52 protein-coding genes, 3 tRNA genes, 1 pseudogene and 1 riboswitch (2 of these 57 only partly in view) are annotated in these 57,671 nt (G+C 46.8%); of the genes and pseudogenes, 14 read left to right on the plus strand and 42 right to left on the minus strand.

From position 1 onward, the window contains the following. The 9 genes from WKT10_RS05075 to WKT10_RS05115 form a co-directional block, all read right to left on the minus strand. Positions 1-1,158, minus strand: the 5' portion of a protein-coding gene (locus WKT10_RS05075; protein ID WP_340275894.1) for a S8 family peptidase. Its footprint begins 1,110 nt before the window's first position; only the first 1,158 of its 2,268 coding nucleotides appear in the window; its start codon is at positions 1,156-1,158; its stop codon lies off the left edge, out of view. 3 nt (positions 1,159-1,161) lie between these two features. Continuing rightward, positions 1,162-2,199 (minus strand): AAA family ATPase, encoded by a 1,038-nt coding sequence (locus WKT10_RS05080; protein ID WP_340275896.1) that lies wholly within the window; start codon positions 2,197-2,199, stop codon positions 1,162-1,164. Positions 2,200-2,350: 151 nt separating this feature from the next. Continuing rightward, entirely contained in the window at positions 2,351-3,295 is a 945-nt protein-coding gene (locus tag WKT10_RS05085) for an ROK family glucokinase (protein WP_340275898.1), read from the minus strand. Between the two features lie 36 nt (positions 3,296-3,331). Next, entirely contained in the window at positions 3,332-4,621 is a 1,290-nt protein-coding gene (locus tag WKT10_RS05090) for a DUF5711 family protein (protein ID WP_340275900.1), read from the minus strand. 69 nt (positions 4,622-4,690) lie between these two features. After that, a complete protein-coding gene (locus WKT10_RS05095; protein ID WP_337434448.1) occupies positions 4,691-5,830 on the minus strand; it encodes a LysM peptidoglycan-binding domain-containing protein in 1,140 nt (379 codons plus the stop codon). 176 nt (positions 5,831-6,006) lie between these two features. Then, positions 6,007-6,606, minus strand: a complete 600-nt coding sequence (yyaC, locus tag WKT10_RS05100) for a spore protease YyaC (RefSeq protein WP_417045869.1) — start codon at positions 6,604-6,606, stop codon at positions 6,007-6,009. A gap of 90 nt (positions 6,607-6,696) precedes the next feature. After that, positions 6,697-7,617, minus strand: a complete 921-nt coding sequence (locus WKT10_RS05105; RefSeq protein WP_317438076.1) for a sugar phosphate nucleotidyltransferase — start codon at positions 7,615-7,617, stop codon at positions 6,697-6,699. Positions 7,618-7,697: 80 nt separating this feature from the next. Continuing rightward, positions 7,698-8,951, minus strand: coding sequence for a M20 family metallopeptidase (locus WKT10_RS05110; protein ID WP_340275903.1), 1,254 nt, complete (start codon positions 8,949-8,951; stop codon positions 7,698-7,700). Then, complete coding sequence (locus tag WKT10_RS05115; protein ID WP_340275905.1) at positions 8,948-9,091, minus strand: hypothetical protein; 144 nt, start codon at positions 9,089-9,091, stop codon at positions 8,948-8,950. Before WKT10_RS05115 ends, WKT10_RS05110 begins: the two co-directional genes overlap by 4 nt. A gap of 150 nt (positions 9,092-9,241) precedes the next feature. On the opposite strand from WKT10_RS05115, the gene WKT10_RS05120 reads away from it, so the two are divergent. From WKT10_RS05120 to WKT10_RS05140, 5 genes are all read left to right on the plus strand, one after another. Continuing rightward, positions 9,242-10,105, plus strand: a complete 864-nt coding sequence (locus tag WKT10_RS05120; protein ID WP_066550588.1) for a YitT family protein — start codon at positions 9,242-9,244, stop codon at positions 10,103-10,105. 121 nt (positions 10,106-10,226) lie between these two features. Next, the gene (gene rpoN / locus WKT10_RS05125) at positions 10,227-11,609 is read left to right on the plus strand and encodes an RNA polymerase factor sigma-54 (protein WP_066550598.1); all 1,383 of its coding nucleotides are present in this window, start codon (positions 10,227-10,229) and stop codon (positions 11,607-11,609) included. 97 nt (positions 11,610-11,706) lie between these two features. Then, positions 11,707-11,779: transfer RNA gene (locus WKT10_RS05130), tRNA-Phe, on the plus strand. Positions 11,780-11,783: 4 nt separating this feature from the next. Next, positions 11,784-11,854, plus strand: a tRNA-Gly gene (locus WKT10_RS05135). Between the two features lie 23 nt (positions 11,855-11,877). After that, positions 11,878-11,949 (plus strand) — tRNA-Gly (locus WKT10_RS05140). Between the two features lie 170 nt (positions 11,950-12,119). On the opposite strand, the gene WKT10_RS05145 is transcribed toward WKT10_RS05140, so the two are convergent. The 14 genes from WKT10_RS05145 to WKT10_RS05210 form a co-directional block, all read right to left on the minus strand. Next, the gene (locus tag WKT10_RS05145; RefSeq protein ID WP_340275909.1) at positions 12,120-12,761 is read right to left on the minus strand and encodes an RpiB/LacA/LacB family sugar-phosphate isomerase; all 642 of its coding nucleotides are present in this window, start codon (positions 12,759-12,761) and stop codon (positions 12,120-12,122) included. Next, positions 12,758-13,693: a transketolase family protein gene (locus tag WKT10_RS05150; protein ID WP_340275911.1), complete on the minus strand. Its 936-nt coding sequence runs from the start codon at positions 13,691-13,693 to the stop codon at positions 12,758-12,760. Before WKT10_RS05150 ends, WKT10_RS05145 begins: the two co-directional genes overlap by 4 nt. After that, a complete protein-coding gene (locus WKT10_RS05155; protein WP_340275913.1) occupies positions 13,690-14,505 on the minus strand; it encodes a transketolase in 816 nt (271 codons plus the stop codon). The genes WKT10_RS05150 and WKT10_RS05155 overlap by 4 nt, the downstream gene beginning before the upstream one ends. A gap of 16 nt (positions 14,506-14,521) precedes the next feature. Then, a complete protein-coding gene (locus tag WKT10_RS05160; RefSeq protein WP_340275915.1) occupies positions 14,522-15,535 on the minus strand; it encodes an ABC transporter permease in 1,014 nt (337 codons plus the stop codon). Continuing rightward, on the minus strand, positions 15,529-16,926 hold the full coding sequence (locus WKT10_RS05165) for a sugar ABC transporter ATP-binding protein (protein WP_445292996.1): 1,398 nt from the start codon (positions 16,924-16,926) through the stop codon (positions 15,529-15,531). Before WKT10_RS05165 ends, WKT10_RS05160 begins: the two co-directional genes overlap by 7 nt. Before the next feature lie 160 nt (positions 16,927-17,086). After that, positions 17,087-18,064, minus strand: a complete 978-nt coding sequence (locus WKT10_RS05170; protein ID WP_340275917.1) for a sugar ABC transporter substrate-binding protein — start codon at positions 18,062-18,064, stop codon at positions 17,087-17,089. A gap of 301 nt (positions 18,065-18,365) precedes the next feature. Beyond that, the gene (locus tag WKT10_RS05175; RefSeq protein ID WP_340275919.1) at positions 18,366-19,061 is read right to left on the minus strand and encodes a FadR/GntR family transcriptional regulator; all 696 of its coding nucleotides are present in this window, start codon (positions 19,059-19,061) and stop codon (positions 18,366-18,368) included. Between the two features lie 237 nt (positions 19,062-19,298). Further along, the gene (locus WKT10_RS05180; RefSeq protein WP_417302203.1) at positions 19,299-20,165 is read right to left on the minus strand and encodes a DMT family transporter; all 867 of its coding nucleotides are present in this window, start codon (positions 20,163-20,165) and stop codon (positions 19,299-19,301) included. Between the two features lie 59 nt (positions 20,166-20,224). Beyond that, a complete protein-coding gene (locus WKT10_RS05185; protein ID WP_340275923.1) occupies positions 20,225-20,968 on the minus strand; it encodes an N-acetylmuramoyl-L-alanine amidase in 744 nt (247 codons plus the stop codon). Between the two features lie 96 nt (positions 20,969-21,064). Beyond that, the gene (locus WKT10_RS05190) at positions 21,065-22,558 is read right to left on the minus strand and encodes a metallophosphoesterase (protein ID WP_296034648.1); all 1,494 of its coding nucleotides are present in this window, start codon (positions 22,556-22,558) and stop codon (positions 21,065-21,067) included. A gap of 42 nt (positions 22,559-22,600) precedes the next feature. Continuing rightward, on the minus strand, positions 22,601-24,286 hold the full coding sequence (locus WKT10_RS05195) for a glycosyl hydrolase family 18 protein (RefSeq protein WP_340275925.1): 1,686 nt from the start codon (positions 24,284-24,286) through the stop codon (positions 22,601-22,603). A 223-nt stretch (positions 24,287-24,509) separates the two neighbouring features. Further along, a complete protein-coding gene (locus tag WKT10_RS05200; RefSeq protein ID WP_096807380.1) occupies positions 24,510-24,767 on the minus strand; it encodes a hypothetical protein in 258 nt (85 codons plus the stop codon). A gap of 133 nt (positions 24,768-24,900) precedes the next feature. Next, positions 24,901-25,497, minus strand: coding sequence for a hypothetical protein (locus tag WKT10_RS05205; RefSeq protein ID WP_337434440.1), 597 nt, complete (start codon positions 25,495-25,497; stop codon positions 24,901-24,903). Further along, a complete protein-coding gene (locus WKT10_RS05210) occupies positions 25,470-26,903 on the minus strand; it encodes a serine/threonine protein kinase (protein WP_066543187.1) in 1,434 nt (477 codons plus the stop codon). The genes WKT10_RS05205 and WKT10_RS05210 overlap by 28 nt, the downstream gene beginning before the upstream one ends. Positions 26,904-27,116: 213 nt before the next feature. Between WKT10_RS05210 and WKT10_RS05215 the strand changes: the two genes are divergently transcribed. The 3 genes and pseudogenes from WKT10_RS05215 to WKT10_RS05225 all read left to right on the plus strand — a co-directional run bounded on the left by WKT10_RS05215 (position 27,117) and on the right by WKT10_RS05225 (position 30,867). Then, the gene (locus WKT10_RS05215; protein WP_066543189.1) at positions 27,117-27,860 is read left to right on the plus strand and encodes an adaptor protein MecA; all 744 of its coding nucleotides are present in this window, start codon (positions 27,117-27,119) and stop codon (positions 27,858-27,860) included. A gap of 310 nt (positions 27,861-28,170) precedes the next feature. Further along, complete coding sequence (locus tag WKT10_RS05220; RefSeq protein ID WP_340275933.1) at positions 28,171-29,529, plus strand: 8-oxoguanine deaminase; 1,359 nt, start codon at positions 28,171-28,173, stop codon at positions 29,527-29,529. Positions 29,530-29,559: 30 nt separating this feature from the next. Next, a pseudogene (locus tag WKT10_RS05225) lies at positions 29,560-30,867 on the plus strand (uracil-xanthine permease family protein). Here the strand turns inward: WKT10_RS05225 and WKT10_RS05230 are convergent. After that, the gene (locus WKT10_RS05230; protein WP_340275936.1) at positions 30,864-32,171 is read right to left on the minus strand and encodes an MATE family efflux transporter; all 1,308 of its coding nucleotides are present in this window, start codon (positions 32,169-32,171) and stop codon (positions 30,864-30,866) included. The pseudogene WKT10_RS05225 and the gene WKT10_RS05230 sit on opposite strands and share 4 nt — an antisense overlap. Before the next feature lie 98 nt (positions 32,172-32,269). Continuing rightward, positions 32,270-32,470: a DUF1858 domain-containing protein gene (locus WKT10_RS05235; protein ID WP_066543193.1), complete on the minus strand. Its 201-nt coding sequence runs from the start codon at positions 32,468-32,470 to the stop codon at positions 32,270-32,272. A gap of 308 nt (positions 32,471-32,778) precedes the next feature. On the opposite strand from WKT10_RS05235, the gene pflB reads away from it, so the two are divergent. The 5 genes from pflB to WKT10_RS05260 all read left to right on the plus strand — a co-directional run bounded on the left by pflB (position 32,779) and on the right by WKT10_RS05260 (position 37,092). Then, the gene (gene pflB, locus WKT10_RS05240) at positions 32,779-34,887 is read left to right on the plus strand and encodes a formate C-acetyltransferase (protein ID WP_066543194.1); all 2,109 of its coding nucleotides are present in this window, start codon (positions 32,779-32,781) and stop codon (positions 34,885-34,887) included. A gap of 46 nt (positions 34,888-34,933) precedes the next feature. Then, the gene (gene grcA3, locus WKT10_RS05245) at positions 34,934-35,179 is read left to right on the plus strand and encodes an autonomous glycyl radical cofactor GrcA3 (protein ID WP_066543199.1); all 246 of its coding nucleotides are present in this window, start codon (positions 34,934-34,936) and stop codon (positions 35,177-35,179) included. 72 nt (positions 35,180-35,251) lie between these two features. Continuing rightward, positions 35,252-35,998 (plus strand): pyruvate formate-lyase-activating protein, encoded by a 747-nt coding sequence (gene pflA, locus WKT10_RS05250; protein ID WP_066543201.1) that lies wholly within the window; start codon positions 35,252-35,254, stop codon positions 35,996-35,998. Positions 35,999-36,122: 124 nt separating this feature from the next. Then, complete coding sequence (locus WKT10_RS05255; protein WP_066543204.1) at positions 36,123-36,290, plus strand: DUF362 domain-containing protein; 168 nt, start codon at positions 36,123-36,125, stop codon at positions 36,288-36,290. 76 nt (positions 36,291-36,366) lie between these two features. Beyond that, on the plus strand, positions 36,367-37,092 hold the full coding sequence (locus WKT10_RS05260) for a gamma-glutamyl-gamma-aminobutyrate hydrolase family protein (RefSeq protein WP_337434436.1): 726 nt from the start codon (positions 36,367-36,369) through the stop codon (positions 37,090-37,092). 1 nt (position 37,093) lies between these two features. Here WKT10_RS05260 and WKT10_RS05265 read toward each other — a convergent pair whose 3' ends face one another. The 12 genes from WKT10_RS05265 to metG form a co-directional block, all read right to left on the minus strand. Next, the gene (locus WKT10_RS05265; RefSeq protein ID WP_337933067.1) at positions 37,094-37,894 is read right to left on the minus strand and encodes a hypothetical protein; all 801 of its coding nucleotides are present in this window, start codon (positions 37,892-37,894) and stop codon (positions 37,094-37,096) included. Then, positions 37,891-38,457: an RNA polymerase sigma factor gene (locus WKT10_RS05270; RefSeq protein WP_340275940.1), complete on the minus strand. Its 567-nt coding sequence runs from the start codon at positions 38,455-38,457 to the stop codon at positions 37,891-37,893. Before WKT10_RS05270 ends, WKT10_RS05265 begins: the two co-directional genes overlap by 4 nt. Before the next feature lie 206 nt (positions 38,458-38,663). Further along, positions 38,664-39,320 carry a thiamine phosphate synthase gene (gene thiE, locus WKT10_RS05275; RefSeq protein ID WP_340275942.1) on the minus strand — a complete coding sequence of 219 codons (657 nt, stop codon included), beginning with the start codon at positions 39,318-39,320 and terminating at the stop codon, positions 38,664-38,666. A gap of 27 nt (positions 39,321-39,347) precedes the next feature. Then, positions 39,348-40,655, minus strand: a complete 1,308-nt coding sequence (gene thiC, locus WKT10_RS05280) for a phosphomethylpyrimidine synthase ThiC (RefSeq protein WP_066543211.1) — start codon at positions 40,653-40,655, stop codon at positions 39,348-39,350. 181 nt (positions 40,656-40,836) lie between these two features. Then, positions 40,837-40,946, minus strand: a riboswitch (TPP riboswitch). A gap of 61 nt (positions 40,947-41,007) precedes the next feature. After that, the gene (locus WKT10_RS05285; protein WP_066543519.1) at positions 41,008-41,706 is read right to left on the minus strand and encodes an ATP-binding protein; all 699 of its coding nucleotides are present in this window, start codon (positions 41,704-41,706) and stop codon (positions 41,008-41,010) included. A 193-nt stretch (positions 41,707-41,899) separates the two neighbouring features. Next, positions 41,900-42,298, minus strand: a complete 399-nt coding sequence (locus WKT10_RS05290) for a zinc ribbon domain-containing protein (RefSeq protein ID WP_066543521.1) — start codon at positions 42,296-42,298, stop codon at positions 41,900-41,902. A gap of 322 nt (positions 42,299-42,620) precedes the next feature. Further along, entirely contained in the window at positions 42,621-44,345 is a 1,725-nt protein-coding gene (gene ilvD / locus WKT10_RS05295; protein WP_340275946.1) for a dihydroxy-acid dehydratase, read from the minus strand. A 240-nt stretch (positions 44,346-44,585) separates the two neighbouring features. Beyond that, positions 44,586-45,305, minus strand: a complete 720-nt coding sequence (locus WKT10_RS05300) for a FadR/GntR family transcriptional regulator (RefSeq protein ID WP_337434433.1) — start codon at positions 45,303-45,305, stop codon at positions 44,586-44,588. Positions 45,306-45,336: 31 nt separating this feature from the next. Then, the gene (locus tag WKT10_RS05305; protein WP_340276029.1) at positions 45,337-47,097 is read right to left on the minus strand and encodes an oleate hydratase; all 1,761 of its coding nucleotides are present in this window, start codon (positions 47,095-47,097) and stop codon (positions 45,337-45,339) included. A 68-nt stretch (positions 47,098-47,165) separates the two neighbouring features. Further along, positions 47,166-48,041 (minus strand): 16S rRNA (adenine(1518)-N(6)/adenine(1519)-N(6))-dimethyltransferase RsmA, encoded by an 876-nt coding sequence (rsmA, locus tag WKT10_RS05310; protein ID WP_066543218.1) that lies wholly within the window; start codon positions 48,039-48,041, stop codon positions 47,166-47,168. A gap of 4 nt (positions 48,042-48,045) precedes the next feature. Beyond that, complete coding sequence (locus WKT10_RS05315) at positions 48,046-48,819, minus strand: TatD family hydrolase (protein ID WP_066543219.1); 774 nt, start codon at positions 48,817-48,819, stop codon at positions 48,046-48,048. Positions 48,820-48,960: 141 nt separating this feature from the next. Then, a complete protein-coding gene (gene metG, locus WKT10_RS05320) occupies positions 48,961-50,952 on the minus strand; it encodes a methionine--tRNA ligase (protein WP_296034898.1) in 1,992 nt (663 codons plus the stop codon). Positions 50,953-51,235: 283 nt separating this feature from the next. On the opposite strand from metG, the gene WKT10_RS05325 reads away from it, so the two are divergent. Continuing rightward, positions 51,236-53,083, plus strand: coding sequence for a DUF885 domain-containing protein (locus tag WKT10_RS05325; RefSeq protein WP_340275949.1), 1,848 nt, complete (start codon positions 51,236-51,238; stop codon positions 53,081-53,083). A gap of 76 nt (positions 53,084-53,159) precedes the next feature. Here the strand turns inward: WKT10_RS05325 and WKT10_RS05330 are convergent, their stop codons facing one another. From WKT10_RS05330 to WKT10_RS05350, 5 genes are all read right to left on the minus strand, one after another. Then, a complete protein-coding gene (locus tag WKT10_RS05330) occupies positions 53,160-53,999 on the minus strand; it encodes an MBL fold metallo-hydrolase (RefSeq protein ID WP_096807378.1) in 840 nt (279 codons plus the stop codon). Beyond that, entirely contained in the window at positions 53,974-55,437 is a 1,464-nt protein-coding gene (locus WKT10_RS05335; protein ID WP_066543226.1) for an MFS transporter, read from the minus strand. The genes WKT10_RS05330 and WKT10_RS05335 overlap by 26 nt, the downstream gene beginning before the upstream one ends. Next, entirely contained in the window at positions 55,400-56,512 is a 1,113-nt protein-coding gene (locus WKT10_RS05340) for a substrate-binding domain-containing protein (RefSeq protein ID WP_340275952.1), read from the minus strand. Before WKT10_RS05340 ends, WKT10_RS05335 begins: the two co-directional genes overlap by 38 nt. A gap of 94 nt (positions 56,513-56,606) precedes the next feature. Continuing rightward, positions 56,607-56,753, minus strand: a complete 147-nt coding sequence (locus WKT10_RS05345; RefSeq protein WP_337434429.1) for a hypothetical protein — start codon at positions 56,751-56,753, stop codon at positions 56,607-56,609. Between the two features lie 147 nt (positions 56,754-56,900). After that, on the minus strand, positions 56,901-57,671 hold the 3' portion of the coding sequence (locus tag WKT10_RS05350) for a TRAP transporter large permease (protein WP_340275955.1). Its footprint extends 528 nt past the window's final position; only the last 771 of its 1,299 coding nucleotides appear in the window; its start codon lies off the right edge, out of view — the gene reads right to left on this strand; its stop codon occupies positions 56,901-56,903.

The raw sequence follows: 57,671 nt of genomic DNA on the forward strand, positions 1-57,671 counted from the left end.
TTCAAGTTTAGAACCCAATGATAAATTCCAGACCTTAATATCTCTATTTGAAGCAACAATATTTCTTATCATTTTTAATACGGTAAAGGAACTGAATCCTCTATGTGTAGCAACACCAAAATGACGTACCCGAAATCTCCCGCATCCATCGTCAAGCGCCGGATTTCCACTCGGTCCATCAACAATAATATAGCTCACTTCAGTTCCATGCTCATAATCCCTGGCAGTCAGTGGAATATTGGGATCCAGCAGATTTGTATATTCCACCCATTCATGAAAATACACATTCTCATTAAACTGTGTATCAATAACACCTATTACAGGTTCATTTGCAGGATGGGGAATTAGGCTTTCCCCATAATAAGTTTCTTCATGATCGTCTAATATCTCATCTCTCGTAAGCTGCGAAAAATCAGTAACACTCATAGCAATCAGATAGGATGCATTGTTATATAACAGCTTTGCTTCATCCGGGTTAAGCATCAATGTGGTTCCATCAATAATACGCTCATCGACAATATAAATTCCGAACTTTGACAACAATTTCTTTGTTTCAATTCCGGTCTGATAAATCGTTATAATAGACTCTTCTGTTATCTCTTCTTCCGCACGATCAATATCAAAGCTTTCAACATAAAACCCATCTATTACTGCTTTTAAAAAGCTGGTTTTGGAAATTTCATTGAAACTACACGCTGAGGCCTCAGCCGCCTGTTCCGTTCCTTCACTGTTAATAACCCCATTAAAATACGTTTCAATAACAGAGCTTGTCCTGTTCAAAACCTCGATTGCTTTTTCGATCGCTTTAAGAGAAACATAATGGGTGAATACGTGTTTCTGGATCTCGTTTCCATTCTCATCCGGTTCCCAGATAAACTTAACTCCTTTGATTGATTCCGCAGGAGATTTACTGTTCTCAGACAGTAAGATCTTCAATCTATTACTCTTTGCAACAATATGTTTATAATGTACACTGACTAAAGCACCATTGATATCCCTGTTAGTTTCCCAGTAATTCAGAATTCTTTTCAACTGCTCAGATAATTCTCTAAGATGCAGCGCCGAAACATATTTACCTTTCGGAAGCTTCAGTGCACCCTGTCTGAAATTATTAGGCCTTTGTTCGAATCTCCCTTTTAATTGCAAAATGTTATTCATCTATTATATCTCCCTCAGATCTCTTGCAATACTGCTTTTTGATCTTCCAACCAATATCTCGATCTCTCTGACAGTAAATTTCTGATTCTGAAGCTTTTTTAAATCTTCCGGTTTTTCATTGCAGACTGCATAATAAAGTCTTCTGAAATAATCCATACCATCATGTGGATTACTGAATGCAACAGATGTCTTAATGAGATTTCTCAATTCACCAGGATATGGTATCTGAGGCATCAATTTCATTATTTTACGAAACAGGCGTATATCCCTGTTTGCCAGCTTTAACTTATCAAGATAACGGTCTAACATCTTTTCTGCAATCGAAAGAAGATCTTCCTGTGAATATCTGTCAAAATCAATTACGGAATCAAATCGTCTGATCAGTGCTTTATCAAAATATTGATAAAGATTGGTGGTCGCCACTAAAACAATATCTTCATTCATCCGCTCAAATTCCTTCAGCATAGCTGATGTTGCCCGCCCCATTTCCCGCAGATCATTCTGATTCGTTCGATCCAAAGCCAGAGCATCAATTTCATCAAATAAAACAATTACCCTATTAGGCTGGACAAAGCTGTTTATCTCTTTAAAAAGCATAGACAAATTTTTTTGCGTCTGCCCCAATTTACTGTCAATCACTGCTGAAAAATCCACCATAAAAATTTCTCTGTTCAATATTCGCGCAAGCTGTTTAACAGCTTCCGTCTTCCCTGTTCCGGGAGCCCCCTGGAACAAAAACTTATTAATTCCAATATGATGTTCAATTGCATTTACTACCCCTAACAAATCACCGGTAATTTCCTCAGGAAGCAGCAGCATATCTTCCTTTTTTTCAATTTTTTCAAAGAAAGAAGACACATTCTCTGATACCTGTGGAACAAAGGTATTTACATTAGACAGCAGTGACATAATATACTCTGAAAGCTGATAATCCCCAGAAGCGTCAAACTCCCTGGCGATTTCATAAGCTTCATTGCGAAAGCCCGCATCATTCTTTTCCACATAATATTTAATCAGGCTTATTATATTTTTTTTCTTCATGATACGTACTCCCATCCTCGTTATATATCCTTGTTATATCATTTTGGGACAATTTTGTCAATATTGGGACAGTTTTATCAAAACAAAAAAAATGACACCTACATCTATTCATGTAAATGCCATTTATCTTTCCCTCTTAAATTTCCCCTCACTACAAAATCAGTCTTGCTGCCCCATAGATTCCTGCGTCATTTCCCAGAGTTGCCAGACCCAGCCTGGCTTTATTTTTGGAAATCGTCATAAAATGATCATAGTCCTTCTGAACCATATCAATAAGGAACTGGCCTGCTTTTGATACGCCGCCGCCGATCACGAAAATATCAGGATCTGCGATCAGAGCAGCCTGGGACAGCGCCAGACCCAGATAATGGCTTACCACAGCCATAACCTCCAATGCCAGTTCGTCTCCCTCCTTGGCCGCATCCAGCACGTTTTTCGCACTTACATTGTCACCGTACTGGCGGAGAACGGAAGCCGTCTCGCTGGCAGCCATCTTTCTTCTGGCTTCTCTTGCAATGCCCGTAGCGGAGCAGATCTGCTCCAGACATCCCTGACCGCCGCAGTTACAGTATTCCTTTTCCTCGTCCCTTACATGGATATGTCCGATCTCTCCGGCCAGACCGTGACGTCCGGCCACGATCTTCTGATCCAGGATCACTCCTCCGCCTACTCCGGTACCAAGAGTAATCATCACAAGGTTATCATAGCCTTTTCCGCCTCCCTGCCACATCTCGCCAAGGGCAGCTACATTGGCATCATTTCCGCTCTTTACAGGAATGCCATCCAGCAGGGCACTGAGCTCCTTCTGGGGATTTACATTTTTCCATCCCAGATTTACGCAGACCTCTACGCTTCCGTCCGGCATCACCGGCCCCGGCACTCCCAGTCCGGCTCCTGCAATATCCGTTTTCAGATCCAGCCCCATGGCTGATACCTTTTCACGGATGGAAGCAGCGACATCCGGAAGAATATATTTTCCATTTTCTTCCTTTCTTGTTTTTACCTCCCACTTATCCAGCAATTCTCCGGTTGTCTCAAAGATTCCCACCTTTACGCTGGTTCCTCCTACGTCTACACCGATGCATTTCATCCCCATAGTATCTTCTTCCTTTCTGTCTGATTTTTGCAGCTGTTACCGCAGCCTGATCTCCTGCATCTTCTGAGGCCCCATGACTAAAAGAGTACCCGGCATATTTCCGGCCGAAACCTTGGATACAGGAAAATCAAAACTTCCTTTAAATTTCTCTGTTCCCGCCATATTATAAACCAGGCAGGAGTTGTCATTATAAAGCAGAACTAGATCCTCATCTATATCAAAACCCGAATACTGGAACGAGAACGCAGTCTCAAACACCTGACTGCCGTCTGCCCGGTACACATGAAGCCGATAAGGCTCTGAACCCTCAGAATTATCTGTGACCACAGCCGCATACTGATCGGTATAACTGATACTGCGGATATTTTCGTCTAACAGGATCTGAGCCGTGGATTCCGGAGACGTTTCAATACGGGTCGAAAAAAACTGCAGTCCCTTGTCCGTAAAAATCACCGCATGGCTGTCATCCATAAACCGCACCCGGCCTGCCATGGCGTCTGAAAGATCCTGGGGCATAAATACGCCGACTACACGCTTGGGATCATTTTTTCCCAGACCAAAGTTGTAAAATACAACCTTATTTTTAATCATGCCATCTTCTAAATACATAAAAGAGGTGATCCACTGGGTTCCTCCGGGAGACAGGCTTACATCAACTGGATAACCGTCGCCGGACAGAAGCGATTTCACATAGATATCAAGAGGATTTCCGTCCTTTTTATAAAGGTAAATGTAGCTGGCTTTAGAATCCTCCTCCACAGCCGCAGTAACGCCCTTTGCTGAAACAGAAAGCTCTAAAACCGGCAGAGAAGTTGTCGCCTGACCCTGAATTCCATTTTTATCACAGATATAAATGGAATTTCCCTGACGGTCTCCAATGGCGGCAAAATCACCGTTGACCGTAATCATGGGATGTTTCATCTCATAGCTTAAAATCCATACGGCCTTTCCCCTGGAATCCAGATAGGAGGCTCCATCCTTGGTATACTTGATCACACCGTCGGCAAAATCTGCAAATCCGGAAAAATTCCCTTCTCCGGCAGCAGCTTCGCCCGGCTCTCCCTGATTAAAATCCGTCTCCCAGACAAGCTCATAGTCTGCAAATGACATATATCGGTCATAATATATAAATCCGCCCACAGTGGCCAAAATCAGAATCCCGATCACTGCTCCAATGCGGACCCGGCGTTTTACGCTTTTCTGATGGGCTTTCTTTATCAGCTCTTCGCTGTCCTCATCCTCCGGCGAAGAAACGGAGGGAGAAACCATCTGGCTTCTCAGCTGCTTTTTTTTATTTTCACGGCTCATTGAACGGTTGCTGCCCATTTTGTACTCCTGAATGTTTGATATACCTGTTAAGTATACAACATTTTCGGAGGTTGCGCACTAATATTTTCACGGCATAAGAAGCTTCTGGCCTGCATAGATGCTGTTCTGATCCCTCAGTTCGTTGATCCGGCAGATCTCGTCCAGCTTATTTACATTTTGGTAAACCTTAAAACAGATGCCATAAAGTGTTTCGCCCTCCCCAACGGTATAAACCTTATAAGCAGGAGCATCAGCTTCCTCCGTTTCCATGAGTGCTGTTTCCTCCGGGACATTCTCCGGAGCTTCACTGGAAATGACTGCAGTTTCAGTCTCCGCAGCTTCTCTCATCGTTTCAGGAGTCACAAAAGAAGGCTTTTCCCCCACCGTAACCTTAGGGAATTTTTCCTCTATAGGCCAGACCCCTGCTTTTGCTTCCTTGATCCTTCCCTCCGGGAGCACCGATGCAATCACACTTTCCATTTCATGCATCTTTTTATAGTTATTAAACATCGCTACACCGCCTGCCAAAACAGTTACAGCCAAAGCTGTGCACACAGCCGAAAGCGTACCCACCGTACTCTGGCGGCGGATTGCTTCTCCTCTGTGCTCTTCCATTTTTTGGCGAAAATCCTGGATAGCGCGGTCATTTACCCCTGTTTCCACTCTGGAAATATCCTTTCGGGAAATCATATAATCCTGCATCATCTGATTGCGCTCATAGTAAATACTATAGCCCCTGAGTTTATAAAATCCGTCTGAGGACGTAATATAGACCGCTTCCTCACCCTCCAGGCCGCTGTTTAAATACATCAGCTGATTTTTTCCTGTAAAATAATGGCTGTGTTCCTGCCAGTAGTTTAATGGATTTAAACTGCAACCCGGATTCCCGCATAAAAACCACCCCTGTACCGTTCGTTTGGGAAACCGGTTTTCCACTTCCTGATAGGCCTTTTGCCATGCATCCTCTGTAAAGACTGCCTTCTCCCCATCCTTTGCAACCGTTTCCATTTCCAAAGCCCCGTCTACAAATACATACGGCACATCCTCATGGATCTCCCTGTTTCCCAGAAGAAGCCCCACCCGCAGATCCGCCCCTTTTGCGGGCCTTAACTGCTTTAAATATGTATTGACATAATCCTCTACATACAGCTTTAAAACCTGGTCACGTTCTCCGATCTGCCGTATATTTTTCGGCAGCTTCGGGAACAGTTCATATAATTCTCCCATCTGCTCACCCCTTTATACCGATGCGAAACCTATAAAGCACGTTTCGCCTCTGATCAGCGGCCGTCAAATGTCTGCACACGCAGGCGTGACAGCCATTTTCCTCGTCGCCACAACAAAAAACATACCTGAAAAATCCAGGTATGTCTCAGTATAACAGGTATTTTGCGCAAAGTTTGTCATATTATGGCTGCATTTTCCCAAAATCGTTCGACAAGGGAAATACTTTCGCAGATGCAGTCCGCCATTTTCATCACCATGGACAGCCGGACACTTTGAAGCATCACAGGATCACGGCTGCCTGCGCCCCCTACGATCCCGGTGATCGAGATATCTCCTACTGCCTCTAACTCCTTTGATACCCCAAGCCCCGGCTGCAGCGCTCCCCGCCCCAAAGTAGCATAGCCCACATGATCCGGGCTGCCTACCGAAGCGTCAATCGCTACCACCACATACCGGGAATAATGGGCCTGGATATATCGGATATAAAGCTCCAGATTCATGGCATGTACCGGCTTATCCAGAGTTCCGATCACAGCGGCTCCCTTTAAACGCTGCCTTCTCAGCTTGTGTCCAACCAAAGGCCCCAGGCTGTCCCCTGTAGAGCGGTCTGTGCCGATACAGAGGAACATGACGCCTTCTTTTCCTTTTTCTTCCATTTCGTCCATGATCATACGGTTCAGGTTCACGGCAAAACGTTCTGCCTCAAACTCTCCCGCTGTATCATAGTATGATATATCTTCCCGGCTGGAAATACCGAATGTTTTCCACAATTTCATGTCTGTACTGTCTCCTTATCCACGGAGGCTGAACTATTTTCACCGTTTTTTATAGTATAGACCCTGAAAATGGGAAATATGCATGGCTTTTTAACCGAACAGCTTTTCTTTGTACACGCCGTCCCGGATCAGTCCCCGGATCGCGTCTACCACCGCCTGCTTATCCTCCTGATAGGTCACACCGAACCATTTATCCGGTGTATCCAGTACGCGGACTTTCGCCTTCCCCTCCTGTACCAGATCGTCAATAATCTTCGGGAGCAGGTATTCTGCCTTAATATCCTCAGGCTTTAAGCCGTCTAAAAACTTCGGGAACCCATGTTCCAGCTCCTCTAAGAAACGCACTGGAAGACCCCACATATTCATGGAAACCGGCTGGTCTGCCTGTACAGATACAGGATTTCCCGCCTCATCTGCTGCTGCCAGTCCGTCCCCGCTTCTGCGGATGTCATAGGTTTCCGTTACGTTTTTAAGGAATCCGTTTTCCACATGACACACGCCTCTGGTAACGCTTCCGTTGTCGCTTAAGGTATTTTCAAGCACAAATCCGCCCATGCAGATATCATAAACATCTGCATCATCCTTCATCTCATTTACCATGTAATCGTGGATCCGCTTAAAGCCCTCTTTTCCATAGTAATCGTCTGCATTGATCACCAGGAACGGACAGTCAATCAGCCCCTTTATCATCAGAACAGCCTGACCGGTTCCCCAGGGTTTTTTGCGGCCCTCAGGCACAAAATAGCCCTCTGGAAGAGCGTCCAGCTCCTGATAGGCATAAATAACCGGGATCTGCTTGGCAATGCGGTCTCCGATAATCTCCTTAAAATCCTTTTCCAGATCTTTACGGATAATAAATACGACTTTGTTAAATCCGGCCTCAATGGCGTCATGGATAGAATAATCCATAATAATCTCTCCATTTGGCCCAACAGGAGCCAGCTGCTTGATGCCGCCCCCAAACCGGCTGCCTATTCCGGCCGCCATAATTACTAATGCTGTTTCCTTCATAATCTTGTTTCCTCCTTTTAAGGTGCCACTATTATACTACAAAATTCTTATTGATGGAAATGGTATTTCCCCCGATACTTCTACATGGATTTTCTCCACAAAATATTCCCAGCCAGTTCTGTAAGCACCCCCTGGACCCGTTTCACATCTTCATAAGGTACGGATTCATTAGGCTTATGAGCCAGCTCCAGGCTGCCGGGGCCATATGACATACAGTTATGATTTCCCAGCATCCCTGCTACTACCGCAGTATCTGTGTAGCCGTTAAAGGTTCCTACCGCCGCTTCCTCTCCCACAACGGCCTTTACAGCCTCTTTTAAACGGGACAACAGCGGTGAATCCGGGTCCTTTTCTACATAGGGTCTGTCTCCTGTAAGCACATAGCTTCCCTTAACTCCTGCGATTTCCTTCTCTGCCTTTTTTATCGCCCCTTCAACCATCGCGCAGGCAGCCGCCGTATCCACTGGGGGCGCCAGACGCATATCAATCCATACTTTACAGCTGTCCGGCACTACATAAGGCCTGTAGCCTCCCTGGATCTGGCCAAAGGTAACGGTAGAAATCCCCAGATCATGGTGGGGCGGACAGGCTGCAATCTCCTTTCGTATGCTGCTGATCACCTCCGCCATGGCTGCAATGGCGTCTGCTCCCTTCCATGGATTGCTGGCGTGGGCGGTGATGCCCGTAACGGTCAGTTCAAACCAGGTGCGGCCCTTGTGAGCCACCTGAATCTGTCCGTCTGTAGGCTCTGTATCCAAAACCCAGTCCTCCTTCGTGATCCAGCCGGAACGGATGGCATGCTCCACTCCCCGCATAAAATCCTCTTCATCCACGGTACAGATTATGGAAAATGACCGGTTAGGAAGCTCTCCCCTTTTTCCGGTCTCCCGTACCTGAGCCTCAAAGGCAGCAAGGGCACAGGCTAACCCCGACTTCATATCACAGGCTCCTCTTCCATACAGGCGCACCACCGTTTTTCCCTGCTCCTCTGTTTCCCGGACCACCGCTCCCAGAGGCGGCGTCGTTTCATCCCAGCCATCTCCCAGCATAACCGTATCCATGTGGCAGATATAGATCAGTCCCGATCCATTCGTCTTTCCCGGTATCCGCGCCATCACATTAAACCGGCCCGGAAGTACCTCCTCCCGTGCGATTTGGATCTGGTCTGCCAGAGAACCGCCACACCGTTCACAGCACCGGCTTAAATACTCATAAAGCCGTTCCCCGATCTCGCCTTCATAAGCGCCCGGATCTGAGCTGTCTATGGACACCAGCTTTTTTGCCAGCTCCCAGGCCCGCTCCTCCCAGTCCGCATCATTTTCAAATACCTTCATATCCTGCCTCCTCCCATTCTTGTTCCAATACTGCTATTATAGGCTTCCTTTTCCGGTAATACAAGACCGCTGGCAGATTCTTCCTTTACTACAAACCATCCTTCCAGAACAGTGAACATACCGTCTGCAAATGTCCACATACCGCGGACATTCATCACAGCCTTTTCGTTGTACCTATTTTAGTAAAAAAGGTGGTTGCGCTTGTAGTAAAACACGCTTATTATATGGTTGAATCAAAATGCATATTTTGAATGAACAAGAGTATTAAAAAGGAGGTTTATTCTTTCATCATGAAAGAAATCAAAAATCCATTCTGGCGCACAGCCGCTGAATATGGAACTATCACAATCAGTATCTGGATCATGGTTATAGGAATCTATTTTTTCAAATTCCCAAACCACTTTGCCTTTGGCGGGATCACCGGCTTTTCCACCGTTATCAGTGAGATGACCCAATGGTCGGCCAGTGATTTTACATTCATTACAAATATGTCCCTTCTGGTTCTTGGCTTTATCTTTCTTGGAAGAAGCTTTGGACTGAAAACCGTTTATGCCACCGTTGTTATGTCCGTCAGTCTTTCCCTCCTGGAGCGTATCTGCCCATTGACAAAGCCTCTGACCTCAGAGCCGCTTCTGGAACTGATGTTTGCAATTTTCCTGCCTGCCATCGGAACCGCTATTTTATTCAATATCGGAGCATCCAGCGGCGGTACGGATATCATTGCCATGATCATGAAAAAGCACACCAGCATGAATATAGGCACCGTACTGATGCTGGTAGATGTGGCATCCGTTCTGACTTCCTTTTTCATCTTTGATGCGGAAACAGGACTGTTCTCCACCATCGGCCTTGCAGCTAAATCCCTTGTGATCGATGATGTGATCGAAAATATCAATCTCTGCAAATGTTTTAATATCATCTGCGACAATCCCGATCCCATCTGTGATTACATCATCCATACCTTAAACCGCAGCGCCACAGTCTACCACGCGGAGGGAGCATTTTCCCACAATGACAAGACCGTGATCATGACTACCATGAAACGCAGTCAGGCCTTAAAGCTGCGCAACTATATAAGAAAAATTGAACCCACTGCCTTTATGCTCATCTCCAATTCCAGCGAGATCGTAGGAAAAGGCTTTCTGGCAAGCTGATCTGGAATTTCCAGCGCCTCCTTTATCTTTATGTTAAGCGGGGCGCTCTTTTTGCATTCAAAAACAGAACGATCTGTGATATACTTAAACCAATCATATCTTACGAAAGAAGGTGCTTCCCATGGATCTGAAGCTTCAGACCCGACAGACTCAGACCCTATCCCAACGCATGATACAATCTGCTGAGATCCTGCAGATGACTGCCCAGGAATTAAACACATATATCAATGAGACGGCACTGGAAAATCCCGTGATGGAAATATCTGATTCTTCTTCCGGAGGGCCGGATCGGGAATCCATTGAACAGCAGCAGTGGCTTAATTCCTTTAATGAAGAAAACTATTACCTCTACCAGCGGCAGAACAACGATGATGACTACGATTTTAAGGATTCCTGGAACATTGATACGGATGACGGCGAGACGCTGGAAGACTATCTCTGGTCCCAGCTGATCTCAGAGGAGCTTTCTGCCGATGATACACAGATTATTCACTACATGCTGGAATCGTTAGATGACAGAGGCTATCTCACCGAATCTCCCGGAGATATTGCGGCAGATCTTAAAACAGACGAAGCACATATCCTTAAGCTTCTTGCGCAGCTCCAGAAACTGGACCCTGCAGGAGTTTTTGCCCGAAATCTGGAAGAGTGTTTAAATCTTCAGCTGGAACGCCGCGGCCTCCTTACACCTGTGATGAAAACATTAACCTGTCAGTGCCTGGAAATGATTGCCAAAAATCAGATACCAGCCATTGCCAGAAAGCTTCGTCTGTCCCCTGCGGAAGCCGCAGACTGCTGCCAGATCATCCGCTCCCTGAATCCCAAACCCGGAATGTCCTTTTCCAGCCGGGAACAGCTCCGCTATATTATTCCGGATGTAACCATTGTCAAATTTAAAGACCATTTTGATATCCTCTTAAATGAAGCCATGTATCCGGCCATTGAAATCAGCAGCTATTACCGCAAAATGAGCCAGGAACCTGAGTCTGAGGAGGTAAAAGAATATCTGGGAAATAAGCTTCGTCAGGCAGAATGGATCCGCCAGTGCATCGCACAGAGAAGCCTCACCTTGATGGATGTGTCCAAGGCTATTCTGGAGCATCAGGAAGCATTTTTCTCAAAGGGTTCCAATCACCTTGTCCCGCTGCGCATGACTGATATCGCAGACCGGCTGGGGATACATGAGTCTACGGTCAGCAGAGCCGTCAGCCATAAATATCTCCAGTGCTCCTGGGGTGTATATCCCCTGAGCTTTTTCTTTTCGCGCTCCGTTTCCCGCAGTGAAAATGGTTTAAACTCCGCCTCTCATGGCATCAATGCCGCAGCCATCAAACTGGCTCTCAGGAAAATCATAGCCGGAGAAGACCCCAAAAAGCCCTACAGCGACCGCCTTCTAAGCGAAAAACTGGCTTCCCAGGGTATCACCATCTCCAGGAGAACCGTTGCAAAATACAGGGAAGAGGAAGGAATTTTAGACGCCAGCGGGCGAAAAGAGTACATTTAACGATTTTTTTTAAATATTTTACCAAAAGACTTGACAGCTTACAAAAAAAAGGGTAGAATATCACCGTTGTCAGCGATTTTCAATCACTGATACGGATGCCCAGATAGCTCAGTTGGTAGAGCAGAGGACTGAAAATCCTCGTGTCGTTGGTTCGATTCCGACTTTGGGCACTGCGCAGGTGTAGTTCAATGGTAGAACACTAGCCTTCCAAGCTAGATACGTGGGTTCGATTCCCATCACCTGCTTGAAAACAGAATATCTGTTTTATGCGCGAGTGGCTCAGTGGTGGAGCACCACCTTGCCAAGGTGGGGGCCGCGGGTTCGAATCCCGTCTCGCGCTTTTTGTAATTTCAGCGGAAGCCTTTATTTTTGAAGGTTTCCGCCGTTTTTATGTGTCTGGAAGGTGGTAGACAGTTGTAGACGGCTATCTGCAAGACTAACAAATCTATAATATAAAAGGAACAGCCTGTACACAACAGACACTGTTCCTAATAACTTTAAAACATTATTTTATTCTCCAAGTAATCCCTTAACATAACTGCAGATGGCTTCATCCTTACAATTAGCAAAAAACAATTCCTTAAATCGTTCTCCCATCACACTGCCTCTTACAAGCTCCTGATCCAGCCCCTTTAAGCACATCAGCAAATCTTTAAAATTATTTCTTCTCACTTCATCCAGAATCCTCTTATTTCTCTGTTCTGGCACCGCTCTCTCTTTTGGATATCCCTGACCACTTTTCTCAGAAAATAGTTTTTCAAAAATATACTCCAAATTCAGTTCTGCTCCCCATCCAAATCCCTTGGCAAATGGAAGAGAGACCGCATTACCATCGTTGATCTGAGCAAACATATAGCCATCACTGGGATCACACACATGACCGCAGATCACTCCCGGAAAGCTGTTTAACGCAAGCATAGCGCCCTCTCCAGTTCCGCATCCAGTCACAACATAGTCTGCGGCCCCTGAATTAAGAAGAATGGAGGCCAAAATTCCATTTTGTACATAGGTAAGAGAGTTTTCATCCTCAGCTGAATACATTCCATAATTATCTACTTCATATCCTTTTATATCAGCCACTTTTTTCAAACTTCTGTAAATCATTTCATTTTTTCCAGCCTGACTGTTTTCATTAATCAATGCAATTCTCATGGTTTTAATACTCCTTTTATCTGATTATAAATCTGCTCTTCACTAAGCCCATATTCTTCTAATAGCTCCTCAGGTTTACCAGACTGGCCAAACCGATCCTGAACACCGATTTTCTTAAATATAGTGTCACACTGTTCTTCCAGAAGAACACTTCCTACTGCATCACCTAAACCACCAATTACACTATGCTCCTCTACTGTAATTATTCGACCGCACTGATTTGCATATTTAACAATGCATTCTCTATCAATCGGTTTAATTGTATGCATATTAATTACTGTAAGAGAAATGCCCTCTTTTTCAAGACGCTTTGCACATTCCAAAACTGGAGCCACCATAATTCCGCAAGCAATTACTGCAGCACTCTTTCCTTCCCTCAAGACATTTGCCTTTCCAACTTCAAACGGCATTTCCTCTTCAAATACTGGACTTGGCAATCTTGCCAATCTCAGGTATACCGGCCCTTCTATCTGAGCAGCTGCCATAACAGCTCTCTCTGTTTCTTTAGCATCGCACGGAACAATTACCGTCATTCCCGGAATAACACGCATAAGCGCTATATCCTCAATCGCCTGATGACTTCCTCCGTCCTCTCCCAAAGTAATACCTGCATGCGTCATACCAAACTTTACATTAAAGCCAGGATATGCACATCCATTTCTCACCTGATCGTATGCTCTTCCCGTACCAAAAACCGCAAAAGTACTGGCAAATGGAATATACCCGGATGTCGAAAGCCCCGCTGCCATATCTATCATGTTCGCTTCCGCAATTCCTGCATTAAAAAAGCGTTCTGGAAATTTTTCACCAAAGGTAGCTGTCATAGTAGCATGAGCCAGATCTGCATCCAAGACAACTACTTTTTCGTTTAACTCACCTAATTTTGCCAGAGCCTCACCATAAGCCACTCTGATTGCCTTCATCTCACTCATACCGCTTCCTCCAATTCTTTTAACGCCTTACAACGCTCCTCTTCACTCGGAGCTTTTCCATGCCAGCCTACCTGATTTTCCATAAAAGAGATACCCTTTCCCTTAATCGTATTGGCAATAATGCATTTTGGCTTACCCCAAAATGGTGCGTCTAATGCTTTAAGTACATCCGAAAGATTATTACCATCTATCTCCAATACATTAAACCCAAACGCCTTAAACTTGCCTGCCAAATCTCCAAGCCCCATTACCTGATCGTTCGTTCCATCAATTTGAAGTCCATTATGATCTACGATTACAGTCAAATTATCTAATCCATAATGAGCCGCCGCCATAGATGCTTCCCAAACCTGCCCTTCCTGAAGTTCTCCATCTCCCAGAAGCGTGTAGACCTGAACCGTACTGTTCTGAAGTTTTTTCTCTCCCAAGGCCATGCCTACTGCAATAGAAATTCCCTGCCCCAAAGAACCAGTAGAGGCATCCACACCCGGACACTTCTTTGTATCAGGATGCCCTTGAAGAATGCTATGAAGCTGGCGGAAATTTTTAAATTCATTTTTATCAAAATATCCTCTCTCTCCTAAAACCGCATAATAGCAAGGTGCTGCATGACCTTTAGACAGCACAAATCGATCGCGACCTTCCCATTTTGGTTCTTGAGGATTTATATTCATTTTTTCAAAAAACAACGCTGTCATAATTTCTACTGCCGACAGGGAACCTCCCGGATGGCCAGATGAAGCATCCGCTGTCATATTGATAATATCTCGCCTGACATTTTTGCAAACCTGTTCTAATTCCTTTTGTTCCATATGTATTCTCCTTTTCCTACTTTTTCAAAGAACCTCTCTTTTTTAAATAATCAACATAAACTGCGCCCAGAATTACACAGCCTTTTACTACAAACTGCCAATAACTGTTAATCTTTAACAGATTCATACCATTATTCAATACGCCAATAATCAAAACACCTATTACAGTTCCTCCAAGAGTTCCGATGCCTCCATTAAAACTGGTACCACCCAAAACAGATGCCGCAATCGCATCACGTTCAAAACCTTCACCTACAGATGGCTGTCCGGAATATAATCTTGCTGCCAGAACAACACCAGCCAACGCCGCCAGAACACCGCTTATAATAAATACCCGCACCTGAACCCATCTGGTATCGACACCTGCATATTTAGCAGCCTCTTTGTTTCCTCCTGTTGCATATACATGGCGACCAAAAGATGAACGATTCATAATAAAATATAAAATAATAAATGTCACAATTACAAAAATAACCGGAATGGGAATTCCCAAAATACTTCCTACACCCAGATTATTAAATGCTTCATTACTGGACTGTGCAGGCTGACCTCCAGTCAGAATATAACTGATTCCTCGTACAATAATCTGAGTAGATAGCGTAACAATAAAAGGAGGAATTGTAGTGTGAGAAATAATGTATCCATTGATGAAACCAATTACCGCTCCGAACAACAATGGAACCAATATACAGAAAATCAGAGGAAATCCACTATTGCCACACTGAACAGCCAAAACACCTGCTGCTGCCACAACAGAGCCTACCGATAAATCAATGCCACCGCAAATAAGAACACAGGTAATGCCAAAAGCAATTAAACAGTTAACGCAGACCTGTCTGAGCACACTGACAAGATTTCCATGTACAAGAAATGTTTCTGTTGCTGTTGATAAAACAATACAAAGAAATACCAATGCGACCATGGCCGCCATATTACGCTTGATCCAGATTAAAAAGGGAATTGTATTCCACGGACTTGCTGCACCAGCAACTCCCTCTGTTTCCATATCCGTTTTTTTCTTATTTAACATACCGAACATTCTCCTCCTACCGCATATGACATAATCGTTTCCTGTGAAGCCTCTGCTTCAGCCTGATCTAAAATCCCCGTAATCCTTCCCTCACGCATTACTACAATTCTGCTGGAATTGTTAATAATCTCCGGAAGTTCAGAAGAAATCATAATAATAGATACCCCAGCCTCTGCCAGGCTGTGCATCAGCTTATAAATTTCAGCTTTTGCGCCTACGTCAATTCCGCGAGTAGGCTCATCCATAATTAATACTTTCGGAGCTGCTGCCAACCATTTGGAAATAACTATTTTCTGCTGATTTCCTCCCGAAAGTTCACCAGATGCCTGCTCTGTGGATGCCATTTTAATTGAAAGCTTTTGTTTAAATTCATCCACAATTCCCCGCTCTTTCTTTTTATCAACTCTCAAGTGATGTATAAATTGCGGAAGTACCTGAAAAGTCAGGTTTGTAGCAATGCTATGGCTTAAAAATAATCCCTGCTCCTTCCGCTCCTCTGGAACCAGTGCAATTCCGGCACGAATTGCATCCTGAGGCTTTTTAATATTTAACGACCTGCCCTCCATGCAGATTTCACCAGACCGAATCGGATCAATCCCAAAAAGAGCCAACGCCAATTCAGTACGTCCTGCTCCTACCAAACCCGAAAAGCCAAGTATCTCACCCTTCTTTAGAGTAAAACTAATATCTTTTACTTTATCAGTTGTCAAATTCTTAACTTCTAATACTACTTCTTTTCCAGTAACCCGCTTATTCCCATACATATTGTTGAATTCCCGGCCGACCATCATACTAATAAGTTCATTTTCCGATGTTTCAGCCGTATTCCTTGTTCCAATGAAACTTCCATCTCGTAATACCGTTACAGTATCACAAACCTTAAATGTTTCTTCCATACGATGGGAAATATAAATCATTGCTACCCCAGCTTCTTTGAGCCGCTTCATTTGTGCAAACAAATTATCTGTTTCACTCTTAGACAGAGAAGCCGTAGGTTCGTCTAAAATAAGAATTTTTGCCCCTTCATTGACAGCTCTTGCAATTTCAATCATCTGCTGCTGGGCTACTGAAAGTCCACGAATAAGAGAACCTGCATCCAGTCCCAATCCCAGAGAGTCAAGCGCTTTTTGAGCTTCCTGTTTCATCTTCCTGTAATCCACCATTTTCATATGGTTTTTAGGTTCACGTCCCAGGAATATATTCTCTGCAATCGTCATTTCAGGAATATTGGTAATTTCCTGATGAATAAAACTTACACCATACTTTCTGGCATCTTCCACACATTGTATGGAAACTTCCTTTCCCTGCATATAGATTGATCCAGAATCCGCACTGTATATACCCCCAAGAATTTTCATCAATGTCGACTTTCCCGCACCATTTTCGCCCATAAGGGCCCGGACTTCTCCGGGCCCTTATGGAAATGCTCACACCGTCCAGCACAACATTGCGATTGAAGGCTTTCGTTATATCTCTCATCTCAAAAACATATTCATTTGACATACACCTGCCACTCCTGTTCTGCATTCCCCAAATCAGACAATTTCTATGCTAATTGGATTCTTCCACATTCTCTTCTGTAATAATGAACATAGGAACAACGATTTTTTCTTCAACTTCCTCTCCTGCCAGTACCTTATAAGCTGTTTCAATACAGGTCTGTCCAATTTTTTCAGGATCCTGGGCAGCAGATGCAACCATTTCTCCCGCACGAATGAAACCCTTTCCTTCATCAGAACCATCTATAGAAACTACCTTTGTCTGATCTAAACGTCCAGCTTCCTTAAGAGCCGCGATTGCTCCTCTGGCCGTTGGATCGTTAATGGTAAATACTCCATCAATCTGAGGGTTTGCATTAATAAAATCAACCATAATAGGCTGTGAATAGTCTGATCTTGCCTTCTCTACATCCTTTGTCTGAATAATCTCCATTTCAGGATAATTCTTTAATTCTTCCTCAAATCCCATCTGGCGATCATAACAAACCTCTGTCACGCTGTAAGTAATTTCCACAACCTTACCTTTTCCATCAAGTGCATCTGCCAATGCTTTTGCGCACATACGTCCTGCTTCCTTATTATCAGACACAACCGTACACTCTACCAATTCGGGATTTTTAACGGCTGTATTAAATGCAATTACCGGAATCGATGCTTCTTTACAAGCTTCCAATGTTGCACGTACGCCTTCTGAATTGATAGCAGATATACAAATTACATCGCAGCCTTGATTAATCATATCAGCTACATCATTCATCTGCTTATTCTGATCTCCCGCTGCGTCCTGAATAATAATTTCATCATTTTCTCCTTTAAGAGAAGCCTCCATTGCCTCTTTAATTTGAATAAAGAACACATTTGTTAAATCAGGTGCAGAAACTCCAATCTTAATTCCATCCTCAGAATCTTTTTGAGAAGATACCTGCCCCTCTGCTTTCGCTGAACCCTGACCAGATGTTTCAGAACTCCCGCAAGCTGTCACAGACAATGCCATTACTGCTGATAATAAAATCGCTGCTACTTTCCTCATAATAATCCACCTCTTATATAACTATTCACTGTCAATTTGTACTTCCCGTGTATGACAACGCATCATTGTTTACCTAGGATTTTGTATGTTGTCATACAATATTGGATGTCCTAATCTTAGCATATATCCTTCTGTTTGTAAAGAGCTTTTTGGATATTATGTACTTTTTTATATATAATATCCGAGTTTTATTGTACTCTATATGTACAAACTTGTAATTTTATGGAATTTATTGTGTCTATAATGTACAAAAGCGATTGCCTTGGCAATCGCTCTAAATCCTTTTATTTTCACTTCATTCTTATTGTCTTACAATTACATCCATATCCACATTCACAAGCTGAATATGTCGTTTGGCATAAAGTTCTGCCACTTCCGGATCTCGTTCCTTAAGCGCTTTTATAATATTCCCATGGGCCTTTATTGCATTCTGGGCATTCCCCGAAACCTGAAACGTTTTCAATCTGAACTCCCAAATACATTCGTCAATTTTCCTGTTTATAAAAATCAGCATTTTATTTTTCGTACATTCTACCATATATCGATGGAGTTTTTCATCGCATCGTGCCATCCCAAAAAAATCACCTTCACCAACTGCTTTGATAAAACGCCTATGTATCTTTTCCAACTGATTCAATTCTTCATCCAGCCCATTTTCAGCTACCAATCTGGCTACCAGCGGTTCTACTGCCTGCCGCACTTCAATATAATCTTTTAACTCCATCTCATTCTTTACAAACCATTCAACAATATCCTCTTTTTCAAGTTCCTTTGTCCCAGCTACAAACGCCCCTCTGCCTGGTTTGATTTCAATCAATCCCTTTGCCTCAAGTATCCTGAACGCTTCTCTTACAGTTCCTCTTCCCACTCCCATCTTTTCGCACCATTCTTTTTCTGTAGGAAGTTTTTGTCCCACATCTATCTGGCCTGACATAATATATTCCTTCATATTATTCACTACCTGCTGCACAATGGGCACCCTGGTTATCTCCTTCACGTTCCCTTCCTCCTTTTATGTGAATTTATTGTATATTGTATGATGTCATTTTCATTATAGCATATTAGTCAAAAATCACAATGGTACAAACCTGTTCTCTCTTAAAAAACTCCCCTCGGATACTTTAAAAAATTATTTAATTGCTCATTATAAGTAAGTTTATATAAAAAGAACAGGGTATACATAATATATACTCTGCCCTTATCACAAGCTTTCTTTATAGCATAACAGAATGTTTTACTTTCTCCCCTGCGCCGCCGTCAAAAGCAAAACTGCTCCTAAGATCATTCCAAATCCCAGGAAATCCGGCATTACAAAAGGAGTTCCCAGCCAGAAAAATGAGATGATTACCGCAGATAAAGGTTCTACGCTTGCCAGGATGCTCCCCTTTAAGGGGCCGATCATGGACACGCCCTGAAGATACAGTCCAAAGGCAATGGCTGTTCCTATTACAATCACGCTGACTAATGCTCCCCAGGTACCTCCGTCCCATATGAGCTCATATTCCCATGGGCGGAAAATCAGACACATGAGAACACCTCCGAAGAACATTCCGAATCCCAACACCTGATATATGTCATAACGCAGGATCAGGCTTCCGGGAAGCATATTGTAAAGTACCGCGCTGACAGCGGCTGCAAGCCCCCAGAAAAGAGCGCTTCCCGTAATATAGAAGGTATGTATATTGCCATGAGTCCCAAGGACAAAGGTTCCCAGAAGGGAAAGACCTATGGCTCCCAGTTCCAGTCCTACCGGACGGCGTTTTTCCTTTATGCAGACTGCAGACAGTATCAGAATGGGGGACAGATACTGCAGTACCGTAGCCGTTCCCGCATTCGATGCCTCAATGGCCATAAAATACGTAAACTGGCACAGGCTGATGCCGCAGAAGGCAAAGATCAGCAGGCGAAGCAGATCCGCTTTTTTCTTTAATACATCCAGATTTCGTTTTCCATGAAGGGCAAATCCCATCACGATCATAATAATCCCTGCAAAAAGCAGGCGCAGCGCCACCAGCCATGGCGCTTTGGCTCCCCTTGTCTCAAATAAAAACTGTCCGCAGCAGCCGGAAAATCCCCAGCAGATTCCTCCGCAGACTGCCATTACAGTCCCCAGTGTTTCTTTTTTCTTCTGTTCCATTTCAAATTTTCTCCCTTGTTATCTTATCCTTTTGTCTGTTTATCCTGCAAAGCCTCTCTATTTAAAAACTCCATAATTCCCATATGCACCGTCCACGCCATTCGGTCCTGATACACTTCATCCTGCAGTTTGGCCGCCTCAGCCCGGTTGCTGAGGAAACCGCACTCTACAATGGCTATGGGCGGTTTTACATGGAGAAGGAGATAATAATTTCCATTTGCCTTGGCCTGCCGACTGTTCTTCTCTCCCAAAACATAATTAAAACGCTTTTGGAGAATTTCCGCCAGCGTTTTTCCTTTTTGTGAATTTTTGTAATAAAATACCTGACCTCCGGAAACGGATTCCTCATGGTAGCTGTTCTGATGAATGCTGACTACCAGATCCGGCGCCGCCTTTTCTATGATCTGACAGCGTTTTTTCATATCGGACATTTTTTTGTTTCGTTCTCCTTCCGGGTACAGTCCGTTATCGTCCTCTCTTGTGAGGATCACATCCACATCTGAGGCTTCCAGGTATTCCTTAAGCCGCAGAGCAATGGATAAATTGATATCTTTTTCCAGCTGACCCTCTATCCCTACTTTTCCGGGATCCCGTCCTCCGTGGCCGGCGTCAATCACGACTGCCGGCCGTAGGCTTCCTGCCCCTCCTTTGCCGCTTGAAACGGCCAATGTTCCAGAAGCTACGAAGGTTCCGGCCTTCCAGGAAAGGAGAGCCACTGCACCCAGCATCAAAAGCCCCATCACGGTCTGCCATGTCCAATGTTTCATACCATTTGCTCCAAACTGCCCGGGCAGTTATTTTTATGCCTTTGATCCAGTATATTCATCCAGAGAAAAACCTATTCGCAGATGCGGGATACTGCTTTACTCTGACTGCAGCTTATTATAATCCCTGACAGAATCCGCTGTCATATATTCCAGATATTCGTACAGTACAGCAGGATAGCAAAATTCCTGCCACATTTTAAATCCAGGATCTTCTACTGCCCCCTTTACCGCCTCATAGCCTTTTCCGGCATACCAGGCTGTGCTCATCCTGGAATATACCTCTGCCATGGCCTTCTTCTGCTCCTCTGTAAGCTTTACAAACAGATCTCCCTTTTCCTCCTGTCTGGAGTTTTTCATCGCATCATAGGCCTGATTATAAAAGATATTTTTAAGAGCCGTTTTACTGTATGTATTGAAATTGATCAGATTTTCATCTGTACTCTGATGTCTGCGGGCCCATTTTTCCATATCTACCTGTCTGGTATAATAGGAAAATGATTCGTCATCCCTGTATTCCAGCACCCCATACTGGCAGGGCGGCGTTGTCAGGGAGCTGGTAACGATCTCATAAATTCCCCTTCCGTCCTCATGACGCATAAAATGCTGCACATGAAGGTGACCGCTTAAAAAAAGAGGGATGTTTTCCGCCTCAAGCCGTTCAATCAGCTCTTCGCTGTGCTCAATGGTACAATCTTCTGTATAAACGCGGCTTTGATCCAGAAGATTGTGATGCCCTACAGGAAGCAGGATCACACCGTCCTCTCTGGCTTTTTCCAGCTGCCTGTCAATCCATTCATACGTTTCTGTCCCAATCATTCCGCCAATCTTGCTTACCGGCGAATACTGGCAGGTATCCAGCATCAGAAGGCGCATGGAGGGGCTGAGATCATAGGTGTAGCTTAAGGAATAAGGATCGCGCTCTGAAGCCTCATTATAGCCAAACTGTGCATAGATACTGGCAAATCCACCTGCGTCTATGGTCTGGACCGGCTCTCTGTTTTTTCCAATATAGGAGGATGCCCATCGGCTGTTGATATCATGATTTCCCGGTATCACAAGTACGCTGATGCCTCTGCGCTCTACCTCATCCAAAAGAGCAGCAAATTCCTCATGGCTCTTTACTTCTCCATTTAATGTCAGATCCCCGCTCACGATCAGCACATCCGGCGTAAGCAGCTCGATCTCATCAAAAGCCGCATCTACGATTTCCCATACATAATGAGTCAGCTTTCCATCCCCATGTTCAATTTCATTTTGAAAGGAGCTTCCCCGGTCTGTAAGAGATCTTGCCAGATAATGGACATCTGTCATCAGGACAATTCTCTCTCCATCCTCCATCGGTTCTGCTTTCGTTTCCCGTTCTGCATCCGGGAAAGGCGGAATGGATTCCGGCTCCGTTTTTGTGGGCTTTGTCTGACTGCTTTCCTCCGTTTCCTGTGAGGAAGCAGACGGGACCACTAATCCATCCTCTCCCATAGTTTCACTTTCCTCCCTGACATCTCCCGGCGCCCCTGTAAATATACTGCATCCCCCGATTCCCACACCAGCCAGACACACAAGAGCCACGGCGATCCATCTCTTTCCCTTCATAACATTTCCCCCTCGTCATACAGCCTTAACTATTGACTGTTTCTATTTTACCTGAGACACGATTTCCCAGATGGAGCGATCCTCAAAGCCAAGCTTCCAGCAGGCTGCTCCCGCCAGATCATATTCATTGATCAGATCGACCTTAAGCCCCAGCGACTTCTCCTCCTCCATCCAGACGGACTGTACTCCGTTTTCATTGGAGCTCTCCCCATAATATACTCCCAGGTCATCCAGCCATTCCAGTTCTATATTGTTTTCTTTAATCCAGTTCTTTGCATCCCGGATCCCATAGGCCTTGGATGTGGTTTTTCCATCCTTTTCCGTCCATATCCTTGTATAAAAAGGAACACTGTTGATCACCTTTTCCTTCGGAACTTCTTTCAGCGTATCTGCAATGCCCTTTTCTACATAGGGAAGGGATGCCACGGGACCTGCCTCGCCGCCGGCATAATGCTCATCATACCCCATAACGATCACATAATCTGCTACGATCCCCTGCTCTCTCCTGTTATAAAAGGCGGTATATGCTGATGGCACATAGTTATCCACCGAAAGCACCAGCCCTTTTTTTCTGCAGGCCACAGACATTTCCCGGATAAACTGAACATAATGGGGACCGGCTTCTGCCTTCAGGCTTTCAAAGTCCAGATTGAAACCGTCAAACCCATAGGTATCTGCCTCTTTCATCAGATTTTCAATGAGTTTTCTGCGGTTAGAGGTCACAGACATAAGCTTCTTTGTATCCAGCTCTTTCACGCTCTCTTTAGTGCTCACATTTTCCACCATAGCCCATACCTTAAGCCCCATATCATGGGCCTGTTCCACATAATCCCTGCTGGCAAGAGAAGTGTAAGTGCCGTCATTTCCAATCACATTAAACCAGGTGGGAACAATCACATTCATCCCCTCTGCCGTCTGTGCATATTCCTTAAGAGTGCTGTTTGCTTCCTTTCTGGTAACCTGATGGAATCCCAGACGCACCTTTTCATCCATGGAAATGCTTGTATAAACTGGCGCTTCAAACCGACCTTGAGGCGTGATCTCCTGTTCCTTTTCCAGACGCCGGTTCTGCACATATCCGATATAACCGTCTTCCGTTCTCACTTTAGACCATTTATCCATAGATTCCAGCACTTGAACTGTACTTTTTTCAGAAAGCTCTGTAATGATGTCGCTCTTGATTCCGCCCTTTACCCTGAGGATACTTTTTTTGCGGACCTGAGCGGTTTTTACAGTCCCCCATACCGTGTCTATAAATACACGTTTGATCTGGCTGGTATCAAAGGATTGTTGACGGATATCTGAATAATTCATGATCAGTCCCAACGACAGGTATGCTTCCCCTTCTTTTACCTTCAAAAGAGGCCCCTGTTCTCCCATATCGGACTCATCCGCGTATACAATTTCCTCCGGCAGCGCATATACCAGCAGCTTTTCCGTTTCATCCCAGTAAAACCGCTCATTCACATATTCGTTTACCCAGCTTATGGGCAGATATACATGTCCATCTTCATAAATTCCTTTTTCTTCCTGAAGCTCATTATTTAAAAGGATCGCCACCTGACTGCCCTTTATATGAAATAACTCTGCCTTATCCGCCATCTCTTTTCCCGGCATATACCGTCTTCCGATCACAAAGCCTGCCGCTGCTCCCGCAATCAGAAGAAGGAGAAAAACCACCGCAAGAAGCGGGCCGAAACTGCGTCTTTTTCTTCTTCTGCTCCTCATTTTTTCCTCCGATCCTGTCTGTGCGCCCCAAAAGGCCCCGTCCGTATATCTGGTTTCTATTTTATCATAGAATCCCCGGAAAGAGGAGCAAAAAATATGTGCACGCAAAAATACCGCCGGTAAGCTGCTGCCTGCTTGCAGGCCGGGACGGTATCTTCTTGTCCCATACGGCAGCAGCTTCCGTCGGTATCTGAATATGTACAGGCTATTGCAGCCTCTTTTGTTATCTTCTGGTTTGTCCGGAATCTGTCAAGTATACTCGGTCAAAACGGATTTCCTTTAAGCTGCCCTGTTCTGAGCAGATAAAATCCCCCATGTAGAAACCTCCGTCCTCTCCCGTTTCAAAAATGCGGCTCCATTCTTCTTCCAGACATTCCATCCCATCTACCAGAACAGAAACTCCCTTATCTCTGAATCGCCTGAGACCATCCAGATAGTTCATTTGCTGTGTCCTGACTTCTCCAGATTCTTTACCATACATTATATAACCTCCCTGCAGATGTTCCTTTCTTACAGTCTGGAGGCAAAACGTGACATATACTCCCTTTAAGAAAAAAACAACTGCTGATATTCTCTTTTGCAACGGAAACCGGTTTTCTTCTGTACAGGCCGAATCATGGAAACCGTTTTCCAAACCACGCCATGGCTGTTTTATCTACCTGAAATACATCCTCTGAAAACGGAATTTTCTCTATCGGAATCCGAAACTGCTTTTCTATCTCATGTCTTATGGCCTTACTGCCAAAGGCAGCCATACAATTCCATCCTTTTCCCAGTTCTTCTTCCTCTGCAAGAAATTCCAAAAATGCTTCAAGCTTCCATTCTGACAGGGATGCTGTCAGAATCCGTATCTGGCACCGGAACCATTCTGCGCGTATTTCCTGTCTCACGGGGCCAAAATCGATCAGTATCTCTTCATATCCGGATCGGATACAGGATGCCAGAGCTTCCTTTTCTCCCTGTGGGTAATAATCTACCTCCAACAGCCGAAAAGCCCTGGCAGTCTGTCCATTTTTATCATCCAGACACAGGTGGACAAAATCACTATGGGAACTCCACTCCACCACCGCTGTCTTTTTCTGACAGCAGCTTGCCAGATAATTAGCGCTCCAAACTGCCAGATGAGTGGTTCCCACAGACCTTCCCGCCCCGCAGATACCGGTTATCCTTGGACTGCGCGTATTTACTGCCGGCGACTTTTTCCCCAGCATTTTCTCCTTCCCCCTTCCATTTTCCCGGCAGGCAGGAAAAGAGAAATTTCCTTCCAGACAGCCTCAAAAAAACCTGCCGCCACCAAATCAGGATGAAACGGATCTTCATAATATGGACTGGCAAATACAGCTGCCCTTCTATACAGGCTCCCAGGCTTTTCTCCCCTCCTTTTTGTCCCGCGTTTTATCAGGATCAAGGGATATGGCTTCTGCAGCACCGGTTCCAGTCCGATCAGCTCCTCTGCCATCCTGTCTGTCAATCCCCTCTCCCACAGGCTCTGACAGACAATTCCAAGACAGACCCCGCCTTCTCTTTTTAAATCCTCTCCAGCGCTTCTCCAGTCTGTTCCAAAGTCCTTTAGTATAATATCAAAGTCCCGTTTCGGCTCCTCAAAACAGGCCGCCGGACCATACCAGGGCATGATATCAAGCCCCTTCATATTCAGGATCCCGTCCCTTCCGCTTCGAACTCCCCCCAGAGCCTTTGCAAGATTCCTTACAGCCCCTGTACGATTCCTTTCCTCATACAGCACGCGGACTCCATGGCTTTTTAGATAAATGCAAAGCCCCAGGGCCAGATGGGTCACACCTGCTCCGGGCCGGTTCCCCGTCAAGATGATCCTGTGAGATGATATCGACTTTTCTTCTGCTTTCCTCTGATCCCTTTTCAGACACCCCTTTGCCTGCTCTGCAGCCAAAAGCTGTCCCAGAGCTTTTCCTGTCTCCGCCGCAGTCTGATAACGCAGCTCCATATCCGGTTCCATGCATTTTCTGATCACCGCCTCCAAAGGTTCCCGCAGCATGAGTCCGTTTTCAGCGTCCGGCTTCAGGGTTCCCTTTACCATAAATCGAAGGACCGCACCAATGGCATAGATATCTGTCCGTTCATCTAACGGATGGTCTGAGGTATATTGCTCAGGCGCTGCACAGCCTTCTGTGCCGTATCGTACTCTGGCGGCATTGGCACTGATCCGATCCGCCGCATGATCAAAGTCAATGAGGCGCACCGTATCATTCCAGATGATCAGATTATTCGGTTGTAGATCTAAATGTAAAATGGGTTGATTGCAAGAATGATGTAAATATTCAACAAGAGAACAGATCTGCAGTCCATACCGAACTGCCAAATCTTCCTGAAGTGTACCCTGATCTTTTATCAGGGCATATAGAGAACAGCCTTCCAGATATTCTTCAATGAGATAAAAGTAATCTGCATCCTCCTCCAAGTCATAAACCAGCGGAATCCCCGGATGATCGAGATTCTTCAGCACCATGGCCTCCGCGCAGAAAGCAGCGTGATCCACCTTGTACTTGGGCACACATTTAACCGCCCGGTACTCATTCAGCCCCAGATGGCGGGCCTTCCAGACTGTACCTGTACGTCCTGAGCCTGCTTTTTGGATCAATTCATACTTACCAAACAGTATCTCCTTCTCTGTCTCCCCCTCCTTTCGTTACAATATCATCTCATGTGGAAATGTTACTCTATTTTTTGTAACTTGTCTATGGTCGAGAGGATAACCACCGAAAAACAGTTGATATTTCCCCCTGTTATGTAGTATATTTATGTTGTAGAAGTTTACCCATTTTTAAATATATACAGAACAGGAAGTGATCCGATGAAGATAGAACGAATCAACGAAAATCAAATACGGTGTACGCTCACCAGCTTTGACTTGAGCGCCCGTAATATCAATATTGTCGAACTGGCTTACGGTACGGAAAAAGCAAAAAAGCTGTTCCGCGAGATGATTCAGCGCGCTTCCAATGAAGTAGGTTTTGAAGCAGAGGATATTCCCCTGATGGTAGAGGCCATTCCTCTTTCTTCTGAAAGCATTATGCTGGTGATCACTAAGATAGAGGATCCCGAAGAGCTTGACACACGGTTTGCCCGGTTCTCTCCTGCTGCAGAAGAAACACAGGAAGAGATCCTGCCTGACCCGGCCGGAGAATTTTTAGAGGGAGCCGGTGATCTGGGACGCCTTCTTTCCCAGCATATGGCTGATATGACGGACAGCCCTCAGGTTCCTGCTGATAGTGAAACCGCTTCCACAAAACAGATCGGAAAACCGCTGAGGATCTTTCTATTTGAGGATCTGGATCGTGCAGCAGAAGCCGCAGCCGCTGTCGCTGATATCTGCACAGTCGCCAATGCACTTTATAAAAAGCCCGGAACACGCCAGTATTATCTGGTATTGGATCGCAGGGATTCAGATGAACACGGTTTCTCAAGAATATGCAACATACTGGCAGAATATGGCAAAAAACTGGCCGGAGATTCTGCAGGTGAAGCCTACTTTAAGGAACATTATGAAACCGTCATCCGGGAGGATGCGCTTAAAAAGCTGCAGCTGATCGGATAGCATATAGCCTGTACTCCACATATTCTTCAAAGGCAACTTCCTGTTGGGAGCTGTCTTTTTCTTACCAATTTTTGTGAGATATCACCAATTTTTTAAGTTTTATTCTGTACTTATTGACATTGTATCTCCTGATTTTGATTGTTATAATTGTAACACATGCGGCGTCCGCTGCATAAGCATCGTTCTTTGACAAGATCATATCTATATAGCTGTCTAAAACATAGCTGGGTTTATGGTTTCCCTTTTACCGCCAGCAGTATACCAGTCATATAGTCAATGATGCACAGATGATTTTAAGGAGGTCAGTGATATGAAAACACTGCTTATCAAAAATGTAAAACATCTTGTAACATGTGACACAGATGACCGCGTACTGAATGGCGTAAATGTGTTGGTACAGGATGGAATCATTGTCCGGATCGGGCAGGAGGACATGACAGCGGATGATGTGATCGACGCATCCCATATGGTGATGTATCCCGGTTTAATCAATACACACCATCATTTATATCAGACATTCAGTCGGAATTTACCTCAGGTACAGAACATGGAGCTGTTTCCATGGCTGAAAACTTTATACGAAATATGGAAAAATGTAAACGAGAACGTAGCATACTACAGCTCTCTTACAGGTATGGGCGAACTGCTTAAAAATGGCTGTACTACCTGTCTGGATCACCACTATGTATTCCCAAAGGGCCATAATAAGGGAATTCTGGACGCCCAGTTTGCAGCCGCCGACGCCCTGGGCATCCGTTTCCATGCCACCAGAGGAAGCATGGATTTAAGCGTAAAGGATGGAGGGCTTCCTCCTGACAGCGTGGTTCAGACCGTGGATGAAATCCTCTCCGACTGCGAAGAGGCCGTAAAGAAGTTCCATGACCCGGACCCTTATGCCATGCATCAGGTAGCTCTGGCTCCCTGTTCTCCCTTCAGCGTATCCGGAGAGCTGCTGCGCGAATCTGCAAAGCTGGCCCGCAGGCTGAAGGTACGCCTCCACACCCATCTGGCAGAGACGAAGGATGAGGAAAATTTCACCTTAAGCCATTTTCATATGCGCCCTCTGGAATATATGGAAAGCCTGGGCTGGACAGGGGATGACGTATGGTATGCTCACGGAATTCATTTTACTGATGAAGAGCTTAAATATCTGGCCCGAACCAAAACCGGAGTTGCCCACTGTCCGATTTCAAACATGAAGCTGTCCTCAGGCATTGCGAAGATTCCTCAGATGCTTGAACTGGGTGTTCCCGTAGGCCTTGCGGTAGACGGCTCCGCCAGCAATGACGGCTCCAACCTGCTGGAGGAAATGCGCGTGGCCTACCTTCTCCACCGCTTAAACAGCAGCAATCAGGCCCCCGGCGGATATGATATCTTAAAAATGGCAACTGCAGGCAGCGCCAGCCTTTTAGGCCGTGAAAAGTTGGGACGGATTGCTCCCGGTATGGCTGCCGACTTCTTCCTTGTTGACTTAAACCGGCTGGAGCTGGTGAGCGCTCAGTTTGACGTAACCTCCATGCTCTGCACCGTTGGTTTAAAGAGCAGCGTGGATTATACGGTTGTAAATGGAAATGTTGTGGTGAAAGAAGGAAAGCTCACCGGAATTGATGAAGAGAAGGTTACAGAGGAGGCAAATGCTCTTGTGACTGACTATCTCAATCAGCCATAAGGCCACAGTCCACAGAAAGGAGAAGGTAAAATGAGTCAGAAGCAATACGCTAAAGTAACAGAAGTAAACGGCATCCCGCGGTTTTCAGAGGCCCTTCCTCTGGCCGCCCAGCATGTAATCGCCATGATCGTGGGCTGCGTTACACCGGCCATTATTCTTTCCGGAGTCACCGGATTAAGCGCATCCGATCAGGTCCGCTTAATTCAGGCCTCTCTGCTGATCTCCGGGCTTGCCACACTCATATAGCTCTTTCCACCCTTCCGGCTCTGCGGCTCAGGGCTTCCCGTTATCATGGGCGCCAGCTTTGCCCATGTGCCCCTGCTGATTGCCCTGGGAGCACAGTTCGGAATGCCCACCATATTGGGAGCACAGCTGGCAGGCGGCTTTGTGGCAATCCTTGTAGGATTATTTTATAATAAGCTAAGTAAAATTTTCACTCCTCTGGTAACGGGAACAGTGGTATTTACCATCGGACTTTCCCTGTACCCTACCGCCATTACCTATATGGCGGGCGGCTCCGGAGCGCCGGATTTCGGAAGCGTAAAAAACTGGGCTCTGGCAATCTTTACACTGGTAATCGTAACCTTTTTTAACTATTTTACAAAAGGAATCTGCAAAATGGCCTCTATCCTCATCGGCATTGTCTGCGGCTATCTGGCAGCACTTGCGCTGGGAATGGTTTCCTTTGAAAGCATAGGCGAGGCCAGCTGGTTCCAGTTCACCCCACCCTTATACTTCGGAATGAAATTTGACATTACAGCCATCATTTCCATGGCGATCATGTTTGTGGTGGGCTCTCTGGAAATCATGGGCGACTTTACTTCAACCGCAGGCAGCGGATTAAACCGTCCGGTTCAATCTGAAGAAATGTCCGGAGGCATCATCGGAAACGGTATCATCAGTATCATCGGCTCCCTCTTCGGCGGACTTCCTACTGCAACCTTCAGCCAGAACGTAGGTATTGTCATCATGACAAAGGTCGTAAACCGCGTGGTTCTGGGACTGGCTGCAGTGATAATCGTGCTGGTAGGACTGATTCCCAAGTTTTCTGCCCTGCTGACTACTGTTCCCTCCTGCGTACTGGGCGGCGCTACCGTATCCGTATTTGCCATGATCGCCATGACCGGCATCAAGCTTGTGGTAAAAGGAGGACTTAATACCAGAAATACAGCCGTTGTAGGCTTATCCGTTGCCCTGGGCATCGGCGTAATCCAGGTAGCAGACTGCTTCGCACAGTTCCCGGAATGGGCGAAAACCATTTTCGGAACCTCTCCCGTAGTAATCGCTACCCTTACTGCAGTGACACTGAATCTGTTGCTGCCAAAGGATCTGGATTAAACCGCATCTGCAGTGTATCCATGCACCCGGTCTGACCAGAGCTTAAGCCCCCAGCCCATAAGGGCCGTAAGGATCTGGGCTCCGGTCTGGCTCCACCAGACGCCCTTTAATCCCATCCAGGCCGGGAGCGCAGGAAGCAGAAGGGCTAAAAATATGGGTTCTCCATAAACGATCATATAGGAAAATCGGGTCTGTTCTGTGGCGTAAAAGCCGGCAGTTGTAACTCGCAGAAAGGCCAGAAACGGCACCGCCGCCAGAAATATATACAGATCCGTTCCAACTGCCAGAGATACGGTTTCGGATGCTCCAAACAGAACTCCGATCCCGTTTCTGCACCAATACAAAAGCACTGCCAGCGCCACTCCCATGACGGCGGCGGCTGCATATGCCATGGTCCGCGTAATGCGGACCTCTTTTTTATTATCCTCGCCGTAAAAGCGGCTCATCAGAGGCTGACTCCCATCCCCCACCCCCTGAAGGATCAGATACATAATTGTGATCACATAGGCAATACAGGCATAGCAGGCCACACCTTCAGAACCTCCGTACTGAAGGGACGCCCGGTTCATAAGGAGCAGCGAAATCATCGGGCACATGGTAATTCCAAAGGGAGCCAGCCCGATCCGCCAAATGCTGAAAAAAACGGAAAGCGCCTGGCGCGGGATCCCCACCGGGATTTTCTGCCCTCTCATACACAAAAGGCCGCCTGCCATGGTGACGGCCTGTCCTGCCACAGAGGCCCAGGCCGCTCCCGCCATTCCAAGCCGTAAAACCCAGACAAAGAGATAATCTAAAAAAATATTAGTCACAAAACCGCCGATCATACAGTACATGGCCTGTATCGATTTTCCCTGATTGCGGATCAGCGGTACAACGCCGGTTCCAAAGACCTGAAAAACAGAACCCAGAACAATAACGGACAGATATTCCCGTCCGGGCTTCATCAGCTCTCCATCTGCTCCCATAAGGGACAGCAGAGGGTCTGTTAAGGGAAATAAAATGACTGTAAGCAGAATGCCTGTAAGGGCAAGATAAAAAAAGACGCCCTTCATAAAATTCTCCGCCTCGCTGTCCCTCTTTTCTGCCAGACGAACGGAATACATAACCGCTCCTCCCATACCGATCCCTGTACCCGCTGCCTGGATCAGGGCAGTGACCGGATATGCAATATTGATGGCCGAAAGTCCCGTATCTCCAATGCTGCGTCCTACGAAAAATCCGTCTACGATCGCATAGATCCCGGAGAGCGCAAAGGCAAATACGGCCGGAAACACACAGGCTGCAAAGGGTTTAAAACGCCCCATTTCTCCAAATACCTCCTATCGTAAAAATAAGACTGCCTTAAATGCCCCAAAAGCATCTTAAAGCAGCCCTATCCTGTCTCCGCATATGCAGACCTGTCTTACTTATCAGCAAGAATTTCATTCATCTGGGATACCAGGGTATCGCAGTCAATCCCATGTACCATGCAGGCCTCTTCCAGAGACTCAGCCTGAGAAGCCGGGCAGCCTAAGCAGTGCATGCCAGCGCCCATCAGCATCTGAGGGATCAACTCATGCATCTGGATCAGCTCGCCGATGAGCATTGTCTTTTCAATCTTCATCTGTATTTTCCTCCTTATTATCTGTAATACTTTCATATTAAAAGTATTCTGCGCATTTTTATTCGCTTTTATCAGCATAATACATTTTGTTTTTTTTGGCAAGCCCTGTATTTTCCTGTATCATTTTTCAATTTTTCTGGTATAGTATTGTTTGTCTAAAGTTATGTATTTTTTGGGATACAGTATACAATTTTATTGATTTGTTGCATTTGCAACAGATTTTTTCATGAAATTATAGTAGACTAACTTTATTCAAAGAGATACCCCAAAAAGTATCCCCAAATCACATTTTACAGGAGGAAACGTCCATGAGAACAGAATGGAACACATTTACACCAGGTGTATGGCAACATGAAATCAATGTCCGCGACTTCATCCAGAAAAACTACACCCCCTACGACGGCGATGACGCCTTCCTTGAAGGGCCTACAAAAAATACAGAGGCTCTCTGGAATCAGGTAATGGAGCTCTCTGCCAAAGAGCGTGAGGCCGGCGGCGTACTGGATATGGATACCAAGATCATTTCCACCATTACGTCTCATGGCCCCGGATACCTGGATAAAGATAAAGAAACCATTGTGGGCTTCCAGACAGACAAACCCTTTAAGCGGGCGCTGCAGCCTTACGGCGGTATCCGCATGGCAGTAAAGGCCTGCCAGGACAACGGCTATGAGGTAGACCCTGAAATCGTAGAGTTTTTCACAAAGCACAGAAAAACCCACAATGCGGGCGTATTTGACGCCTACACCCCGGAGATGAGAGCCTGCCGTTCCAGCCACATCATCACCGGTCTTCCGGATGCCTACGGACGTGGACGCATTATCGGCGATTACCGCCGTGTAGCGCTTTACGGTGTAGATGCTCTGATCGAAGAGAAGAAAGAGGAAAAGGATTCTACCAGAACCATTATGTACTCTGATGTAATCCGTGAGCGGGAGGAGCTTTCCGAGCAGATCCGTGCACTTGAGGAATTAAAGGAGCTGGGACGCATCTACGGCTTTGATATTTCAAAGCCTGCAAAGGATGTAAAGGAAGCCATCCAGTGGCTGTACTTCGGCTATCTGGCAGCCGTAAAGGAGCAGAACGGCGCAGCTATGTCCCTGGGACGCACCTCAACCTTCTTAGATATCTATGCCGAGCGCGACTTAAAGGCAGGAACGTACACCGAGCAGGAAATCCAGGAGTTTGTAGACCACTTTATCATGAAGCTGCGTCTGGTGAAATTCGCCCGTACTCCTGAGTACAATGAACTGTTCTCCGGCGATCCTACCTGGGTAACTGAGTCCATCGGCGGCATCGGCCTGGACGGACGTCCTCTGGTAACAAAGATGTCCTTCCGCTACCTGCACACCTTAAAGAACCTGGGTACTGCGCCTGAGCCAAATCTGACCGTACTGTGGTCCACAAGGCTGCCTGAGGCATTTAAGCGCTTCTGCGCAAAAACCTCCATTGAGTCTTCCTCCATTCAGTATGAAAATGACGACCTCATGCGTGTAACACATGGTGATGATTACGCAATCGCCTGCTGTGTTTCCAGTATGCGCGTGGGCAAAGAAATGCAGTTCTTCGGCGCAAGAGCTAACCTGGCAAAGTGTCTGCTCTATGCCATCAACGGCGGCGTAGACGAGATCTCCGGCAAGCAGATCGGACCTAAGTACCGCCCCGTTACCAGCGAATACCTGGATTATGACGAGGTAATGGACAAGTATAAGGATATGATGAAATGGCTGGCAGGCGTTTATGTAAATGCCTTAAACATCATCCACTACAACCATGACCGCTACTGCTATGAGCGCCTGCAGATGGCTCTTCATGACAAGAAGGTAACACGCTGGTTTGCAACCGGTATTGCCGGCCTGTCCGTTGTGGCTGACTCCTTATCTGCCATCAAGTATGCAAAGGTAAAGACCGTCCGCAACGAAAAGGGCATTGTAACCGATTACATTGTAGAGGGAGATTTCCCGAAATATGGAAATAATGATGACCGGGTGGATCAGATTGCTTCTGACCTTGTACACACCTTTATGAGCTATATCAAGGGAAATCACACCTACAGAGGCGGTATCCCTACCACTTCCATTTTAACCATTACCTCCAATGTAGTTTATGGAAAGAATACCGGCTCTACTCCTGACGGAAGAAAGGCCGGACAGCCCTTTGCACCAGGCGCCAACCCTATGCACCACAGAGACAGCCACGGCGCAGTTGCTTCCCTGGCATCTGTAGCGAAGCTTCCATTCCGTGATGCGCAGGACGGTATTTCCAACACATTCTCCATTATTCCGGGAGCACTTGGAAAGGACGATCAGGTCTTCATGGGCGACCTGGAAGTAGAATTAAACGGCTGCGCCGGCTGTGAAGTGGGCGGAAACCTTTTTGAGGGTCTGGACACGGAAGCAGACAGCGAGGAAGCTTAAGCAGCATTTAACCAACTTTATTTTTAAGAAAGCGAGGACAATCACTATGGTAAAAGCAAGCGAGGCACAGATCGACAACCTGGTATCCCTGTTAGACGGATATGCCGCTGAGGGAGGACATCACTTAAATGTAAATGTATTTTCCAAAGAGACTCTTCTGGACGCTCAGGCTCATCCTGAAAAATATCCTCAGCTCACTGTGCGCGTTTCCGGCTATGCCGTAAACTTCAACAAGCTCACAAAGGCACAGCAGGACGAGGTTATTTCCAGAACCTTCCACGACGCTATTTAATCATATGATGACCGAACAGGCAGATGCATTCCGGCATCTGCCTGCGGCTTTTAAGAAACGGAGGTTTTCATTATGTCAGGACGGGTACATTCCATTGAAAGCTGCGGTACGGTAGACGGGCCGGGAATCCGCATGGTAGTATTTTTAAGCGGATGTCCCATGCGCTGCCTTTACTGCCATAATCCCGATACCTGGGATCCAAAGGGCGGCACTCTCACCTCAGTGGAGGAGCTTTTAGCCCAGTATGATAAAATGAAGCATTTCTATACCAAAGGCGGAATCACAGTCAGCGGCGGGGAACCCCTGATGCAGATCCGCTTTGTAACAGAGCTTTTTACAGAGGCAAAAAAAAGGGGCATCCACACCTGTCTGGACACCTCCGGCATCACCTTCCATCCGGAAAATCCGGCTGTCCTGGAGCAGTTTGACCGCCTGATGGCTGTAACCGATCTGGTGCTTTTAGATATCAAGCACATTGACCCGACGGAGCATGAAAAGCTCTGCAGCCAGCCCCAGCAGCCGGTGATGGCCTTTGAATCTTATCTTGAGGAAAAGAAAATCCCTGTATGGATCCGCCATGTAGTGGTTCCGGGAATCACTGACCAGGAGGAATATCTTCTAAGGCTTGGCCAATATCTGGGAATGCGTTCCAATATTAAGGCTCTGGACGTACTGCCCTATCACGATATGGGAAAGGTGAAATACAAAAATCTGGGAATCCCCTATCCCCTTGAACATACTGCTCCTCTTTCAAAAGAAGCAGCTGCAAAAGCCCGCCAGATCATCCTGAAAGGAATGAGGGAAAGCCGGGGACTATAGGGGATTGCTTTCAAATTTGTACAATCCCCTGCCTTTCCGGCAGCATTTTCCTCTTGAATAATTAAGAGTTTTAGTATAGAATATAAGAACAATGTATACATTAAATAAAGGAGGTACTTTCATTATGGCACACGTAATTACTGACGCTTGCGTAAGCTGCGGAACCTGTGCTGGCGAATGTCCAGTAAATGCAATCTCTGAGGGAGACGGCAAGTACGTTATCGACGCTGACGCTTGCATCGACTGCGGAACTTGTGCAGCTGCTTGCCCAACAGGCGCTATCGAGGCTTAATTCAGCTACATAAAAGACCACTGCATATGCCAAAAGGCAGACGCGCAGTGGTCTTTTTTTGTTAAGGAGGATTCTTATGACACCTGTAAAACCCATCATCGGTATCACACCTTCACACAATACAGAAAATGACGACACCAGCCTCCGACCCACCTATCCCAGAGCAATCCGGGCAGCCGGCGGTCTGACGATCCTTCTTCCTCTGGAGGGCACCGACGAGGACTGGCGCCAGCTGGCCGCCATGTGTGACGGCTTTCTCTTTTCCGGCGGCCCGGATCTTCATCCCTTTTTATTTGGGGATGAAACACATTCTGCCTGCGGGAATGTATCTCCTGTCAGAGATTCCATGGAAATCCGCCTCCTTAAAGCTGCCATGGAGCTGAAAAAGCCCATTTTAGGTATCTGCCGGGGCATACAGCTTTTAAATGTGGCTCTTGGCGGAACCATTTACCAGGATATCCCAAGCCAGATGGAGCGAACCTTTCCTCTGGCCCACAAGCAGCCCTTTTACTATACCGTGCCGTCTCATCATGTGGATATAAAAAAGGGAAGCCTTTTGTCAAAGGCTTCCGGCGGCCTGGAGCGTATTTCTGTCAACAGCCAGCATCATCAGGCCATTAAGGATGCTGCTCCGGGCCTTATACCTGTAGGCTGGGCTCCGGATGGAGTCATCGAGGCTGTAGAAAAGCCGGATTACCCCTTTTTTCTTGGGGTACAGTGGCATCCGGAATATCTCTGGCAGAATGACCCGGCGGCCATAGGGCTGTTCCGGCTTTTTGTAGAGGCCTGCAAAGCTTCATAGATCATTCTGCGTCTATGATCTCTCCTGCCATCTGGTAAAATTCCTCCGGCGTCATTTCCACATCAAAGCCCAGAAGAGTATAAAACTGTCCGTTGTCCTCCCAGGTAAGCGTCTGGGCTGTCTGGTCGATCACCCGGTCTGTACCGTATGAAATAACCAGCTCTCCGGCTGCCTCCTGGACCTTCTCTTCTGCGCTTGGCTCATAATCCGAGGGAACCATACGGTAATGATCCTGGCTGTACTTTAAGGTAATCCCCTCATGCACGGCGGTCTGGTCGGGAGCATCGGATTCATCAAATAAATTGCCGTGTTCGATATTCAGGCTCAGATCCGCCATGTTTTCCTTTGAATACATCAGAGACAGATCCTGCTGCTCCTTTACCACATTTCCCTGCTCATCCTCTCCCCTGCTGTAAACAGGAGTACCATATGCAAAGCGGTATCCGTTTGAAAATGCCTCTGGCGCCTTTGTTTTAAGCCCCAGCTGCTCTTCCTTTTCTGCCAGCTGGCTGTATTCCGTGAAATCCTCCGCATGGCTGGAGGAGGATATGGCCGTTTTTACCTGCCCTGCCGCCACTGCGGTCATTGCTCCAACCAAACATACTGCTGCTGCCACAACGACTGTTTTCCTTATATTCCATGTTTTTCTCATTGAACCTTCCTCCTCTATTCTCTGATAAACGCCTCTGCACATCCGTTCTGTCTGCTCTGGCCCGATCGCCAGCGTCTCTGCCTGTTCCTTCAATGCATTCCGGAGAAACGAATCCATTTTTTCATCTTCTCTGCCTGTCAGCTGCTTCATAAAAGTGCCTCCCTTCCCATGGTGCGCTCCTTTGTAAGCGCTGTCTTCAGATTTTTTCTGGCTGTAAACAGCCGGGATTTTACAGTTCCTTCCAAACAGCCCGCCACTGCTGCAATCTCCCGTGTGGACATTCCATTATAATAATACAACACTAAAACAGTACGCTGTTTGACCGGAAGAGCTGCTATAGCTGCAAACAGTTCCTGCCTTCCGGAAGCATTTACTACATCATCCAGCACAGATCCATTTCCGGAGGTATCCTCAGAAAGCACCTCCTCTACAGGCTGTTCTCTCCTATTCCTTCTTCCCACCCGCCATGCTTCTCTGGTCATGGTTCGATAAAGCCATTTCCCTATATGCTCCGGATCCCGGATTCGCATCCGGTTGATCCAGCAGGCAGTAAATGTCTCCTGAACAATGTCCTCACTGTCTGCCCTGTTTCCTGCGATCAGATACGCTGCCCGCAGAAGTCCCGGATAAAAATGTCTCATCAACTCGTCAAATGCCTCCCGGTCTCCCGCCGCAACCCTGCATGCCAGGCTTTTGGCCCACTGCTCATCCATGGCCGTTCCTCCTTGTTTCTTGTTGAATCATTTTGTTGTCTTTTGGGGTGCACCTGTTATATAGAGGGGAATGAGGTGGTATAGGTTCATTTTTATTTTCAGGTAAAAAATACTTAAAAGCCATATCCAGTCACTTTATGATCAAGATATAAAGAAAGCACCCACTCCAAAGTGGATGCTCCAAAGCAACGGTTATATATTCATTCTTACGAGCAATGCCTCCCCCACTCCCCAACCATCTCTCTCATCTGTCTGACCGTTCCTTCAATATCCTCTGCCCCAAAGATCCCGGACACTACAGCCGCTCCGGCTGCCCCGCTGCCTTTAAGCTTTCCAATATTTTCCAGGCAGATCCCCCCGATTGCCACAACCGGGATGGAAACGGATCTGCAGATCTCTCCCAACCGCTCCATAGTCATAGGAAGGGCGTCGGCTTTGGTGGAGGTGCCGAATACGGCTCCACTTCCCAAATAATCTGCTCCCTGCTCCTGAGCTTTCAGGGCCTGCTCCACTGTTTTCGCTGTAACGCCCAGAATCTTATCCGGCCCAAGGAGCGCTCTGGCCTGTGCGGCATCCATGTCATTCTGGCCCACATGGACGCCGTCAGCACCGCACAGAAGAGCCAGCTTTATATTATCATCAATGATCAGAGGGACCTTGTACCGCTCCGTGAGAGCCCGCAGGCTTCGAGCCTCCTCCAGATAATCCTGCACCGTATCATTCGTCAGGCCCTTTTCCCTCATCTGCACCATGGTAGCTCCGCCCTTTAACGCAGCCTCTACCTGCTCGCACAAGCTCATTTTCCCGGTCCAGGCTCGGTCTGTCACTGCGTAAACCATAAGCTGCCTTCTGTCAAATTTCATATCTGATTTCCCTCATTCTCTCTTAAATCACTCATCAAAAATGCTTACAATTTCTCCGTCTAAAATCCGGTTCATATTTTTCACTGCACAGAAATTGCCGCACATGGAACAGGTATCCTCTTTTTCCGGCTTTGCAGATGCCCGGTAATTTCTGGCCTTTTCCGGATCAATGGAAAGCTCAAAGGTCTTTTCCCAGTCCAGCTTCTTTCTGGCAAGACTCATCTGGCGATCCCAGTCCGCAGCGCCTTTGATTCCCTTTGCAATATCCGCCGCATGGGCTGCGATTCTGGAAGCGATGATTCCCTCCTTTACATCATTCAGATCCGGAAGCCGCAGGTGCTCCGCCGGCGTCACATAGCACAAAAAGGAAGCTCCGCTTGAGGCTGCAATCGCCCCGCCGATGGCCGCAGTAATATGGTCATATCCGGGAGCCACATCCGTTACCAGAGGACCCAGCACATAGAAGGGAGCGCCCTTGCAGATGGTCTGCTGGATCTTCATATTGGCCTCAATCTGGTTTAAGGGCATATGGCCCGGCCCCTCAACGATTACCTGTACATCCTTTTCCCAGGCCCGGCGGGTCAGTTCTCCAAGCGTTACCAGTTCTTCAATCTGTGAAATGTCTGTGGCATCGTCAATGCATCCCGGGCGGCAGGCATCTCCCAGGCTGATGGTTACATCATGCTCCCGACAGATTTCCAGAATCCGGTCATAATGCTCATAAAACGGATTTTCCTTTCCCGTCATCTCCATCCAGGCAAAAATAATGGAACCGCCCCTGGATACAATATTCATCAGGCGCTTATTTTCCTTAAAGCGCTGTGCGGTCCTGCGGTTGATTCCTACATGGATGGTCATAAAATCCACTCCGTCCTCAGCGTGCATTTCCACAATCTTCAGCCATTCCTCTGTGGTAATATCCTTTAATGGCTTATGATAATAAACCACTGCGTCATAAATCGGCACTGTTCCTATGATCGCCGGGCACTCTGCTGTAAGCTTTCTCCTGAACTTCTGCGTATCGCCCCAGGAGCTTAAATCCATAATAGATTCAGCGCCCATTCCAACTGCATAGTTTACCTTTTCAAGCTCCATATCCAGATCCTTGCAGTCTCTGGAGGTTCCCAAGTTCACATTGATCTTAGTCCTTAGCATAGAACCGATTCCATTAGGATCCAGACAGCGATGATTCTTATTGGCAGGAATTGCCGCCTTTCCCTCTGCTACCAGAGCCATGAGCTCATTTACCTCAAAATGCTCCTTCTCTGCCACCTTTCTCAGTTCCTCTGTCACAATGCCCTTTCTGGCGGCATCCATCTGTGTGGTGTATTCCATCTTTCTTCCTCCTTGTATTCTGTGCCTGAAGCACGTTTTCGCTTCCCAAAGAGGCTGCCGGACGGGTCTGTATGCCAAAATCTAAAAAACCTGCTTCCCGCAATTTCTCCGGATCCCTGCAATACAAAAGGCCCGCCCCATAAGGAACGGACCGTGTATACACTCCCATGAACCAATGTTCACATCCAGCCGAAATATTTCCCTACGTTGGCATTACCCAAATCAGGTACGATAGGTCGAAGTTCGATTACTCCCTCTCAGCCTGCTCCACAAGCTCCCTGTTGTATCTCAGCATATCACTGGAAGACGGGATATGTCAAGCGATTTCCATTTCTTTTAAAACTCCCCCTGCTTATTCCAATATTCTCCCATCTGTGGAAATGGTTACTACCCGCCAGGGAATAAATCTGCCGCTTATCTGCAAAGCCTTTTTTACAGCCTGCTCAATTCCTCCGCAGCAAGGCACCTCCATACGGACAACCGTCACGCTTTTAATGTTATTATTTGCCAAAATCTCCGTCAGCTTTTCACTGTAATCCCCCGCATCCAGCTTGGGACAGCCGATCAGCGTAACATGGTTTCGGATAAACTCATTATGAAAATTTCCATAAGCATAAGCCGTACAGTCCGCTGCCACCAGAAGGTTCGCATTCTCAAAATAAGGAGCATTCACCGGAGCCAGCTTAATCTGTACCGGCCACTGTGACAGCTGGCTGTGAACCGAAACAACTGGCTCACTGCATGCATTACGTTCCCTCTGAATACTCTTTGACTGCATTCCCGGACAGCCACAGGGAAGCGGCTCAAAGGATGTCTTTTTCTTAGCCGCCAAAACAGCCGCCTCATCATATGCCGGAGCCTCTCTCTCCTCAAACCCAATGGCATCTGCCGGACACGCAGGCAGGCAGTCTCCCAGTCCGTCACAGTAATCCTCACGGGTCAGCTTCGCCTTGCCGTCTATCATCTCTATCGCACCTTCATGGCAGGCAGCCGCACAGGCTCCGCAGCCATTACACTTCTCTTCGTCAATCTTAATAATCTTTCTAATCATAATCCGCTCTCCTTTTTTAATTCTTCCATATGCCCTCACAGCAAACCTCCCTGTCTGCTAATGATACCGCCATTGTAATACATCTCTAAGAATAATTCCGTTGTTTCTGCAACAAAACACAAGTTTTCTTCCCACAGCACCAAAAAATGCAGAACCCCTGTCACATCCACAGGCATTCTGCATCCTACATTTCTCAGATCCGTCCTCCGCAGACCGGACAGTAATTATAATCCTCATCTGTTTCAAACCCGCATCTCATACACTTTTTATGAGGCTTTTTAGAGCCCTCCTGCCAGGTTTTGGCGTACCGTCCCGCCTGCACCAGACGCAGGTCTGCCTCTGCAATATCAGGGTTTTCCCCTCTCAAAACAGCCTTGCCCACAACCGGATCCAGTTCATAAACCGCCTCACAGCAGTCCATCTTCACATAATAACGCCGGTTCCATTTAAACAGCGGAATAAAGAAAAAGCTAAAATACATATACGTCATGATCACCTGATACCGCCCATGGCTCCCACAGCTCCCGCAAAGCCGCACAAGCCCCTCACTCAATATCTTCTGTCCCTGGCTCACGCCTCCAATAAATATCACCAATTCCACCTCCCACATCTCTGTGTCAACTCTACCATCATACCCCCATCCCTCACTCCCGTCAATCCCCATACATTTCTATCCCCAAAATCTCACTCCCGCCATCCCTTCCGCCGTCTCCCATTCAGGCTATCAGGGCGACTTTGGAGGCCATAAGAAAATATTAGAGGATACAATTTTTCGTTAAAAGCCATATCAAACCTGTCTGAGCGCAGCGAGTTTTTGATATGGCTTTTGCATTTAGAAAAATTGCATCCTCTTAGATTTTCTTATGGCCGGAAACCGGAGCCCTGAGAGCCTGAACGGGAGGCCCACACGACTCTTAAACCATATACCCCCCCTTCATAGGAGACACCGCGTGTTCGGAATAAATCTTTAACACGCCCTTTGTATACTTCGGAGCCTTGGGCTTCCATGCCGCACGGCGTTCTGCCAGAACCTTATCTACCTCTTCCTTCGTCATCTCCTGACCGTGGATTCCCACGATTTCCAGAACACGCTCTGGAATATCAATGCGGATCAGATCCCCTTCCTCTACCAGGGCAATGGGGCCTCCATCTGCGGCCTCAGGAGACACATGGCCGATAGCCGGTCCCTTGGAAGCGCCGGAGAAGCGTCCGTCTGTAATCAGAGCAATGGTCTTTCCAAGCTCCGGATCAGAAGAAATGGCCTCTGTGGTATAGAACATCTCAGGCATACCGGAGCCCTTTGGTCCCTCATAGCGGATAAATACCGCATCACCCGGCCGGATCTTGTGGGACAGCACTGCTGCAATGGCATCTTCCTCACAGTCGAATGGTCTTGCCTTTAATACAGCCTTAAACATTTCCTTCGGTACCGCAGAATGCTTTACAACAGAGCCCTCCGGAGCCAGGTTTCCTCTTAAAATTGCCACCGTTCCGTCGGTGCCGATGGGCTCGTCAAAGGTACGGATCACATCGGTGCGCTTTAAGTCCCATTTCTTTAAATAGCTCTCGCACTTGTCATAGAAACCGTTTTTCTTTAAGTCCTCCAGATTTTCGCCCAGAGTCTTTCCTGTAACGGTCATCACATCCAGGTGGAGCATGGACTTGATCTCCTCCATCACTGCAGGAACGCCGCCTGCATAGTAGAAGAACTGTGCCGGCCACTTGCCTGCGGGGCGAATATCCAGAAGGTAATGAGCCCCCCGATGCATCCGGTCAAAGGTATCTGCATCAATCTCGATACCCAGCTCATGGGCCATGGCCGGAATATGGAGCAGGGAATTGGTGGAGCCGGAGATGGCAGCATGTACCATAATGGCATTTTCAAAGGCCTTTTCTGTTACAATGTCGCTGACCTTGATTCCCTTCTTTACAAGCTCCATTACCTGTTTTCCTGCCTTGTAGGCCATTTCCTTTAAGTCCTCGCAGGTAGCGGGCATCAGGGCAGAACCTGGGAGCATCAGACCCAGAGCCTCAGCCATGATCTGCATGGTGGAAGCGGTTCCCATAAAGGAGCAGGCTCCGCAGGAAGGGCAGGCGTGGTGCTTATAATAGGTAAGCTTTTCATCTGTAATCTCTCCTCTCTGGCACATGGCAGAATACATACCGATCTGCTCCAGTGTTAAGAGATCAGGGCCTGCATCCATCACGCCTCCGGTGATCACGATAGAAGGCATATCCAATCTTGCCAGTCCCATCAGGCATGCAGGTACGGACTTGTCGCAGCTGGCAATAAATACGCCGCCGTCAAAGCCGGTGGAATTTCCATGGATCTCGATCATATTTGCGATCATATCGCGGTGAGCCAGAGAATAGTTGATGCCGTCATGTCCCTGGGCAATGCCGTCACAGATATCCGTTGTATAATATCTGGCGCCTCTTGCTCCTGCGTCGGTGATTCCTCTCATGGCTTCCTCTACAAACTGATCCAGATGGGCGCTTCCCGGATGGCTGTCCCCGAAGGTGCTCTCTACCAGGATCTGGGGCTTATCCAGATCCTCCACCGTCCATCCCATACCAATCTTTAAGGGATCATTTTCCGGCGCAAGTGCTCTTACTCTCTGACTGTTCAATTCCTTCATGTTGGTTCCTCCTTCTTTCTATAACAATTTCGTTTCATAATCATCAGATGTTTTCTCTTTTAATCATATCATTTCATAAATATAATTACAAGTCATCAGACTACTATTCTACTTTTTGCCAAAAACTCGGATGTTTTTTTAGGTATGATACACAAAAAGCCCAGATATTTCGCTTTATCCAGGCTCCTGTCAAACATATAATGTAATTTTTACGGTAAAATCATCTGATATCTTACCCTGTTACTCCTTGTGATTTTTTTCTTTTTCCTCCCGGATCAGCTTCAGGATCATATTCCGGTTGTAGGTCATATGCATCATCATGGCGGTTTTTGCTCCAATGGGATCCCGATCGGAAATGGCGTCCACAATGGCTCTGTGCGTCATAACGGTTTCCTTTGTAAGCCGTTGGTGGGTCACATTTACAAACATCATTACTGCCGTATCAATAATGGGGATCAGCTGCTCCACTACCTTATTACCGGAGCACCGGGCCACGCTGGTATGAAAGGCAATATCATCCTGAATGTACATATCTCCTGAAGCGATCCGTTCCTCTACCCGTTCGCAGCAGCAGCGCAGCTCCAAAATTGCTTCCTCTGTAGCATTTAATGCCGCCATTTCTGCAATACCAGGCTCCAGGATCAGCCGCACATTGACCAGATCCAGCGCCAGCGCCATCTTATCCTCTGCTCCGCTTAAACCCAGAGGATCCAGATCGGAAGGCGTTGTATTTACCACATAAGTGCCGGATCCCCGGCGCACCTCTAAAATCCCCTGGGAAACCAAAAGCTTTACCGCTTCCCGGATGGTGCTGCGCCCCACGTCAAATTTTTCTCCCAGCTCAAACTCATTTGGAAGTTTGGAACCCGGTTCAAGAGGCGTCTCCAAAATATAGTGATAAATCTGCTCCTGAACCTGCTCTGCCAGAAGCTTACTTTTAATATTGGAAAATCCTCCCATTTTCATCTCCTTTGTTCCCTGATATCCGCAGTTACCGAAACGCCTTAAGCACTGTCTTAAGCAGCACTCTGGGATGCTTCCAGTACGGTGTCACAGGAATCACCTTCCGGCGCACATCCATCAGGCTGTATACAGCCATTCTGGCGGCCCGTACCGAATATTCCTCTGTAAACGCCGTATCCTCCGGTATTTCCACAAACTGTCCGATCATGGCAAAATTTCCGGAACCTGCCGGAATGACTTTCGGGCGGTCTGTATATTTCCTTGGAGCAAGAGCCGCGTCTGCATAAGGCATCCGGCAGGGGATCACATTGATCACCGTATCCATCAGCTCCTCCATACGCTTTTCATTTACATGAAGATGGCTTAAATATTCCTTCAGTATCTCCCGTCCCGTGCAGTCCTTCATGGGCTTTTTCACGTAATCCCCCTCTGCCTCCGGATACAATCCATAGCCCCAGAATACAGTCACATCTTCAGGCTGACCTGCAAAATAAGGCTGAGCCGCCACGGTACTGCTTATAAGCCATCCGGAATCCTTAAAGGTCATAAGCGCCCCGCTTCCGGGAGCATTTCCTGAAAATTCCTCAACCGCCTTTAAAAGCGCATCTCCCCTGGCTGTCACAGTAAAGCTCATCCAGCTGTTTTTCTCCGGACAGGCAAAAAACGGCTCCGGTGCTCCCATTCCCGGCTTCACACAGGCAATCCTTGACCATAGCTCGCTGCTCATGGACTTTTTTGACGGAGCAGGAGCCGGAGTGTCCATATCTCCCAAAGAAAAGCTGTCCGTCATACAGCCCGTTGTCATAATGCAGAAATCTCCCGGTTTCAGTTCTGCTTTCTCAAAAGCAAAGGACTCCCTTGACTCATCCTCATCCTGAAGCCTGCGTTTTAAGTACAGCGTTTTAACCGTAATACCTGAACCGGAAGCAAACTCCATATCTGTCACCTGACAGTCCTCTATAAACTCCACACCTCTGGAACGCAGATAAACTTCCAGAGGACGGATCAGGCTGTCATAGGGATTGAGAGGCAGGCCGATCATGCCCTCCCTGGTGTCAATACGGCCAAACTCCAGCAGCATCCTCTTCACACGGCGTCTGAATTCAGACAGGCTACTCCCCTTTTTAAAAGCAAAAGCAGTCTGCCACATATACCAGAAGCTTGTCTCAAATATATGAGGCGTTTCCTTAAACCAGTCCTCTATGGTCAGGCTGTCCAGCTTCTTTTCATCTGTCAGCAGAAGCCGGAAAAGAGCCATCCTGTCCCCCTGATCAAAGCCCATGGATTTTACATTTAAAAACGTTCCCTCCCGGTCTGCCAGACGTCCATGGGTACGTCCGGAATGAGAATGGGCAAACTCCTGAATTTCCTCTGCAACGCTGCGCCCTGTTTTTTTTAAGGATGGAATGGTATCAAACAGCTCCCAGAAATTCTCATATGTCTTTTCATTGAGCATATGGCCGCCGCGGCATACATAACCCTTTTCCGGTGTTCCCGCTCCGTCATTTCCTCCCCCCAGGATATGGGTTCCCTCATAGATGGTAATGTGGGAGCCGGGGAAATTACAGTCCCGGATCAGATAAGCGGCTGCAGCCATGGACGCCAGGCCGCCGCCGATCAGGTACGCCCTGCGGCTGCCGTAGTCGCGGTTTCGCACCAGTGCGGCATCAATTGCTGCCTGCCGCTCCTCTTCCTTTCTGTGCCTTACCTTTTTCAGTTCTCTTAACGTAACGAGCGCCGCTGTACCTGCAGCTGCCGCCCCAAGGATGCGGGCCGTCCGTCTGTTCATAGCCATATCGATCCCTTCCTTTCTTTTACCTGCTCATCCGATCACAGAACTCCCCATTTTACCCTGTTTTATTTTCCTTTCAGGTCTGAAAATGCATTTGCCAGGGCTGCAAACTGTTCCAGCGTCAGAGCCTCTCCCCGCACTGCTGCAGGAAGCCCCAGTCCTTCGATCACTGCCGCGATCTCCTCCTTGGAAAATGACAGCTCCGGAGAGTTGTTTAATCCGTTCTGCAGTGTCTTTCTTCTTTGATTAAAAGACGCACGGATCAGACGGAACATAAGCGCCGTATCCTTTACATGAACCGGCGGTTCCTGATAGCGGGTCAGACGAATTACTGCAGAACCCACATTTGGCCGGGGGATAAAGCAATTTGGAGGCACATTTGCCACGATATAGGGGCTGGCGTAGTACTGCACCGCCAGGGACAGAGCGCCGTAATCCTTGGAGCCCGGCCCTACCTGCATCCGGTCTGCTACTTCCTTCTGGACCATTACCGTGATATTTTCGATCGGAACATTACTTTCAAAAAGTCCCATGATAATTGGCGTAGTAATATAGTAGGGAAGATTTGCCACTACCTTTATTGGCCTTCCCTGATTATACTCCTTTACCAGCTGATTCATGTCTACCTTAAGGATATCCTCATTGATCACAGTCACATTGGAATAGTCCTTTAAGGTCTCTGCCAGGATCGGAAGCAGGTTGGTATCAATTTCCACCGCTACCACCCGGCCCGCATGCTCTGCCAGATACTGGGTCATGGTTCCGATTCCGGGTCCGATTTCCAGAACGCAGTCGTCCTGTGTAATACCAGCGGCATTTACGATCTTATCCAGTACATGGCTGTCGATCAGGAAGTTCTGTCCGAACCGCTTCTGAAATGCAAACTGGTATTTCTGAATGGTTTCTATGGTCTTTTGCGGGTTTACTAATTTATTATCCATTAATTCAATTCTCCTTCAGCCGGTATAACCGTTCTGCATTTTCCCAGGTGATCCGTTCCACAGTTTCCCGGTCGGTTCCCTTGATCTGTGCCAGACGCTCCGCTACAATTCCCAGATTCAGGGAAGAGTTGCGCGTTCCACGAAATGGCACCGGAGCCAGATAGGGGCAGTCCGTTTCCAGTACAATGGAGCTTAAAGGCGCATATTCTGCCACCTCCACCAGCTTTTTAGCATTTTTAAAGGTGAGGACGCCGCCGATTCCCAGATAAAAGCCCATATTCAGGTATTCTCTGGCCATTTCCTTTGTGTAGGAAAAGCAGTGGATCACGCCTCCAAGCTCCTCTGCATGTTCGGCCTTCATAATATCCAGAGTGTCTTTTGCCGCATCCCGGCTGTGGATGATCACAGGAAGCTTCAGCTCCTTTGCCAGATCAAGCTGGGCTGCAAACCATTTCTTCTGAATCTCATGCTCCGGTTCCTCCCAGTAGTAATCCAGACCGATTTCTCCTACTGCCCGGATCTTCTCTGAAGCGCACCAGGCCTTCATCCGGTCCATTCCGCAGGCATCCAGCTCTGCTGTTTCGCTGGGATGGACTCCTATGGCTCCATAGATAAAGGGATACTGCTCCGTGAGAGCCAGAGTCGTTTCGCAGCTTTTTAAGCTGGCAGCCACATTGGTCACTGCCTGTATGCCCTGAGATGCCAGACTGCCTAAAAGTGCCTCTCTGTCATCATCGAATGCCTCATCATCATAATGGGCGTGTGTATCAAAAATCATCTTGCCGTCTCCTCTGTTCAGTTAAAAACTGCCGCAGAACACAAACCTCCTGACGGCGGCCTGCATCCTGCGGCAGCAGGGACTTAATCCGGTTCTGATCTCACAGACCTCATGTTATCCCAAATTTTATATAAGTCATTATCAGCAGATCTCAGCTCCTGCCGGCATCTTCTTCTCCGGCGTCATCAGCGCCAGATTTCCCTCTGCATCCTCTGCACAGAGAATCATACCCTCAGAAAGCATTCCCGCAAGCTTGGCAGGCTTTAAGTTTGTCACTACCATGACCTTCTTTCCTACCATTTCCTCTGGTGTGTAATGAGCCTTGATTCCGCTGATGATCTGGCGGGTCTTCGTTCCGATCTTAACCTGAGAGCATAACAGCTTCTTGGACTTGGGAACAGCCTCGCACTTAATGATCTCGCCTACCTGGAACTGAAGCTTTGCAAAGTCATCATAGGTGATTTCTGCCTTTGGCTCCAGGTCAATCCCGTCCTCTTCCTCTGCGTTCTCTGCATCAGCGCCGCTTTCCTTTGCAGCCTCTGCCGCCTGAGCTGCCTGCAGAGCCTCTGCCTTCTCAAGTACCTCTTTTACATCCATACGGGCAAACAGGATCTCCGGCTTGTCTGTTACCTGGTTTCCGGACGGATACAGGCCAAAGGTCTGCAGCTCATCCAGACTGCGCTTTGCAGTATTTAACTGAGCCAGGATCTTTGCAGAGGTCTCAGGCATAAAGGACTCCAGTAAGGATGCTCCGATGGTAATAGCCTCTGTGAGGTTGTAAAGAACAGTGGAAAGTCTGTCCTTCTTCTCCTCATCCTTTGCCAGTACCCAGGGAGCAGTCTCATCAATATATTTATTGCTTCTTCTGAAAATATTGAAGATTTCTGTAATCGCATCCGCCACTCTCAGCTGATCCATCTTGGCGTCAGCCTTCTTAACAGCCTCAAGCACAACGGCCTTTAAGTCCTCATCCTCAGGAGCAGTCACGCTCTTATCAGCCACAACGCCGCCAAAGTACTTATTGGTCATGGAAATGGTACGGTTTACCAGATTTCCAAGGATATTTGCAAGGTCAGAGTTCATGCGCTCCACCATCAGCTCCCAGGAGATCACGCCGTCATTTTCAAATGGCATCTCATGAAGCACAAAGTAGCGCACAGCGTCTACGCCGAAGAAATCCACCAGAGTATCTGCATAAAGCACATTTCCCTTGGACTTGCTCATCTTGCCGTCGCCCTGGAGAAGCCACGGATGGCCGAACACCTGCTTTGGCAGGGGCAGATCCAGAGCCATCAGGAAAATAGGCCAGTAAATGGTATGGAAACGGATAATGTCCTTACCGATCAGATGAAGGTCTGCAGGCCAGTATTTCTTAAACTGATCTGTATGATTTCCGTCACAATCATAACCGATTCCCGTAATATAGTTGGTAAGAGCGTCCAGCCATACATAGGTAACGTGCTTTGGGTCAAAGTCTACCGGGATACCCCATGAAAATGTGGTTCTGGATACGCACAGATCCTGTAAGCCCGGAAGCAGGAAGTTGTTCATCATCTCATTTTTGCGGGATACCGGCTGGATAAACTCCGGATGCTCGTTGATATATTCAATGAGCCTTGGAGCATATTTGCTCATACGGAAGAAATAAGCCTCCTCCTTGGCAGGCTGCACCTCACGGCCGCAGTCGGGACATTTTCCATCCACCAGCTGGGACGGGGTCCAGAAGGACTCGCAGGGAGTACAGTAAAGGCCCTCATAAGCGCCCTTGTAGATATCGCCCTGATCATAAAGCTTTTTAAAAATCTTCTGAACCTGAGCCTCGTGATCCTTATCTGTGGTGCGGATAAACTTGTCATAGGAGGTATTCATCAGATCCCAGATCCGGCGGATCTCTCCTGCGGAGCGGTCTACAAACTCCTGAGGCGTAACGCCTGCAGCCTCTGCCTTCTCCTCGATCTTCTGTCCATGCTCGTCCGTACCGGTCTGGAAGAATACATCATAGCCCTTTGCTCTTTTATATCTTGCGATACTGTCAGCCAGCACGATCTCATAGGTATTGCCGATATGGGGCTTACCGGAGGCATATGCAATGGCTGTTGTAATATAATATGGTTTTTTACAGTCCTGACACATTTTATTTTCCTCTTTTTTCTGGATTCGGGTCATTCAAAGCGCAGGGCGCTCCTGCCCGTTTTAATGGTTTAAGTATAAGCGTTTCCCACATTTTCGTCAAGACAGCGCCCCTCATAAGTTGTTTTTTCCGCTCGTATAATATATACTACAATTCAGGATGGCGAGAACTCAGGTACAAAGTCGGGCGTCAAGCCCGCTTGTAAGCCCGCCTTTGTACCTGAGTTCACATCGGATGAATATCCCGCAAAAACATACCTTATCAAATTTCGGAGGAATATAACACATGACCCTATCAACCCATACAAAAAAACATTTATGGCTGCAGACTCTTTTAGCCCTGCTCCTGTCCATTTCCCTGCTGACCGGCTGCGCCGCTCCCGCTGCGCCCGCCCCGTCTGAAGCTTCCTCTCAGGCGGAAGCCGCTGCCTCAGCCTATGAACAGTATGACGAGGACACCTTAAAAGTCCAAAGTGACTTCGACGCCTTTACGGACCAGCTCTTCTGCTCTGAAGTCGCCCAGTCCCCGATTACGCTTCACTACACTCTGGCAGATCCATCCTCATACGGCATCACCGACTATCCCAGAGATCTGGGGACTGTTTCTGTTGAGGACATAAAAAAAGACCTGACCGACGTCAGGGAGCTGTACAGCCGCCTGACTGCGCTGGACAGCCGGAAGCTGCGCGAGGACCAGCTTCTTACCTATACCATTCTTTCATCATACTTAAATACCTGCCTGTCTCTGGAGGGACTGGAACTCTATGACCAGCCGCTCTCTGCTACTCTGGGCATACAATCCCAGCTTCCCATTCTCTTATCTGAATACCAGTTTTATACCCGTCAGGATGTAGAAGACTACCTGTCTCTTTTATCGTCCATAAAAACCTACTACGACAGCATCATTGCCTTTGAACAGCAGAAATCCGAGGCCGGACTGGGACTGTGCGACGCAGTCATCGACCGGATCATTCCATCCTGCAGCGCCTATCTGATCGACGCAGATCACAGCTTTATGGCAGAAACCTTTGCTTCCCGTTTAAATAGGATCGACGGCCTTACAGAGCAGGAAAAAAATGACTATATCTCCCGAAATAAAGCTGCTCTGAACGAGCACTTCGTGCCTGCCTACGAAAGCCTGATCGAGGGCTTAAAAACCCTGAAGGGAAAGGGAACCAATGGCGGCGGCCTGTGTCATTTTCCCGAAGGAAAGAGGTACTATGAATACCTGGTAAACGCACAGACCGGCACGTCCTATAAGGATATCCCTTCCCTGAAAAAGGCAGTGATGGATCAAATGGCGGATGATCTCACCGCAGTCGATGAGCTGCTCACAGCAGATCCCTCTCTGAGTGAAAAAATCCTTTCCTACCGCTTTTCTCCCGAAAAGCCCGAAGAGATCCTGGAAGCCTTAAAAACTCAGTGCCAGCAGGATTTTCCCGAATTAACCGGCTATTCCTACACCATTAAGTCTGTTCCCAAGCCTCTGGAAAGTATTTTAAGTCCGGCCTTTTATCTCACTGTGCCCTTAGACCGTCCTCAGGACAATTCCATTTACATCAACAACGGTTCCACCGGAAGCTCCAGCCTCTACACCACTATTGCCCATGAGGGCCATCCGGGCCATATGTATCAGAACCAGTATTTTAACCAGAATCAGCACTGTAATTTAAGAAGTATCCTTGATTTTAAGGGCTATTCCGAGGGCTGGGCTACCTATGTGGAGCACTATGCCTATACTCTGGAAAATAACGGTCTGGAGGAAGGCGTAGGAGAACTGCTGCATCACAATGCGGCCTTTACACTGGCGCTGTATGCCCTTCTGGATATCAGCATCCACTATGACGGCTGGGACATGGAGCAGGTGAAAAATTATCTGGATCTCTACTTTAATATCGCTGATCCTGAGGTGGTTTCCTCTATTTATTATGAAATAATGGAAAATCCTGCTAACTATCTGGCCTACTATACCGGTTATCTGGAAATCCGTAATATGGAGCAGGAAGCAAAGCTGGCTCTGGGCGCCAATTTCTCTCAGCTGGAATTTAACCGCTTTCTTCTGGATATGGGGCCGGCGCCTTTTGGGGTGATACGGACGTATTTTGTGAAGTGGCTGATTCCGGGGAAGGGATGAAACCGGAAACGTACAGAAAAAAAACAGCCAAAAGGGAGCGATTCCTTAAACCGCTCCCTTTTGCGTTTACCCCCTCTTATTCATCACACTGATACCACAGTTCTGCCTGTCCCAAACGTGCAACATCTCCCTTTCTGAATCCTATCTCTTCATATTTTCCCACAATGCTTCCATCCAGAAGTCCTCCCGTCAGTTCCAGATAATCTTTTACTATTGCCTTATCTAAAAGGATTCCGTCATGTCCGATTGCAAGTCTGTCAAATTTTTCCTGCTGTTCCCAGATTTTCTTCAGGCTTTCATGATAAATCCGAATCAGACGTTTGTCATTATCAGGCTGACGCATTAAAATAATGCTATGGTTCACCGTATCACCGCTGAATAACACGCGGCTTTGACTGTCCAGATAGCATACGCTTCCTTCTGAATGTCCCGGCGTATGTAATGCTGTTAATGTTCTCTCCCCCAGCTCAAAAATATCCCCATCCTTAACAGCCGTATATTCCCCTGTATATTCCGGTTCCTGCTCAGGTATCAGAGCGGTTATCGCTTCCACGTTGCCTTCACCCGGATAACGGACCGGCACCCGGGTCTTTACATAAAACCGGCGCATCTCATTCGTAGCAGGCATTTCCTGAAACAGTTTTTCATCCTCTTTCATCATATATACCGGGCTTTGGGGAAGGGTATAGATCCCTCCGCTGTGATCTGCATGACCATGGGTCAGAAAAATTTCAACCGGCTTCTGCGTCAGCTCTTTTACTGTCTCTCCCAGATTTCCAATCCCGCAGCCGGTATCAATTAAAGCGGCCTTTTCTTTTCCTTCTGCCAAGAAGGCATTCACCAGCCTGAACTCACTCAGACACCAGGTATTGGGCGCAATCTCAGTTATTTCATGCTTCATTTTCTGCATTTTCATTTAAAATTCTCTCCTCTGTCTCCTCGCTTTTTCTGCGAAGTTCCTCGCTGATTTCTCTCATTCGTGCATCGCTTACATTGTAAATAAATTTAAAGCAGACAAATGAAAGAAGAGCGCCAATCATAGGCCACGCGCCTCCCAGCATTTTGATTTTTTCTGGTACGCCTGCCAGCTGTCCCATGGAACCCAGAGTCGGATCATATCCAACTGCCTCCAAAAGAAGAGCAATGATCGATGTACTGGCACTTGCAGCAAAAAATACAATAAATGTAATCGTTGCGTAGACCGTTCCATCATTTCTCTGTCCGGTCAGATACGCCTGATAATCTACTGCGTCTGCGATCAGAGACCATAATAAAAGATTCAGGCAGGTAATAAATGCAGATGCCATAAGCTGACAGAAAATCCATTCTTTCGGCCCAAGAGGAAGAAGCATATTGGCTCCATGCATAAGTGCCGATCCCAGAAGCGGCCATGTAACAAGCGCCTTTTTTCCAAAGCGTTTTACAAGAGGCTTCAAAAATACCATTCCCAAAAGCATTGGCCCCATTGTAGTAAGAGATGCCATAGCAAGACTGGATGTGTCCTGAAAATATGTCATAAATACATACTGGTTTAAAGTAGATACCGGCTGTATAAATAATTTAACGATCACATATGATGCAACTACCGCAATCATAACCCGATTATGCAGAAAGGATTTTGCTACCTGAAGATAGTTAATCTTCTCACCATTTTCATTAACCTTAACTTCTTCCACCAGAACGCGTTCATGAATCAGGGTATGTGCCAAAAACAGACATACTGTGCAGAACACTCCTAAAATAACAGACAGCAGAATAAATCTTCCGGCAATTGGATCATTATTCTGGTCAAACAGCAGGAGAGGCGCAATGGTTGTCGTTCCCATGCTGGCTGCAAAACTTCCTATGCTTCGGAAATTGGAAAGCTCCGTTCTCTCAATCTGATTCGTAGTAATAATATTGGACATTGCTCCATAAGGAACATTGATAAAGGTACCTATAATACCCCAGAAAAAATAGATGATCAATACCCATGCTATTTTTGCTGCATACGGCATAGCGTGAACATTCATAAATAGTATCAGCGTAAATATGGCATACGGAACTGCAAACCACAGCAGATACGGCTTCATTTTTCCATTTTTAGCAGGTGCACGGCGATCCACCGTTCTCCCGATAAATGTGTCATTTAACGCATCCAACGCCTTACATATAAACACAATACCTGCAAAATGAACTGCATTCATACCTAAAATATTAACGCAGAACAACATCAGATAACTGTTTACAATAACCTGCAGGCTGTTAAAGCCAAGGTCGCCGCACAGGTATCCTATCTTATCTCTCAGTCCAAATGCCGGAGCATTTTTCACATTTTCAATATATGCTATATTCCGTTTCTTCGCTGCTTCCATACTTTTCTTTCCTTCTTCTGTAGTAGACATAACTGTTGGACTGAATAATAATACGCGGAAGAACACTATACCTTACAGGAAGCTTTTCATTCTTAACGATATTATTAAACAGCAGTTTCAGAGCCTGATATCCTACACTGAAGGGTTTTTTATCAATCACAGCGTCCAGCGCGCCTGTCTGCAATGCCTGACAGCTTTCCTCAAACAGTTCGCTTCCAATCACCGTTCCTGCATTTCTTCGTATCTTCGGATCAATTCTGAGAAATGCCGCTGTATGACGGGCACATGTAAAGTATATGCCTGACGGGTACTCTCCTTCTGACAGCTCCCGGGCGATTCGTTCTGACTGCTCTTCATTCAGTTTCAGTGCAGTTATACTGCACCTCAGTTCCGGACGTCTGCGTTTTAATTCTTCTGCAAATACAGCTGCATTCTTATCTGCAAACGGAAGATCCTGACTGAATATCTTTACGTTTCCCTCCCCAACTGTCATCTTGTCCATAAGCTCTGCGGCCATTTTACCTGCAAGCTCTTCATCCGGACCTACCAGACAGGAGTATTGCGTATCATCCCGGCATTTCTGCAGAATGACAACAGGAATCCGTTTTCCCATAATACGGTTCAAAATAGCGGTATACCGCCTGTCATCTCCCAAGTCTTCTTTATAAACGATTACTCCGTCATAGCGAAATGGCCGTTCCTGATAAATATTATTCAGACAGGATAAGAATACCATACTCTCCAAATCATGGGCCGGATAATAATATTCCTGAAAAATAATATTATATGGTTCAATCTCTTCTCTTTCCTGAAAATATCCATTCAGAATCTCCTGAACATACAGATGGCTGTCTGCATCGCTTTTTGGAAAAATCACCGCAATATGAATTGGTTTTTTCCGAAGGGAAGACGCTACATAATTAATCTCGTATCCCTGCTGTTTTGCAATTTCCATAATGCGTGTCCGCAGCTGTTCGCCGCAGCCTTCCTTGCCATTCAGCACCCGGTGTACAGTTGTGATAGAAACGCCTGCTGTTTCTGCAATTTGCTTCAGTGTGGTTGTTGATCTGCTCATTTTTTCAGTTCCTTTGCTGGCCAGCGAAAACTGTTAAGTAAACGTTAACGTAAATGTTTTCGTTATCGTTTACTTTTGGGTTACAATTTCTATGTTACCTGTTATATATGGGAATGTAAACGTATTTTTCCACAATAATTTTACATCGTTTTTGTGCATTATATACAATTTTTGCCGTATTTTCCCCTTCTTTATCCTGTTTTTTCAATCTTTCGGAAACATTCTTTCCCTCATCGCACATCCTTCTCCTATTTCTGTCCGGACGATCCGCTTCGTTCCCATTTTTCCCTTTCTTTTTTTTTCGAAAAATTTACTCAAAAAACGGCCCCCATCCAACACATCACACCACATCGGACAGGGAGCCGTTTTTATTTACCATATTCTTATTTTATCCCCCATAAAAAAGATTGGGAAGCAGCATGGTGAATCCCGGAACAAATGTAAGAAGCAACAGTACCAGAATCATGCACAGATAGAATGGAAGGGTTGCCTTGGCAATCTTTTCTATCGGCAGATGGGAAATTGCCGATGAAATAAACAGGCAGGTTCCAACCGGGGGAGTCAAAAGACCAATTCCGCAGTTTAATACCATAATAATGCCAAACTGAATAGGGGTAATTCCTATGCTGGTTGCTACCGGCAGCAGGATAGGCGTAGCGATCAGGATAATCGGGGCCATATCCATTACGCATCCCAGTACCAGCAGAATCGCATTGATCAGAAGGGCAATCACAATCGGGCTTTCTGAAAAACCGATAATCGCATTGGCTGCCAGATCCGGAACATGCAGATAGGTCAGGCAGTAACCGAAAATACTGGATGTGCCGCAGAGAATCAGTACGATTGATAAGGTATCAATACATTCGCCCAGAGCGTTCCATACATCCTTCCAGGTCATCTCTCTGTAGATGCACAGGCCTACGATCAGACTGTAGATAACTGCGATTGCTGCGGATTCTGTAGCGGTAAGTACTCCGAATACAACGCCTACCACTACAATCAATACAGACAACAGAGCCCAGATGGCTGATTTAAAGCATTTGATAAAGGTTTTCAGATGGAAGGGCTGGCCCTTGGGGTAATTTCTCTTAACTGAGATAATATAAGAACCGATCATCAGGGAAAGAGCCAGCATTACGCCCGGAATATATCCGGCCAT

Source organism: Enterocloster sp. HCN-30185, assembly GCF_037890305.1.
In the GTDB taxonomy this organism is placed as follows: Bacteria; Bacillota; Clostridia; order Lachnospirales; family Lachnospiraceae; genus Enterocloster.

Excerpts from the sequence above, each read along its gene's own strand:
- WKT10_RS05080 (WP_340275896.1), bottom strand. The coding sequence starts at position 2,199 with ATGAAGAAAAAAAATATAATAAGCCTGATTAAATATTATGTGGAAAAG.
- WKT10_RS05085 (WP_340275898.1), bottom strand. The coding sequence starts at position 3,295 with ATGGGGATGAAATGCATCGGTGTAGACGTAGGAGGAACCAGCGTAAAG.
- WKT10_RS05090 (WP_340275900.1), bottom strand. The coding sequence starts at position 4,621 with ATGGGCAGCAACCGTTCAATGAGCCGTGAAAATAAAAAAAAGCAGCTG.
- WKT10_RS05095 (WP_337434448.1), bottom strand. The coding sequence starts at position 5,830 with ATGGGAGAATTATATGAACTGTTCCCGAAGCTGCCGAAAAATATACGG.
- yyaC (WP_417045869.1), bottom strand. The coding sequence starts at position 6,606 with ATGAAATTGTGGAAAACATTCGGTATTTCCAGCCGGGAAGATATATCA.
- WKT10_RS05105 (WP_317438076.1), bottom strand. The coding sequence starts at position 7,617 with ATGAAGGAAACAGCATTAGTAATTATGGCGGCCGGAATAGGCAGCCGG.
- WKT10_RS05110 (WP_340275903.1), bottom strand. The coding sequence starts at position 8,951 with ATGAAGGTATTTGAAAATGATGCGGACTGGGAGGAGCGGGCCTGGGAG.
- WKT10_RS05115 (WP_340275905.1), bottom strand. The coding sequence starts at position 9,091 with ATGTGGACATTTGCAGACGGTATGTTCACTGTTCTGGAAGGATGGTTT.
- WKT10_RS05120 (WP_066550588.1), top strand. The coding sequence starts at position 9,242 with ATGAAAGAAATCAAAAATCCATTCTGGCGCACAGCCGCTGAATATGGA.
- rpoN (WP_066550598.1), top strand. The coding sequence starts at position 10,227 with ATGGATCTGAAGCTTCAGACCCGACAGACTCAGACCCTATCCCAACGC.
- WKT10_RS05145 (WP_340275909.1), bottom strand. The coding sequence starts at position 12,761 with ATGAGAATTGCATTGATTAATGAAAACAGTCAGGCTGGAAAAAATGAA.
- WKT10_RS05150 (WP_340275911.1), bottom strand. The coding sequence starts at position 13,693 with ATGAGTGAGATGAAGGCAATCAGAGTGGCTTATGGTGAGGCTCTGGCA.
- WKT10_RS05155 (WP_340275913.1), bottom strand. The coding sequence starts at position 14,505 with ATGGAACAAAAGGAATTAGAACAGGTTTGCAAAAATGTCAGGCGAGAT.
- WKT10_RS05160 (WP_340275915.1), bottom strand. The coding sequence starts at position 15,535 with ATGTTAAATAAGAAAAAAACGGATATGGAAACAGAGGGAGTTGCTGGT.
- WKT10_RS05165 (WP_445292996.1), bottom strand. The coding sequence starts at position 16,926 with ATGGGCGAAAATGGTGCGGGAAAGTCGACATTGATGAAAATTCTTGGG.
- WKT10_RS05170 (WP_340275917.1), bottom strand. The coding sequence starts at position 18,064 with ATGAGGAAAGTAGCAGCGATTTTATTATCAGCAGTAATGGCATTGTCT.
- WKT10_RS05180 (WP_417302203.1), bottom strand. The coding sequence starts at position 20,165 with ATGGCAGTCTGCGGAGGAATCTGCTGGGGATTTTCCGGCTGCTGCGGA.
- WKT10_RS05185 (WP_340275923.1), bottom strand. The coding sequence starts at position 20,968 with ATGAAACATTGGACATGGCAGACCGTGATGGGGCTTTTGATGCTGGGT.
- WKT10_RS05190 (WP_296034648.1), bottom strand. The coding sequence starts at position 22,558 with ATGAAGGGAAAGAGATGGATCGCCGTGGCTCTTGTGTGTCTGGCTGGT.
- WKT10_RS05195 (WP_340275925.1), bottom strand. The coding sequence starts at position 24,286 with ATGAGGAGCAGAAGAAGAAAAAGACGCAGTTTCGGCCCGCTTCTTGCG.
- WKT10_RS05200 (WP_096807380.1), bottom strand. The coding sequence starts at position 24,767 with ATGTATGGTAAAGAATCTGGAGAAGTCAGGACACAGCAAATGAACTAT.
- WKT10_RS05205 (WP_337434440.1), bottom strand. The coding sequence starts at position 25,497 with ATGCTGGGGAAAAAGTCGCCGGCAGTAAATACGCGCAGTCCAAGGATA.
- WKT10_RS05215 (WP_066543189.1), top strand. The coding sequence starts at position 27,117 with ATGAAGATAGAACGAATCAACGAAAATCAAATACGGTGTACGCTCACC.
- WKT10_RS05220 (WP_340275933.1), top strand. The coding sequence starts at position 28,171 with ATGAAAACACTGCTTATCAAAAATGTAAAACATCTTGTAACATGTGAC.
- WKT10_RS05230 (WP_340275936.1), bottom strand. The coding sequence starts at position 32,171 with ATGGGGCGTTTTAAACCCTTTGCAGCCTGTGTGTTTCCGGCCGTATTT.
- WKT10_RS05235 (WP_066543193.1), bottom strand. The coding sequence starts at position 32,470 with ATGAAGATTGAAAAGACAATGCTCATCGGCGAGCTGATCCAGATGCAT.
- pflB (WP_066543194.1), top strand. The coding sequence starts at position 32,779 with ATGAGAACAGAATGGAACACATTTACACCAGGTGTATGGCAACATGAA.
- grcA3 (WP_066543199.1), top strand. The coding sequence starts at position 34,934 with ATGGTAAAAGCAAGCGAGGCACAGATCGACAACCTGGTATCCCTGTTA.
- pflA (WP_066543201.1), top strand. The coding sequence starts at position 35,252 with ATGTCAGGACGGGTACATTCCATTGAAAGCTGCGGTACGGTAGACGGG.
- WKT10_RS05255 (WP_066543204.1), top strand. The coding sequence starts at position 36,123 with ATGGCACACGTAATTACTGACGCTTGCGTAAGCTGCGGAACCTGTGCT.
- WKT10_RS05260 (WP_337434436.1), top strand. The coding sequence starts at position 36,367 with ATGACACCTGTAAAACCCATCATCGGTATCACACCTTCACACAATACA.
- WKT10_RS05265 (WP_337933067.1), bottom strand. The coding sequence starts at position 37,894 with ATGAAGCAGCTGACAGGCAGAGAAGATGAAAAAATGGATTCGTTTCTC.
- WKT10_RS05270 (WP_340275940.1), bottom strand. The coding sequence starts at position 38,457 with ATGGATGAGCAGTGGGCCAAAAGCCTGGCATGCAGGGTTGCGGCGGGA.
- thiE (WP_340275942.1), bottom strand. The coding sequence starts at position 39,320 with ATGAAATTTGACAGAAGGCAGCTTATGGTTTACGCAGTGACAGACCGA.
- thiC (WP_066543211.1), bottom strand. The coding sequence starts at position 40,655 with ATGGAATACACCACACAGATGGATGCCGCCAGAAAGGGCATTGTGACA.
- WKT10_RS05285 (WP_066543519.1), bottom strand. The coding sequence starts at position 41,706 with ATGATTAGAAAGATTATTAAGATTGACGAAGAGAAGTGTAATGGCTGC.
- ilvD (WP_340275946.1), bottom strand. The coding sequence starts at position 44,345 with ATGAAGGAATTGAACAGTCAGAGAGTAAGAGCACTTGCGCCGGAAAAT.
- WKT10_RS05300 (WP_337434433.1), bottom strand. The coding sequence starts at position 45,305 with ATGGGAGGATTTTCCAATATTAAAAGTAAGCTTCTGGCAGAGCAGGTT.
- WKT10_RS05305 (WP_340276029.1), bottom strand. The coding sequence starts at position 47,097 with ATGAACAGACGGACGGCCCGCATCCTTGGGGCGGCAGCTGCAGGTACA.
- rsmA (WP_066543218.1), bottom strand. The coding sequence starts at position 48,041 with ATGGATAATAAATTAGTAAACCCGCAAAAGACCATAGAAACCATTCAG.
- WKT10_RS05315 (WP_066543219.1), bottom strand. The coding sequence starts at position 48,819 with ATGATTTTTGATACACACGCCCATTATGATGATGAGGCATTCGATGAT.
- metG (WP_296034898.1), bottom strand. The coding sequence starts at position 50,952 with ATGTGTCAGGACTGTAAAAAACCATATTATATTACAACAGCCATTGCA.
- WKT10_RS05325 (WP_340275949.1), top strand. The coding sequence starts at position 51,236 with ATGACCCTATCAACCCATACAAAAAAACATTTATGGCTGCAGACTCTT.
- WKT10_RS05330 (WP_096807378.1), bottom strand. The coding sequence starts at position 53,999 with ATGAAAATGCAGAAAATGAAGCATGAAATAACTGAGATTGCGCCCAAT.
- WKT10_RS05335 (WP_066543226.1), bottom strand. The coding sequence starts at position 55,437 with ATGGAAGCAGCGAAGAAACGGAATATAGCATATATTGAAAATGTGAAA.
- WKT10_RS05340 (WP_340275952.1), bottom strand. The coding sequence starts at position 56,512 with ATGAGCAGATCAACAACCACACTGAAGCAAATTGCAGAAACAGCAGGC.
- WKT10_RS05345 (WP_337434429.1), bottom strand. The coding sequence starts at position 56,753 with ATGTGCGATGAGGGAAAGAATGTTTCCGAAAGATTGAAAAAACAGGAT.